Here is a 54,570-nt window from a genome sequence, read left to right on the forward strand (position 1 = left end):
CATCCCGACCTGGCCGACGTTTCGATCGAGCATCTGCTGCACGCGCTGAGCGATCCGGTGCGTCTCGACATCGTCCGCCAGCTTGCCCGCAACGGCGAAGCGAGCTGCGCCGCGCTCGACGGCGGCCGCCCGAAATCGAGCATGTCGCACCATTTCCGCGTGCTGCGCAGCGCCGGGCTGGTGCACACGCGGATTGCCGGCGTGCAGCATATGAACACGCTGCGCCGCGAGGAGGTGGATAAGCGGTTTCCAGGGCTGCTGGGGGCGGTGCTGAGGGTGGCGGGGTAGGACGGGGTTCAGGTATCCGGTATCCGGTTTCAGGCAACCAGCGGCAACGCGCGGATGGCTGCAATTGGGTGGATTGCAGAAGGGCTGCTATTGCAGTCTTTGTTTAAATACCCGATGCTTCTCATGCCCTTCCTCGCGGCAAGGAGGCTCGTTGGTGGATCTTGAAGCAGTTTGGAAAATCCGAGAAGAAGAGGTTTACCTGGCTCTCTTCGGCCCTCAATGCCGAGGCATATTCCCACTTAGCCAGCAGCTTTTTTCGGAACGCTTTGGCCAAAACGACATCGATCCTCGCTGGTTGTTTTACGGCGTATTCGAGTTCGCGCCGACCGCAGAGCGTCCGTATTGGCTGTATGTGACTTCGGGACATTCAAATCCCTGGGAGCAGGAGCCTGTCGATTACGATTTAGAGGGCGAGTCAGGCGCGGGAGTGGAGTTTACCTTCGCCGTATCGGAGCAAGGAGACTGGGCGATCCAGACCTTGCAGCACGTCTTGGCGTTTGATTTGTTACTCCGCGCTGGCCGCTAAGCCGGAGGCGAGCCCTTTTCGCTGTATGACCGGATACCGCTGCGAGCGCCAATCAACGGTGAGCCAGACTGCCAAGTGCGTAATCTGGTGCTTGTAGAGAACGAGGGGGCACCACAGGAATTCTCCTTGCCTTCGGGGTTGGTCATCCTCGTAAGGTTTACCGGCATCACCGATACGGAACTCACATTCGCAAAGGCGAACGGCTCCCCCGCGTTGATCGATCGGCTACGTGAAGCCGGGTATCATCCGGTGACAAATCCAAGCAGGCCGTCGCTCTCAGTTTGACCTTGGTTCGGCAGCCTTCGGGTTAAGAGTGCCGGCAAGCCAATGGCCGTTTCTGGGCGCCACGACCAGCCAGCGCAGTGAAGAAACACCCTTGCCAACGGAGAGCCGTTCACACAGGGGTCGGTTGCTGAATGGCAGGAATTTTTCCGCTTGGTTGCAAAGCCGCCATCCCCTCCCCGCTCCCCTTGCGCAGGCAGGCATCCATCTCCTGCTTTCGCGCCCGGCGCAACGCTCGGGAGATGGCCCCATGCCTTCGCAGGGGAGCGGATGATTTGGTGGGGTGGGTCAGCACATCTGGATCGCAGTCCTTCGGCGGCTTCGCGTCTTCGCGTCAAACCCCGTTAGGCACGCGAAGACGCGAAAGCCAAAAGGGGCGTGCGAGGTGGCTGGGAAGCGCGTTCCCTTCCATGAGAGGGAGGGGTTAGGGGTGGGTCGGCGTTTCGCACCACCGTCGATGGCGCGCTGCGCGGGCTTACCCACCCCCTGCCCCTCCCTTGCAGGGAGGGGAGTTTGGTGGTGCGAGTGGGCGGCGGACAGTGAAGCCCTCTCCCCTTCAGGGGGGAGGGTTGGGAGGGGGGATTGCGTCACCCTGGCGCTCGACTAACCCCTCTCAACTTCGGCTAGCCGATACATCGGCAAGCCTTCGTATCTCTCCCCCAACGGGGAGAGAGCGGGCGTTATGTCAATGCACCCAGGCGAGCAGCGCCGCCGCGCCTGCCCCGGCACCGATCACCAAAGCCGCAAGATGGCTCCAGAAACCCCCGCCCCCACGCGCACGGCGCTTGCGGTCCCAGATCAGCGGGATTTTCGGCACCGGCGGTGGCTCGGGCGCGCCGCCCTTTTTGGGCACGCGCTCTTCGAGGCGGCGGATCAGGTCGGGCAGGCGTAAGAGCGTCGCGATATCGGTGTTGATCCGGTCGGCGAGCAAAGTCTCCGGCCCCAGCTCCCCGCGAATCCAGTCGCGCACATAAGGCGCTGCGACATCCCACATGTTGATATTGGGGTCGAGCTGGGTCGCGACGCCCTCGACCATCACCATCGTCTTTTGCAGCAGCAGCAGGTGCGGCTGGGTCTTCATGTCGAAATCGCGCGTGATCGCGAACAGCCCGTCGAGCATCTGCCCGACCGACAGCTCGCTGACCGGCTTGCCGCGCATCGGCTCGCCCACGGCGCGCAGCGCGGTCGCGAACTCGTCGACATTGTGATAGCTCGGCACATACTGCGCTTCGAAATGGATTTCGGCGACGCGGCGATAGTTGCCGGTGGTGAGGCCATAGAGGATTTCCGCCAGCCAGAAGCGCGCCTGGCGGTTGATGCGGCCCATGATGCCGAAATCGATCGCGACGATGGTGCCATCGGGGGCGACGAACAGATTGCCCTGGTGCATGTCGGCATGGAAGAAGCCGCCCGCGATCGCCTGGCGCAGGAAGGCGAGCACCAGCCGCCGCGCGAGATCGGGCAGGTCATGCCCCGCCGCGATCAGGGCCTCGCGATTGCTGATCTTGATGCCGTCGATCCATTCGAGCGTCATCACCGTGCCGCAGGTGCGGTCCCAGTCGATCTGGGGCACGCGATAGCCGGGGTGACCGTCCATCGCGCTGGCAAGCTCGGACGCGCTCGCGGCCTCGCGGCGCAGGTCGAGCTCGCGCAATGTCCAGCGCTTGAAATTGGCGATGGTGAGCTGCGGGCGCAGGCGCGAGGCTTCGCCGCCCAAGGATTCCAGATGCGCGGCGGCCCATTCATAGGTGTCGATATCGCGCGCGAAATTCTTGCGCACACCGGGGCGCAGAACCTTGATCGCGACATCGCGCCCGTCGGTGGTCCGCCCGCGATGCACCTGCGCGACCGAGGCCGCGCCGACCGGCATCGGCTCGACGAATGCGAAGAATTTTTCCAGCGGGCCGCCCAGCCCCTGCTCGATCTCGGCGCGGATGTCCTCGAACGGCACCGGAGGCAGGCTGTCCTGCAAGGTGAGCAGATTGTTCGCCGCCTCTTCGCCCACCAGATCGGGCCGGGTGGCGAGCGTCTGGCCGAGCTTGATCGCCGCCGGGCCGATGGCGCGGAACGCTCCGGCATAATCGGGAACGGCGGGCACGCTGGCGCCGAAACGCGCGAGGCGGAACAGGCGGCGCACCTCGGGCGGGGTCTGCGGCGCAGCCTCGAGTCCCTTGAGCGCTCCATGGCGCGCAAGGATGCGGCCCCATTTCAGGAGCCGCAGGATATGCGTGCGCGGACGGGTCATGGACGGATGCCGAACCCCCGCCGTTCAGCCAGCCCTGCCCCCATCACGCCTTCCAGCCGCTATGGATGTTGACCGCACCGCCCAGGATCTGCTCGACCTTCGTAGATACGAAACCGGCGTCCCTGATCATCTGCTCGAAAACCGGCGGCTTGGGGAAGCGGCGGATCGATTCGGCGAGATAGCGATAGCTGTCGGCATCGCCCGCGATCATCTGGCCCAGGCGCGGCATCAGATGGTGCGAATAGGCATCATAGACTTCGCCGAAGACCGGCCATTCGGTCGACGCGAATTCCATGCAGAAGAAGCGCCCACCATAGCGCAGCACCCGGTGCGCCTCAGCCAGCGCCTTGTCGATATAGGTCACGTTGCGGATGCCGAAGACGATCGTATAGGCATCGAAGCTGCGATCGGGGAATTTGAGCTTCTCGGCATCCTGGCACGACCAGACCAGCCGGTCCTCGCCCTGATCGACCGCGCGCTCGATGCCGACATCGAGCATGTCCTGGTTGATGTCCGCGACGGTAACGTTCGCGCCCGACTTGACCATGCGGAAGGCGATGTCGCCGGTGCCGCCCGCCATGTCGAGAATGTCCTCGCCACTGCGGGGCTTCACGCGGCGCACGAAGCGGTCCTTCCAGAGGCGATGCATGCCGCCCGACATGACATCGTTCATGATGTCATATTTGGCCGCGACGTTCGAAAAGATGCCGCCAACCCGGCCCTGCTTTTCCGCCGGGTCGATATCCTGATAGCCAAAGGGCACTGTCTCGGTCATGGCCGCCATGTAAGCATCTTTGTGGCTGGCGCAAAGCCTGATAACGGGCCTTTTTATGCCAGAGCTTCCCGAAGTCGAAACCACCGTGCGCGGGCTTGCCGCCGTGCTGCAGGATGTGCGCCTGACCAGCGTCGTCGCGCGCCGGGCGGACCTACGCCGCGCCTTTCCGGTTGATCTCGGCCAGCGGATGACGGGCGCACGGATCATCTCGCTCGGCAGGCGGGCCAAATACGGGCTGCTCGGCACCGACCGGGGCGATTCGATGGTGTTTCACCTCGGCATGTCCGGGCGCTGGCGAATCGATCCCGAGGAGATCGGCACGCACGATCATCTGGTGCTCGAGACCGAATCGGGTCACCGCCTCTCGCTGTTCGATCCGCGCCGCTTCGGCTCGGTCGACCTGGTGACGACCGATGCGCTGGCCAGTTTCTCCCCCTTTGCCGCCATGGGACCCGAGCCGCTGGGCGACGAATTCACCCCTGCCTATCTGCGGGCCGCGCTGGCAGGACGCGTCTCACCCATAAAGGCGATGCTGCTCGACCAGCGAATCGTCGCGGGCCTGGGCAATATCTATGTCTGCGAGGCGCTCAACATGGCGCGAATCTCGCCGTTGCGCGCCGCCGGGCAGATCGGCCCTGCCAAGCTCAAGCCGCTGGTCGCGGCGATCAAGGCGGTGCTCGCCGATGCCATTCTGGCGGGCGGATCGACGCTGCGCGACTATGCCCGGCCCGACGGGCAACTGGGCTATTTCGCCAAGCAATGGCGGGTTTACGGACGCGAGGGCGAGGCCTGCCCGTGCGGCGGAACGGTGGAGCGGGTGGTGCAATCGGGGCGCTCGACCTTCTGGTGCCGCACCTGCCAGAAATAGCCTTTTGCAAGCCAATATCGGCATTGAGGCGTTGACGCGCGAGGCGATAATCGCTAACGGCAGCGGCTTCAAAGCGCTGGCACCGCCTGCGGGCGGCCAACCTGCTTTACCCGAAATCCGCCGATCATGCTGTGATCGCCAATTGAAAGACGTGTGAGAAACTATGGCCAATACGCCGCAAGCCAAGAAGCGCATCCGCCGGAACGAGCGTCGTGCCGTCGTCAACGGCAACCGCATCGGTCGCATCCGCACCTTCGTCAAGAAGGTCGAATCGGCTCTGGATGCCGGCGACAAGGAAGCAGCCAAGGCAGCGCTTGCCAGCGCCCAGCCCGAACTGGCTCGCGGTGTCGCCAAGGGCGTGCTGCACAAGAACACCGCTTCGCGCAAGTTCTCGCGCCTGACCAAGCGTCTGGCTGCACTGGCCTGATTCGCTTCCGGGGCGCGCCGCGCCCTGGCTGCTCCGGAATCGGTAACGATGATCCGCCGACCTCAATGCGGGGTCTGGCGGATTTTTCGTATTGGCCGGACAAGGTATCTGTCAGCGCGACTGGACAGTCGATTGTAACATGGCGCAACCGGTGTCACATCACGGTAATGCCTCCGTCACAGACGCCGACAGCCGAACCCAGCATTTCCCGCGATTCGCTTGGGCAGGGGTAACATCACAACGGCTAAGGCATTGATTTAAAATTATAAACAATGTGAATCGAGCAATATCCTAGCGTTAACCGAGTCAAGCGGCATTATTTCATTTTTTTTACCCGGCGGCTCTTGCTCGACTCGTTTGCGCGCCGCTACACCAAGGATCGAGAGGCGAGCGATCAGCCCGACTCTCCATTGCACAAACTGACGGATACATCGATCGAAAGACCTGTGTGTTTTTCGGAGATTGGCTGTTGCGTCCCATTTTCGGGATGCATCCGTGTGCTGACCAAGGGGTTGGGCGGCACATGCGGGAGGAGTGCCGCACCGGGGATCGGCTCTGGTGCGATGCGAGCTAGGGGGAGGTAGCAGGTTTTGCGTAACTGGGTCGGATTGCCACAGAATTGGACGGACCGGAGCCTTTCCGGAAACGACGCCGCACGCCTGCACGGACTTGCCCCCTGGTGGCCGGACGGCACCGCCTCGGCCTGGCGAGACCCGGCCCGAGGGCGCAGGATCTAAGCAGCTCGCAGCGGCTGGTGCACAACCGAAATCAAGGGTTGTCCGCCGCATGACCGTCCCTCCGGCAGGCCCATGCTGGTCTCGCCGGACCCATTGTCAGCAATGACCAAGATACAAGAAGTGGCAATTCAGGCATGATCGAACTCAGCGATTCGAGCGGCGCGGCAGACTGGGCGGCCGACTGGAACGAGATCAGCGAAGGTCTGCGCAAGGATCTGGGCGCACAGATCCACACCCAGTGGATCCGCCCCATCCGCCCCGGCAGCTTCGAGCCCGCCTCCGGCCAGCTTCATCTGCACCTCCCGTCCGAATTTTCTGCCAACTGGGTGCGCGAGCGCTTTGCCGACCGGCTGGCGCTGGCGTGGAAGATCGTGCGCCCCGAAGTGCGCAGCGTTGCCATCGCAGCCGCCCCGCGCGAAGCCGAGATCGCCCGCCCGCGCATGCCCGCCCCTGTCGTTCCGATGGCCGCCGCTGCCCGTTCGAGCGAGAACGGCAACCGGATCGCGCTCGACCCCTCGCAGCTGTTCTCGGGCTTCATCACCGGTCAGTCGAACGTGCTGGCGTTCAACGCCGCACAGCGCATGGCGGCGGCGGAAAAGCCGCTGTTCAGCCCGCTCTACCTCAAGGCTGCAACCGGCCAGGGCAAGACGCACCTGCTGCACGCCATCGGCAACGCCTATGCCGAAGCGAACCCTCAGGCGCGCATCTGTTATTGTCCGGCGGAAAAGTTCATGAACGATTTCGTCAGCGCCATCCAGCGCGGCGATTCGATGGCGTTCAAGGCACGGCTGCGCAGCTTCGACATGCTGCTGGTCGACGACATCCAGTTCATCATCGGCAAGAATTCGACCCAGGAAGAGTTCCTGCACACGATCGATGCCATTCTGGGCGCGGGCAAGCGGCTGGTAGTGACCTCGGACCGCGCGCCTCAGGCGCTCGACGGCGTGGATCAGCGCCTCCTCTCGCGGCTCGCCATGGGTCTGGTCGCCGATATCCAGCCCGCCGATATCGAGCTGCGCCGCGCGATCCTGCGCGCCCGGGTCGAGCAGATGCGGATGGGCGATATCCCTGAAGAGGTGACCGAGTTCCTCGCGCGCACCATCAGCCGCAATGTCCGCGAGCTGGTCGGCGGGCTCAACAAGCTGATGGCCTATGCCCAGATCACCGGCCAGAAGGTGACACTGGCGCTGGCCGAGGAGCAGCTCTCCGACCTCCTGAGCGCCAACCGCCGCCGGATCACCATCGACGAGATTCAGCGCGCCGTCTGCCAATTCTACAAGGTCGACCGCGCCGAGATGTCGTCCAAGCGCCGCGCCCGTGCCGTGGTGCGCCCGCGCCAGGTGGCGATGTATCTCGCCAAGGTGCTGACCCCGCGCTCGTACCCCGAGATCGGGCGCAAGTTCGGCGGACGCGATCATTCGACGGTGATCCACGCGGTCCGTCTGATCGAGGACCTGCGCACCCGCGATGCCGATATGGATGGCGACGTCCGCGCGCTGCTGCAGCAGCTGGAAAGCTGAGCAGCATCCACATCTTCCAATTTCGTCATTCCCGCGAAGGCGGGAATCCCGCTATAGCGCCGACCCGAGCGGGATTCCCGCTTTCGCGGGAATGACGGCGAAGGTCTGGCATTTGCGCAGCTAGTCAGGACCCTTGCCCGATGCCCCTGTCCCCCACCCAGCTTGAACGCCATTCCCGGCATATCGTGCTGCCCGAGATCGGCGGCGTGGGCGTGGCAAAACTGGCCGCTGCGCATGTCGTGCTCGTCGGAATGGGCGGAATCGGCTGCCCGGCGCTGCAATATCTCGCCGCCGCAGGCATCGGGCGGCTGACGCTTATCGATGGCGACACCGTGGATCTTTCGAACCTGCAGCGCCAGACGCTGTTCACGCCGCAGGATGTCGGCCAGCCCAAGGCCGAAGTCGCTGCCGGCTGGGTACGCCGCTTCGATGGCGAATTGCAGGTGACCGCGCTGGCTGAACGCTTGACGCCGGACAATGCCGCCGCCTTGCTCGCCGGAGCTACCGTGATCCTCGACGGCACCGACAATTTTGCCACGCGGCTGCTCGTCTCGGACACCGCCACCGCCCTGCGCATTCCCCTGGTCAGCGCCGCGATCGGCCGCTTCCAGGCGCAGATCGGCACGTTTCGCGGCTGGCTGCCGGATGCGCCCTGCTATCGCTGCTTCGTCGGCGATGCGTTCGATGCCGAGGATTGCGATACCTGCGCCGAACAGGGCGTGCTGGGCGCAATGGTCGGCCTGGCGGGAAGCTTCGCGGCGATGGAGGTCGTCCGCGCCATCACCGGCTTCGGCAGCGACGCGGCGGGCAAGCTGCACCTGATCGACGGGCTCAGCCCGCTCTGGCGCACGCTCAGGATCGCCAAGGACCCCGAGTGCAAGGCTTGCGGGGGTACCGCCGCCCCTGCATAATCCTGCCCATCATCTGGGAGGATGTGACCCATGACCCTGCCCGTTACTGCGCTGACCGCCGTGATTTGCGCGATCATGCTGCTCGCCACCGCCATTGCCACCGTCCGCGCGCGCTTTCGCACCCAGGCCTCGTTCGGCGATGCTGGCGATACCGGACTGATCAGTTCAAGCCGCGCCCATGGCAATCTGGCCGAACATGCACCGCTGTTCGTGATCCTGGTCGGGCTGCTCGAGCAGTCGAATGCCAGCCACTGGCCGCTGACCGGGCTAGCAGTGCTGTTCCTGGCCGCCCGCGCCGCGCATATCATCGGCCTGCATCAGCCGCACGGCCCTGGCAAACCGCCGCAGCTGCGCGCGCTGGGCGTCATCGGCACCTGGATCGCCTATGCAGTCGCGATCGGCTGGACGCTGTTTCTGGTGGTGACGGTGAACGGGTGATTCTCTCAAACCCTCCCTCAGCTTGTCTCGGGGAGGATTTGAGGTTCAACCTTGCCCCAGCATCTCGCTTACCCATTCGGGGACCAGCCTCGTTGCTGGGCCGTGACGCGATTCGTGGAAGAAATAGCTGCCCTGGCTCGGCTCCAGATTGAGCTCGAGCGTCATCGCGCCGCGCGCCCGCGCCTCACGCACCAGGCCGGCGGCGGGATAGACCGCGCCCGAGGTGCCGATCGAGACGAACAGGTCGCACGCCCCAACGGCCGCATAAATGCGCTCCATTTCGTACGGCATTTCGCCGAACCAAACGATATCGGGCCGCATCTGCCCTGCCGCGCCGCATTGCGGGCAGGCGGGCCGGTCGATCAGCGGTTCACGCCATTCGGGTCGCCCGTCGCAGGCCAGGCACCAGGCGGTCAGGTGCGTGCCATGCATGTGCAGCAACCGGCTGCCCCCGGCGCGCTCGTGCAGGTCGTCGACATTCTGGGTGATGATCAGCAGCTCGCCCGGCCATTCTGCATCGAGCCGCGCCAGTGCCTCGTGCGCCGCATTGGGCTGCTTGGTCTGGATCGCCGCGCGGCGCATGTCGTAGAAGCGCAGCACCAGATCCGGATCGCGGGCAAAGGCTTCCGGCGTCGCGACATCCTCCACCCGGTGCTGCTCCCACAGCCCGCCTTCGCTGCGAAAGGTGTCAATGCCGCTTTCCGCGCTGACGCCGGCGCCGGTAAGAATGACGATGCTGGGAATCTTTGCCATGGCCGCAGCAATAGGGCATTGGCCGGGCAAGTTACAGCCTTGGCACACAGGAAAGAGCGATGACGCGGATCGGAATTATCGGGCTGGAGGGCCGCATGGGTCAGGCGCTGGAACGCGCGATTGCGGAGAGCGGTGCAACCGTTTCTGGCGGGATCGACAAGGGCGGCGATCCGCTGGCGCTGGCCAGAGAAAGCGACGTGCTGGTCGACTTTTCGGTCCCGGCGGCGCTTGAAGCCAATCTGGACGCAGCCGTTGCGGCGAACGTGCCCATCGTCATCGGCACCACCGGGCTGGAAGAGCGCCATCACTGGCTGATCGACAGCGCAAGCGACCGCATCGCCGTGCTGCAGACCGGCAATACTTCGCTCGGCGTCACGCTGCTCGCGCATCTGGTGCACGAGGCCGCGACCCGGCTGGGCGAGGACTGGGACATCGAGATCGCCGAGATGCACCACCGTCACAAGGTCGATGCGCCATCGGGCACCGCGCTGCTGCTCGGCGAGGCGGCAGCGCGGGCGCGGGGGCTTGACCTGAACCGCGACAGCGAACGCGGCCGCGATGGGCTGACCGGCGCACGGGCGCGCGGAGCCATCGGCTTTGCGTCGTTGCGCGGCGGATCGGTCGCAGGCGATCACACCGTATTCCTCGCCGGGGACGATGAACGGATCGAGCTCACACACCGGGCCGAGAACCGGATGGTGTTCGCGCGCGGCGCGGTCAGGGCGTGCCTGTGGCTGCACGACAAGCCTGCCGGTCGCTACACCATGCCGCAGGTGCTGGGCCTCGCCTGACGTCCTCGGCTTGACGCGCCAATCCAGCCCGATTAAGCCTGTATTATCCAACCAATACAGTGGGGCGCGACATGGCATTCAATCCCGAGGCGGCAACAAGGGCCTATATCGACGGGCTGGGTGCGGAGGCGCTGGCGAAAGCCGCAGCCTATACCGCGTCGACCGAATGGATGATTCTGGGCGGTCTGATCGTCACTCTGGTCATCACCGTCATCCTGGTGCGGCTGAAGCTGACCGACCGCATCTGGGCCAGACTTGAAAAGCGTGGCTGGGCGCTGCGAACCTTCCTGACGATCGCCGGCTTCTCGCTCGCTTCCACGCTGCTCAGCCTGCCGTGGACGATCTATGCGGACTGGTGGCATGAAAGAAGCTTCGGCCTGACCAGCCAGCCACTTGGCGATTTCCTGAGCCAGGGCGCGATTGCGATGACGATCGGGACGGTCATGGGCAGCCTGTTCCTGCTTGGCGTCTATGCGTTGATGCGTCGCACCGGCAGGCGCTGGTGGCTCTGGTCGGCCGGCTTTGCCGCCATTGCCGTTTCGGCCGCACTTCTGCTGACCCCCAGCTTCATCGAACCCCTGTTCAACGAATACAAGCCGATCCCGCAAGGGCCCGTGCGCGATGCGGTGCTCGAAATGGCAAAGCAGGTGGACATCCCCGAAGACCGGATCTTCATCTATGACGGCTCGCGCCAGTCGAACAATTTCACCGCCAATGTCTCCGGCGTCGGCAGCGCGGCCCGGATCGCGATCTCGGACGTGGCGCTCAAACAGGCCTCGCTCGACGAGGTGCGCGCGGTGACCGGGCACGAGATCGGCCATTATGTGCTCGGCCATATCTGGCGATCGGTCGGGGTGCTGAGCGTGCTGGCGCTGCTGCTGTTCTTTCTGGCCGACCGGCTGCATCCCCGGCTCGCGCGCGCGCTGGGCAGCCCGACCACCGAGATATCCGATCCGAGCGGTCTGCCGGTGCTGATGCTGGTGCTGTCGATCCTAGGCACGCTGGCCCTGCCGGTGACTAATTCGCTGACCCGGATCGGCGAGAGCGAGGCCGATGCCTATTCGCTGCAGATGGTCAACCTGCCCGATGCTTTGGCCGGCGCGCTCGTCAAGACGGCGGAATATCGCTATCCGCGCCCGCACCCGTTGCAGGAAATGCTGTTCTACACCCACCCCTCGGTCGAGCGCCGGGTGCGCCGCGCCATGGAGTGGAAAGCGAAGCATCCTGCCGGCAAGCCGCCCGCAGCCTCTGCCAATCCCTGATGCGCACCATCGGCCTGATCGGCGGGATGAGCTGGGAGAGCTCGGCCCATTATTACCGACTGATCAACCAGGCTGTGCGCGAAAGGCTGGGGGGCACGCACAGCGCAGCAAGCGTGATGGTCTCGGTCGATTTCGCCGAGATCGAGGCCCTGCAGCATGCGGGCGAGTGGGATGCGCTGACGAAGCGGATGATCGCCGCAGCGCAGCAGGTCGAACGCGGCGGGGCCGATCTGCTCGTCATCTGCACCAATACCATGCACCGCATGGCCGAGGCGGTGCAGGCGGCGATCGGCATCCCGTTGCTGCACATCGCCGATCCGGTCGGGTCCGCCATCGCCGCGCGGGGGCTGACCCGCGTCGGCCTGCTCGGCACCGGTTTCACCATGGAACAGCCTTTCCTGCGCGATCGGCTGGCGCAGCGGCACGGGCTGGAGGTGATCGTCCCCGAAGCGCCGGACAGACAGGACGTTCACCGCATCATCTATGACGAGCTGGTGCGCGGGATCGTGGAGGAAGAGTCGCGCGGCATCTATCGCGCGATCATGGCGCGGCTGGCAGAGGCGGGCGCGCAGGCGATCATCCTGGGCTGTACCGAGATCATGCTGCTGGTGCGCGAGGAGGACGCGTCGGTTCCGCTGTTCGATACGACCACGCTGCATGCTCTTGCCGCCGTGGACCTGGCTCTGGCACAAGGCGCGCCATGAACAAGGCCGACACTTTCGAATTCTACCGCCGCCTCGCCGAGACCAATCCTGCGCCAGTGACCGAGCTGGAATATGGCAACCATTTCCAGTTGCTCGTCGCGGTGGTGCTCTCCGCCCAGGCGACCGATATCGGCGTCAACAAGGCGACGCGCGCGCTGTTTGAGAGCGTCAAGACGCCCGAGCAGATGGTGGCGCTGGGCGAGGAAGGCCTCAAGCAGCACATCAAGACGATCGGGCTGTTCAACAGCAAGGCGAAGAATGTCATCGCACTGTCCGAGGCGCTGATCGAGCGGCATGGCAGCGAGGTGCCGGAGGATCGCGATGCGCTCACCGCGCTGCCCGGCGTCGGGCGCAAGACCGCCAATGTCGTACTCAACGCCGCGTTCGGGGCGGAAACCTTCGCGGTCGACACGCATATCTTCCGCGTCGGCAACCGCACCGGCCTGGCGCCCGGGCGCACCGTGATCGATGTCGAGCGCGCGCTCGACAAGGGCACGCCGGGGCCGTTCCGCGTGCATGGGCATCACTGGCTGATCCTGCACGGCCGCTATATCTGCAAGGCACGAAAGCCCGAATGCTGGCGCTGCCCGGTCGCGGATCTGTGCCGCTTCAAGCCCAAGCCCGACGGCCCCGATGCGCCGATTCCCAAGGCGGCCAAGAAGCACCGCGCCAACAAGCCCGCGCCTGCACGCAAGAAGCGGGTGCGCAAGATTGCCCCCGGCTCGACAGCAGCGCCGCAATCGGCCAGCGTGGCGGAATGACCCGATGGCACACCCCGTTCGCCCTTGCTCCGCTGCTGTTCGCGCTTGCCGGTTGCGCCACCACCCTGCCCGCCGCTGACCCGCAGGCTGCGTTCATGGCCAGCCTCGCCCAGCATTGCGGCAAGGCCTATCCCGGGCGGCTGGTGAGCACCGACCCCGCCGATGCCGATCTCGTCGGCAAGCCGATGATTGTCCATTTCCGCGCCTGCAGCGCAAACCGGATGGAAATCCCCTTCCATGTCGGCACCGCGAACGGCGGCTGGAACCGATCGCGCACCTGGATCATCACCCGGACCGGGACGGGCCTGCGCCTCAAGCACGATCACCGCCACGAGGACGGCAGCATCGACAAGGTCACCCAGTATGGCGGCGACACCGCCAGCCCCGGAACACCCGGCCAGCAGATATTCCCGGTCGATGCCGAAAGCATCGCGATGTTTCACGCGCAGGGCCTCGGCGCATCGGTGACCAACAGCTGGATCGTGGGCATCGACGCGCGCACCTATGTCTATGCCCTGCGCCGCCCCGACGGACCCGATGCGCGCAACTTCCGCGTCGAGTTCGACCTCACCCAACCGGTCGCCCCACCCCCTGCACCCTGGGGCTGGTAGGGGTGGCTGACGTTGGCTTTAGGAATGGGCACTCTGACGGTCATAGTGGAATGGCAGCTTTGGTCTCCGTGCGGACAAAAGCGGAAGTTCTCTTATCGACCCCATTGCCGCCATTCCGGCTTGTGTATATCTTGCGTCAATGGAACTCTTCGATGAAAACGCCGCCGTTTTAAGCGATATGGAAAGTCGCAGAGTTGATTTGAGTTACGAACGAGAGGTCGATTTCTCGCACGTATTTCAATCATCAGATTCCGCTGAAGCATTCATTCGCGCCTGCTTAAAGCAGGGCCTCAAAGCGGCTGATACTACCGACGACTTGATGGATAATTTCGACGTCACGGTTTCAATTCTCATGATGCCTTCGTGTGATAACATCACGGCAGCTGAAAAGAGGCTAGGGAATTTGGCGGCACGCTTTGAAGGACGTGCCGATGGTTGGGGCTTCTTCTCGAATTAAGCGGCAGCTAACCACCCATTTGTCGCCATTCGCGCTGTTTGCGATTTTTCCCAATAGCGGACATCTCCAAAAGCTTCGGAGAACTGTGACGCCTGAGCCTTGTCTCCTGTAACGCGCTTGCGAAACCGAGGCTTTGCCATGCTCGCGAATTGTCGCGCTTTGCACGGCGATTGGCGCTATGGCGGTGATCCGGGCGCACCGCCTGGACAAGGAACAGACCATGGCTAAGGGCCAGAAGAAATCGAACCGCGAAGTCCGCAAGCCCAAGGCCGAAAAGCCCAAGCCCCAGAACGCCTCCAACCCTTCGACCAAGCCCGGCGGGCTGAACATCGTGACCCTGAAGAGCTGAAAGACCGCCCATGTCGACACGCGATGGCGAAGACTATGTCTATGACGAGGCGAGCGGCGAATGGATCGCTCCCGGCGAAGCGGTCGCTGCGGCGGGTGAAGAGGGCATCGAGGTCCGCGATGCGGTCGGCAATCTGCTCGCCGATGGCGATCAGGTCACGCTGATCAAGGACCTCAAGGTCAAGGGCGCGGGGCAGACATTGAAGCGCGGCACGCTGATCAAGGCGATCCGGCTGACCGGCGACGCGCAGGAAATCGACTGCCGGTTCGACGGCATCAAGGGCCTGGTGCTGCGCGCCGAGTTCGTCCGCAAACGCTGACCGTTATGCCGCGCCAATCGCCCGTCCGCACCGGTTTTCGCTGGCTGCTGGCGCTGATCTATTTCGCGGCCGGGGTCATCCACATCCGCTCGCCCGGCGGGTTCCTTGCGATCACCCCGGGCTGGGTGCCGTTTCCCGATGAAATGGTCTTTCTGACCGGCGTTGCCGAGATCGCCGGCGCGATCGGGCTGATGATCCCGCGGCTGCGCCATGCCGCCGGGATCGGCCTTGCGCTCTATGCCCTGTGCGTCTGGCCCGCCAATTTCAACCACGCGATCAACGACATCGCCATCGGCGGCAACCGATTGCCCTGGGCCTATCACGGCCCCCGGCTGATGCTGCAACCGCTGATCATCTGGTGGGCGCTCTGGGTCGGCGGGGTCACCGACTGGCCATTCAGCAAGCGGCGCTGAGCGCGCTCAACCCTCCGCGCCGGGCGCCGCCAGCATGGCCACCAGCTTGCGCACGCCCTCGCGGAGTTCGTCGAGCCCCTCGGGCGAGCGGCCGCCCGCGATCGTCTCGGGGACGTGCAGCGCGTCCGCCCGCAGCGCCCTGCCCTGTTCGGTCAGGCCGATCAGCACGCGCCGCTCGTCCTCGGCGTCGCGGGTACGGCTGACCAGGCCAGCCGCCTCCATCCGCTTGAGCAGCGGGGTCAAAGTCCCGCTGTCCAGATAGAGCCGCGCGCCCAGCGACCCGACCGTCTGAGGCTCGTCTTCCCACAGCACCAGCATCACCAGATATTGCGGGTAGGTGAGCCCCAGCGGCTTGAGCACCGGGCCGTAGAGCCGGTTCAGCAGGTTGGTGGCAGCGTAGAGCGGAAAGCACACCTGCCGATCGAGCAGAAGCGGATCATCACCCGGCGCTGCCACCGTGCCGGTCATTGTGCGAACACGCTGATCTTGACGTCGACATTGCCGCGGATCGCGTTCGAATAGGGGCAGACGGCGTGCGCTGCCTGAACGATCTCCTCGGCCTTGGCCTGATCGACGCCGGTGATCTCGACCTCCAGCGCGACGGCAAGCTGGAAACCGCCCTGCTCGGTCGGCAGCAGGCTGACCTCGGCGGCGACCTCGATATCGCTGTCCTTGACCTGCTCCGCCTTGCCGCGCGTCACATGGATGACGGCGTTCTCGAAACAGGCGGCATAGCCCGCCGCGAACAGCTGTTCGGGGTTGGTCGCGCCGCCCTTGCCGCCCAGTTCCTTGGGCATGGCGAGCGCGAGGTCGAGAATGCCGTCCTCGCTCTTGATGGTGCCGCTGCGGCCGCCATAGGCGTTGACGCGGGTGGTGTAGAGAGTGCTCATCTTCGGCTCCTTGTTGTCCGGGTATGACATTTATATAGGGATCAATTATATTGCGTACAATATGAATGATCGGTGCGATGCCAAATTTATCGGCGCCGATTGTCGTGCGGTTGATCTCGCCGCGCGATTGCGTCACTAGGCGACGAGCGCCCGCCGTGACGGCTATCGTGCCAGAGCGGTAAGGCGCAATCCGGGGGTAGGATGACCAAGGCAAGCCAGGCTGCGCGCTCGCGCGAGCCATCGACCGCGCATCTCGGCTGGATGGCGCGCGCACTCTATGCGCTGCTGATGTTCATCTACCGCCGCCACCGCTTCACGGCGGTGGGCACGCCGCCGCCCGAGCGGCGCTATGTCATCATCGCCGTGCCGCATACCAGCAACTGGGACTTTCCCAATTACATGGGGGTGACACGCGAACTCGGCCTGCAGACGCATTTCATGGCCAAGACCTCGCTGTTCCGCTGGCCGTTCGGCACTTTCATGCGCCAGATGGGCGGCGTTCCGGTCGATCGCAGCGCGGCGGGCGACATGGTCCAGCAGATGATCGCGGAATTCGCCGCGCGCGAGGACTTCATCCTGACCATCGCGCCCGAAGGCACGCGCAAGACGGTCGATGCCTGGCGCACCGGCTTCTACCGCATTGCGCATGGCGCGGGCGTGCCGATCGTCTGCGGCTTCATGGATTATGGCAACCGGCGCGCAGGCCTGGGCCCGGTGATCCACCCCACCGGCGATTACAAAAAGGACATGGCCCCCGCCTTCGCCTTTTATTCGGCGATGGCGGGGCGCAACGCGGTGCACAAATAGCGCCGGCGGCGCCCCGGGCCGATCAGCCCTGATGCGCGAGATCGGGGCGGCCGAGATCGCCCTGGCCCACCGGGCTGCTCGCCATTTCGAGCATCCGGTCGAGCGACTTTTTCGCCTGAAGCCGCAGTTCCTCGTCAAGCTCGATGCGTGGCTCGAGATCGCGCAAGGCGACATAGAGCTTTTCCATCGTGTTGAGCGCCATGTACGGGCAGATATTGCAGTTGCAGTTGCCGTCCGCACCGGGCGCGCCGATGAACGTCTTTTCCGGCACCGCCTTTTCCATCTGGTGTATGATGTGCGGCTCGGTCGCGACGATCACCACCTCGCTCGGCGTTTCCTTGGCGAATTTCAGGATCGCGCTCGTCGATCCGACCATATCGGCATGGTCGATGATATGCGCCGGGCATTCGGGATGCGCAGCAACCGGCGCGTCGGGATATTGCGCCTTGAGCTTGAGCAGTTCGGTCTCGCTGAACGCCTCGTGCACGATGCACACGCCCGGCCAGAGCAGCATCTCGCGGCCCAGCTTGCGCTGGAGATAGCCGCCCAGATGCTTGTCGGGACCGAAGATGATCTTCTGGTCCGCCGGGATCTGGCTCAGGATCTTCTCCGCCGAGGACGAGGTTACGATGATGTCGGACAGCGCCTTCACCTCGGTCGAGCAGTTGATATAGGTGAGCGCGATATGGTCCGGGTGCTGCGCGCGGAACGCGGCGAACTTGTCCGGCGGGCAGCTGTCCTCAAGGCTGCAGCCCGCGTCGAGATCGGGCAGCACGACGATCTTGTCGGGCGAGAGGATCTTGGCGGTTTCGGCCATGAACTTGACCCCGCAAAAGGCGATGACATCGGCATCGGTCTCCGCCGCGATGCGCGACAGCTCCAGCGAATCTCCGACGAAATCGGCGAGATCCTGCAATTCGGGCTTCTGGTAATAATGCGCCAGGATGACCGCGTTCTTCTCCTTGCGCAGCCGGTCGATCTCGGCGCGCAGGTCGAGGCCGGAGAGGTTTTCGCGGGGTTGAGCAGTCATGTCGGTTGCATCCTTGTGAAACAGTGCATGCCATAGCGGCATAACAGGCCGTGTGCAGCCCTTTTGGGTTCAAGCCGGTTCGGCAAGCCGCCACAGCTCACCGTCCCGCGCAACGGTGCCGCGCGTTTCCAGATCGATCAGATGGGCCAGAACCGACCGACCCGCCGCGCCATAGAGCCTCGAATCGATGCCCTTGTACATTTCGGGCACCATCGCGGGGATGGTCTGCGGCCCCCCTTCGAGCTGACGCAGCACCTGGCGTTCGCGCTGCTTGCGATGGCCCATCATTCCGCGCACCAGTTGCGCCGGGTTCTCTACCGCCGGGCCATGCGCCGGATAATAGATGCGGTCGGAGCGTTCCTGCAACCTGGCGAGGCTCGCCATATAGGCCGCCATGTCGCCATCGGGCGGCGAGATGACGCTGGTCGACCAGCCCATCACATGATCGCCGGTAAACAGTGCGCCGCTTTCGACCAGCGCCAGGCACAGATGATTGCTGGTATGACCGGGCGTCGCCACCGCCTCGATCGTCCAGCCGTCGCCCGCAACGCGTTCGCCATCGGCAAGCACGCGATCGGGCGCGTAGGTGGTGTCGAACGCCTCGTCGGCGCGCGGGCCATCGTCGGACAGAATGAGCGGCGCGCAACCGATGATCGGCGCGCCAGTCCGCGCCCTGAGCGGCGCGGCGGCGGGGCTGTGATCGCGGTGCGTATGCGTGCACATGATCGCGGCGATGCGGGCATCGCCCACGGTCGCGAGGATCGCATCGATATGCGCCTCATCCGCCGGACCCGGATCGATGACCGCGACATCTGCGCCGTCGCCCACGACATAGGTCTGGGTGCCGGTATAGGTGAAGGGGGACGGATTGCCCGCGAGCACGCGGCGGACAAGTGGTTCCATGGTCTCGGCAAGGCCGGTCGGCAGATCAGCGGGCAGTTCCATCGCGCCTAAGTGGCATTGAACACCATCAAACAAAAGAGGCTGCGCAACTTTTGCCGCGCAGCCCCTTCGTGACGTTACCAGGTCCGCGCCGGGGGGGCGGGGGGCTCGGGCGCTTCGGGCGGTGCCGGAATCCGGCTCATCTCGCGCCGGGCTTCGGCCATGTCCCGGCGCAGCTCGCGGCGCGCTTCGGCCAGCCCCGCGCGCATCTCGCGCAGGCCTTCATCGATATCGCGCAGCGCTTCGGCACGATCCTCGGCGCTGAGATGCGGGTTGCGACGGATTTCAGCGCGTGCGCGCTCCATCGACTTGCGACCTTCGGCCATGCCGCGTTCGATCTGCGCGGCGATCTCGGCTTCGTCGGGCATCATCTGGCCGCAGGTGACGACCTTGGTGCGCGTGACCTGACCATTGCGCGTCTCTGTCTGGGTCATGAAAGCCGCAGCTTTCGGCTTGCCTTCACAATCGGCAGTCTGAAGCCGCAACTGGCGACCATCGCCCAGCTCGATCACATTGTCGTTCGGCGAACCGAAGCGAACGATCACCTGCGACGCACGGGCCATCGCATTAGCCCGGTTACGCTCGGCGATGGCGATGGCGATGGCGCGATCGGCCTGGGCTGGCGCACGATCGGCGTCGGCCGCTGCACGATCCGCATCAGCAATCCTGCGGTCGGCATCGGCGCGCGAACGCTCGGCATCGGCTGCCATACGGTCGAGTTCCTTCTGCCGCGCGGGGCGGTTGAGCCGCAGCACCACTTGCTTGCCGTCCTCGCGGCGCAGCTTGTAGACGTAAACGCCATCATCGACCTCGACCGAGGGCGCAGCAGGTGCGGTGGGTGCCTCGGGCGCGTCGGGAGCCAGCGGCGCATCAGGCGCTTCGGGCTCGACCGGCTGTACGGCGTAGCTCACCGTCGCGGTCATCGCCATCGCGGTCACCAGACCGCCGCCGATCAGCGATCCGCCCAGCCATTTGCGGCCCTTAGAGGTTTCCGACTGCTTCATGATCTTCAGCCGCTCGACGATCTTTTCCTTGGGGTTCAAGGGGCTGGCAAAGGCGAGAGTGTGTCCGGTCGCCGCCTTGGCAATGGCGCGGGCATAGGCGAGCCGTTCAGCGCTCGTCCGGCGGCGCAGCACGCGGGCATCGCACGCCGCTTCCTGATCGAAGCGGAAGGCGCGCCAGGCCATCCAGGCCACAGGATTGAACCAGTGCAGCGACAGCATCGCCAGCGCCGCGAAATTCGCCCAGAGGTCGCCCGCCCGGTGGTGGCTGCGTTCGTGCGCCAGCGCCAGCTCACGCTCGACCGGGTTGTAATCGCGGGTGAAGCCGATCGGCAGCGCGATATAACGCTGCCACAGGCCGAAGGCGAAGGGGCCCGAAATTCCGGCAATCTCGATCACGCGGATATCGTCGATCCGGGTCACCTCGACCGCATCCTCGAGCAGTTCGCGCCGATTCTGCAGATAGGCGGAAAGCTGCGCGATCAGGAAGATCGCCGCGCCGCACAGCCACACCGTCACACCGATCGCGAACCAGTCGGCATCGGCGAGCAGGCTCTGCACCAGGCTTGGCTCGGGCATGGCATCGACGGCAGGCGTCGCAGCAGCTACCGCTGCCGGGATGATCGCCGCGCCGGTTTCGGCGACTTCAGGTGCCGCAGGCGCGCTGACAAGGACCTCAATGGTCTGGACAAGCGGCGGCATGAACAGCCGCGCGAGCGGGATCGCCCAGAGCGCATAGGCGAGTTCAGCGCCGAAATGCTTCGCCACCGGGCGGCGCAGCACCAGCACCAGCGCCATCAACGCGGCGGTGACGATCAGCGTGTCGACCAGCCACTGCCCGGCGACGCCATGCGCGAAATCGCTGAGCGATTGAAATGCGAGCCGCTCCCCGATCATGACTTCAACTCCCCGATCAGCCGTTCGATTTCGGCCAGGTCCTCCGCCGTGAATTTCTGCTGTTCTGCCAGATGCGCGATAAGCGGCGCAGCGCGCCCGCCGAACAGGCGATCGACCAACCGCCGCGATTCGTCGCCGACATAGTCCTCGCGTGCCAGGATAGGGCTGTAGAGATAGCGGCGGCCGTCCTGGTCATAGGACACAGCCCCCTTGTTGGTGAGCCGCGACAGCAGCGTCTTGACCGTCTGCAACGACCATTCGCGTGCATCGGCCAGCGCTTCGGCCACCTCGGTCGCGGTGAGAGGCGCGCGCTGCCACAGCACCTCCATCACCGCATGTTCCGCATCACTGATCCGTTCGGGAGCCATTCGAGTCGCCTTCGCCTGCTACGGGATTACGACTACGGGTGTAATCGATTCGACTACGGCTGTAAACGGTGAATGTGTCGGGGATGCTCGCCGAGCTTAGAGTCCCGCCTTGCCCAAGGCGCGGTCGAGATCCTCGATCACATCATCGACATCCTCGAGGCCCACGTTCAGCCGCAGCATGTCCTCGGTGATGCCGACAGCAAGGCGCGCTTCCTCGCCCAGGCCGTGGTGGGTGGTCGAGCTGGGATGGGTCATCAGCGAGCGCGAATCGCCGATATTGTTCGAGATATCGACCAGTTCGAGCGCGTTGAGCAGCGCGTGCGCACGGGCTCTGCCGCCGCCGACATAGAGCGAGAAGATCGGTCCTGCGGCTTCCATCTGCGACATCGCGAGATTGTGCTGCGGATGGCTGGCTAGGCCCGGATAGTTGACCCGCTCGACCCGGCCTTCCAGGAAACGGGCGACCTTCAACGCATTGTCGCTCTGGCGGCGGATGCGCAAGTCGAGCGTTTCCAGGCCCTTGAGCACCACCCAGGCGTTGAATGCGCTCAGCGTCGGGCCGGTGTTGCGGGTGAAGGGCAGCAGCGTGTTGGTGATGAAATCTTCCGTACCGCACACCGCACCGGCGAGCACGCGGCCTTGGCCGTCCATCATCTTGGTGGCGCTATAGGCGACGACGTCAGCACCATATTCCATCGGGCGCTGCAGCACGTTGGTGGCAAAGGCATTGTCGACCACGCTGGTAATGCCATGCGCGCGGGCGATCTCGCACACCGCCTTGAGGTCAATGATGTCCATCGTCGGATTGGCGGGCGTCTCGAAGAAGAAGACCTTGGTGTTGGGGCGGATAGCCGCCTCCCACTGGTCGAGCTCGCGTCCGTCGATGATCGTGGTCTCGATGCCGAACTTGGGGAGCAGGCTGTCGGTCAGCCAGCGGCACGATCCGAACAGCGCGCGGCTGGCGACGACATGGTCGCCCATCTGCAGCTGACACAGCAGGGCGGCGGTCATTGCGGCCATGCCGCTTGCCATGCAGCGCGTGGCTTCTGCGCCCTCCATCAGCGAGATACGCTTTTCCAGCATCTCGACCGTGGGATTCTGCAACCGGCTGTACGTCATGCCCGACTGTTCGCCGTTGAAGCGCGCGGCGGCATCCTCGGCGCAGTCATAGGCAAAGCCCGAGGTGAGGAACAAAGCCTCGGAGGTCTCGCCGAACTCGCTGCGGGCCGTGCCGCCGCGGATCGCGCGGGTGGCGGGGCGCCAGCGGCTGGTGATGGCGGGGTCTTGTCCGGAATTGCGCTTCATGGGGATAGCCTGTGAACGATGAAAAACCGCGCGCTATATGCGCGTGGATGCGAGCGGGGGAAAGCGGGAATGTGAGGGAATGCTTCGCGCAACGTCTCTCGACTGAGCTCGGGAACTCGGAAAGGTTTGTGGAATGGTGTCACTCACCCGTTTGTCGCGAGCGAAGTCGAGGGACGTTGCAAACCACGTTATCGAGTCGACGTCCGCCCCCGCTCCGGCGCTTCCTCGGACGCGATCGCCTGCGGGCTGATCGACACGCCGTGCAGCCGCCAGCGCCCCTCCACCCACTGGAAGAAGAAATCGAAGAAGATGGCTGTAGGCCGGAGCCCAAAATAGCCTCGCACGCGGATCACGCCTGGCTCCACCACCGATGGCGGCTCGGTATAGGTGGGCGCGAGCAGCAGCGCGTTGGAGAGGTCGACGCGGCTCTCGCGGATGCTGGCGAAGATCTCGCCCAGCCGTGCGGCATTGTTCATCACCTGAAAGCCGGGCGAGGAAATGTCGCGCAGCACCGAATAATTGCCCGAAAGATTGGCGTGGTGGACGGCGCTCATCGTCGACCAGAGCAGTTTGGCGAGTTCAAGCTCGCTCGGCACGGGTTCGACCGAGATCGGCGGCTGCGCGGCTTGCGGAGCCCCCTGAGCCGATGCCGCACCGGGCAGCGCCAGTGCCAGACCGGCAAGCAAAATGGCCGGAGCAAAACGCCCCGGCCAGAGGTTCAAACCTGTCATACCCGTCCTTACCAGGCGATCTGGAAGCCGCCGCGCGCGCCCACCGAACCGCTGTTGAAGCCGGTACCGATACCGGCGGAAACCGAAGCGTTCTCCCCAACCCGGGCGGAAATCGCCATGGTCAGCGAGGCTTGGTCCTCATAATAGCCGACGCCGCCCGACAGCGCAAAATTGGTGCCTGCAGGCAGGGCGGGCGATTCCATCGCCAACGCCATGGCCACGCCCTCGTTCGCACGGTTGATCGCGCGGCGGTTGACCTCGGTCAGGTCGAACAATGTGTTCACCTGGCCGGTGAGCGCCGTCACCTGAGCGTTGGTGGCGAAGCTGTTGACCGAAGGCCCTGCGCCCAGCGTGCCGCTGGCATCGGTGGTGACGATCGAGGTCGCACCGCTCTGCGCCGCAGTGCTGGCGGCCAGATCGCCGATCGTCACCGAGCTTCCCGTGCCGCCCAGCTTGATCTGGTTGGCACGGTTGGCAGTCGCCCCATTACCGATCGCGACCGAGTTTGTGAACGCCGCCGAGCTCTGGTTGCCGATCGCGATGGCACCGGCGCCCGAGGCGATTGCCGCCTCACCCACCGCGATCGAGCGGACGCCCGATGCCACGGCAAGATGGCCGAGCGCGGTGGCCCGTTCCGCCGTCGCTTCCGAACGCCAGCCATAGGCGGTGGCGGCGGTGGCGGTGGCCAGCGCCTGGCCGCCGACAGCGGTGGTCGATGCACCGGTGGCCTGGGTCGCGCGGCCCGAGGCACCGTCGCGGTTGCCGCCGATCGCGATTGCGTCGCCGCCGCTGGCCAGCGCCGTATTGCCGATGGCAATGGCGTTGGTGCCGCTGGCGACCGACTGGTTGCCGACAGCAACGCTGAGGTCACCCGACGAGGCTGCCGCCTCACCCACGGCGGTCGAGCGCACGCCGCTGGCATTGGCGAGATGGCCGAGCGCCGTGGCGCGTTCGGCCACCGCTTCGGCACGCCAGCCAAAGGCCGTGGCGGCCGTGGCAGTGGCCAGCGCGCGTCCCCCGACGGCCGTGCTCGATTGCGCTGTGGCGGCAGCGCTGAGCCCCATCGCGACCGCCTCGATACCCGTTGCGCGCGAATCGTTGCCGATGGCGATGGCGCCAGCGCCGGAGGCAACGGCTCCAAGCGCATCCGCATCACCCCCGTCCTCGCCGATGGCAATCGATTGGGTACCGGTCGCGCGGGCGTTGGAGCCATAGGCCGCCGATCCCGCTCCGGTCGCTTGCGCGCCAGCACCTACAGCGGTGGAGCCCGATGCAATCGCCCCTGCACCGACAGCCGTTGCGCCGGAGCTCAATGCCTGCGCACCCTCACCCACGGCGGTGGCATCGGCCGCGCTGGCAGTGGCACCGGCGCCGACTGCAGTCGAATCCTGCGCAGAAGCCGAGGCGCCCGCTCCAACCTGCGTGCTGCTACCGCCTGCACCGGCAAATGCCGTGGCCGGCGCAACTGCAACTGCGGTGATGTTGCCAGCCGAATCGACCGTCAGGAAGAATTGCTGGCCGGCGGGGACATTCCCGCCAAGCCCCGCAAAGCGATAGCTGTGATTGGCCGTCCCCAGAACGATCTGGTTCGCAGCAGTAGCGGATGCACCGTTGCCGATCGCGACCGAATTCATGAACCCGGCCGATGCGGTGTTGCCGATGGCGATCGAGAAATCGCCACTGGCGCTTGCACTCTTGCCCAGGGCGAGCGAACGGACCCCGCCCGCGACCGCCTGATGGCCGACGGCCAGCGACAATTCGCCGGTTGCCCGCGCCTGCCAGCCAAAGGTCTGCGCCCCACGTCCCGAAGCAACCGCCTCCCCGCCAACGGCTGTGGCGTGAAAGCCGCTGGCGTTGGCCAGATCGCCGATCGCGACAGCATCCTCATCCGTCGCGCTGGCCTGATTGCCGACAGCCACCGATGTAAGGGCGGTGGCATTGGCAGCCTCGCCCACGGCCAGCGAGCGGACGCCGGTTGCATTGGCGAGGTGGCCCAGCGCGTGGGCGCGTTCCGCATCCGCATTGGATCGCCAGCCAAAGGCGGTCGCTCCTGGACCGAAGGCATCCGCCTCGCCGCCAATGGCGACGGTCGAGTTGCCGATTGCACGGGCACCGGTACCGGCATCGTCACCGCCAATGGCCAGCGCATCCACGCCTTCTGCCCGGGCATTGTCACCGGCTGCAATCGCCGATGCCCCTGTCGCCGCTGCGCCCGCTTGCGTGCTGTTGACCGCGAAATAGTTCAGCCGGGCAGCATTGCCCGACGTGGTGGCTGCCACTGCATTGAGCTGACCAAGATTGACCGCGTCGGTAAGCGAAGTGCCGGCCGCGACATTGGTGATCTGGCGTTCGCCGCCGGCATTCCCCACCGAAACCGTTCCGGCCCGATCTGCGACAGACCCCGAGCCGAGAGCCACGGAGTTGAGCGCCGTCGCCTGTGCGCCATTGCCTAGCGCAGTGCCCAGATCAGCCGACGCATTGGCACGGCTACCCAGAGACACCGAGTTTGCCCCGCCTGCCTGTGCGCTCTTGCCGACGGATGTCGCCTCAAGCCCCGCCGCATTCGCCTGATGCCCGACCGCTACTGCAGTGCGGCCCGAAGCGTTCGCCTGCCAGCCAAAGGCCTGGCTGCCTACGCCCGATGCGACGGATTCGCCGCCGATGGCAGTGGCATGGAAACCGCTGGCATTGGCGAGGTCTCCCAGGGCCACCGCATCTTCCTGTGTCGCGCGCGCGCCATTGCCGATCGCGACCGAGGTGCCGAGCGACGCAGCGCCAGAGGGTGTCGCACCCGATGTGGCCGTTGTCGCATTCTGGCCGATGGCAATGCTGCTCGCCTCTGCCGCGATGCTCCCCGCGCCGATCGCCACGGCGAAGCGTCCGCTGGCCGCCGAGACATCGCCGATGGCAACGCCTGCAAGGCCCGATGCATTGGCAAACGACCCGAAGGCTGCGGAACTCAGACCCGACGAGGTCGCGGAATAGCCCGCAGCAACCGATTGTGTGCCGGCCGATGCGGCAAGATTGCCCATGGCCGTGGAATTGACCGCCGAAGCGTTCGCCCTGCTACCCAGGGCCGTGGCATTGGCACCGGCTGCCTGCGCACTCTTGCCGATCGATGTCGCCTCAAGCCCCGCGGCATTCGCCTGATGCCCGACCGCTACTGCCGTGCGCCCCGCAGAATTGGCCTGCCAGCCAAATGCCTGGCTGCCGACGCCCGAAGCCACCGACTCCCCCCCGATCGCGGTAGCGTGGAAACCGCTTGCGTTGGCGAGGTCACCCAGCGCCACGGCATCTTCCTGCGTGGCGCGCGCGCCATTGCCGATCGCGACGGCCGTACCGAGGGACGCCGCGCCCGAGGGCGTGGTGCCGATGGTGGCGGTGGTCGATCCAGAACCGATGGCAATGCTGCTGAGCGAGGAGGAGACTGCATTGGTGCCGATCGCAACCGCGAAATTGGCCGAAGCATTGGCGGAGTCGCCAAAGGCATGCGATTGCGCGCCGGATGCTGCAGCGAAAGTGCCGACGGCGGTCGCAAAATTCCCGGAAGCGCTGGCTGCAGGGCCGATTGCCGATGACTGGACCCCCGTCGATACCGAACGCGCACCCACTGCCACGCTGAAGCTGCCCGATGCCGTGCTCTGGTTGCCGACCCCAGTCGCGCCGGGCCCTGAAGCGGTGGCATTGACGCCGCATTCGGTGCTTTCAGGCACATCATCGGCGTTGCCGGCAATTCCGTCGGGTCCAGGATTGACGTTGCACGGTGCCGTGGCATCAGCATGCGCCGGGCTCGCGATCGCGATGGCGGCGGCGCTGGACGCCAGGAACAGCGATATGCGCAACGCGCTCGCGTTGTAGGGGAGATTTTTCATGGGTCCGCTCCTTGCTCACTGACAAGGCGGGTTTGCCCCCGGCTATCATGCTACTCATGCGACCCTGTTCGCCGAGCGGTCATTCACCAGCCGGACGCGAGCCTAGCAGAGCAAGGCTGATGCGCAAGCCCAAGAAATCAGCACAAATTTGTCATGGCAAAGTTCAATGGTTTCCGGCGCGTTCAATCCTTGCTATCGGGTGCCGGGGTCCGAACTTCCGAACATCAACGGCTCGTCAGAAAGCGTGAAATTGCCTGAACTCGTCTCTTTCGAACCCGCCACCGGCAATCGGCTCTGGTCCGGCCCGCATGGCGATGTCGATGCCGAAGTCGCAACCGCCCGTGCCGCCTTTCCCGAATGGGTGGCCATGGCTGTCACCAAGCGGATCGAACTGTGTCGCCGCTTCGCCAATCAGGTGCGCGCGCGCGCCGAGGAAATGGCCGAGCTGATTGCCCGCGAAACCGGCAAGCCGATGTGGGAATCGCGCACCGAAGTGGAATCGGTTGTCGCCAAGGTCGATATCTCGGTCGCCGCCTATGCCGAGCGCACCTCGCAGCGCAAGCTGGACAGCGCGCTGGGCGGCACCATGGCATTGAGGCACAAGCCGCATGGCGTGATGGCGGTGCTGGGCCCTTACAATTTCCCTGCGCACCTGCCCAATGGTCATATCATTCCTGCGTTGATCGCGGGCAATGCTGTGGTGTTCAAGCCATCGGAAAAAACCCCTGCGACAGGGGCGATGCTGGTCGAGTGCCTGCATCAGGCCGGCATTCCCGAAGGCGTGGTGCGGCTGCTGATCGGCGGCGCGGACGAGGGCAAGGCGCTGGTCGCGCACGAAGACGTCGATGGCGTGCTGTTCACCGGCTCTGCCACCACCGGAATCGCGATCAACCGCTCGCTTGCCAGCCGCCCGGACAAGATCGTCGCGCTGGAAATGGGCGGCAACAACCCCATGGTGATCTGGGATACGCCGTGCATCGCCGATGCTGCGGTGCTGATCGTCCAGTCGGCCTTTACCTCGGCGGGTCAGCGTTGTTCTGCCGCCAGCCGCCTGATCGTGCGCGACACGATCTATGACGCCGTGATCGCCGAGACCAAGAAGCTCGCCGACCGGCTGGTTGTCGGCAAGCCGTTCGACGATCCGCAGCCGTTCATGGGCCCGGTGATCGACAACGCGACCGCCGACGGGCTGACCGAAAGCTTCCTCTATTTCCTCAGCAACGGTGGCCGCGTCATCAAGCATCTGGTGCGGCTGGACGATAACCTGCCGTTCCTGTCGCCCGCGATCATTGATGTCACCAACGTCAAGGATCGGCCGGATATCGAGCTGTTCGGCCCGCTGCTGCAGGTGGTCAAGGTCAGCTCCTTCGAGGAAGCCGTGGCCGAGGCGAACAATACCCGGTTCGGCCTGTCCGCGGCTCTGGTGGGCGGCAGCCCGCAGCATTACAAGCAGTTCTGGGCGAACATCCGTGCCGGGATCGTCAACTGGAACCGCCCGACCAACGGCGCCTCTTCCAAGGCTCCGTTCGGCGGCGTCGGGCTGTCGGGCAATCATCGCCCCAGCGCCTATTATGCTGCCGATTACTGCGCCTACCCTGTCGTGTCGAACGAGATGGAACAGCCGCGCGCGACCATCGGCATCGGGCTGAAGTCGGACTGAATCGGGACCCGCTCGCCGGGTTCCTTCGCAGCTGCAAAAGCAAATCTAACCCCCTCCCAAGGGGTTCTGCTTTGCATCCCGACGCCTCACGGACCAGATGCACCGTTGGAAAGGACCAACGGCATGACACATCCCCATCCAGGCCAGAAAGCCGCGCCCGGCACCGTCTGGCTGGTCGGCGCGGGCCCCGGCGATCCCGATCTGCTTACGGTTAAGGCCGCGCGGATCATCTCGCGCGCGCGGTTGATCGTGCACGATGGTCTGGTCGATGACGCGATCCTGGCGCTCGCCCGGCCGGATGCGCAGCTGATCTCGGTTGCCAAGAAGCGCGCGCGCCATACCCTGCCGCAGCCTGACATCAACGCGCTGCTGATCGAGCAGGCGCGTGCCGGCCATGATGTCGTTCGCCTGAAGGGCGGCGATCCGTTCATCTTTGGCCGCGGCGGTGAAGAGGTCGACGATTGCCGCGCCGCCGGTGTGCGTGTCGAAGTGATCCCCGGTATCAGCGCCGCCAATGGTGCCGCCGCTGCCGCTCAGCTGCCGCTGACCCATCGCGATCTTGCCAGCGCGGTTACCTTTGTCGCAGGCCAGTGCAAGGGGCTGACCGAACAGGACTGGTCGGGCCTCGCCGGAAAGGGTCGCACGCTCGTCATCTATATGGGCGTCGCTACCGGCGATGCGATCGCCGAAAAGCTGATCGCCGATGGCCTGTCGCCCGATACGCCCGTGGCAGTGCTGGAGAAAGGCACCCGCGCAGACATGCGCACGCTGCGGACGCTGCTCACCGACCTCGGCCCGATGATCGCGCGCGAACAGGTAGTGAGCCCGGCGCTGATCGTGATCGGTGATGTCGTGACCCGCGCAAACGCCACCGACTGTCTGCCCTCGCTCTTCGCCCAGCATCTGGAGCCCGTTTCATGAAGATCCTGACCGGTAACGACCTGAAGACCGGCGACGTCATCTGGTGGGCGGGCGATACCCGCTGGTCGCGCCATCTGGCCGACAGCGTCGATGCGGGCGACGAGGCCGAGGCGATCCTCAAGCGCGAGGAAGCCGCGCGCCGCGTCAACGTGCCTTATGTGGTCGATGGCAAGCAGACCGATCAGGGCCCGATGCCGCTGCACATCAAGGAGCGCATCCGTGCGTTCGGCCCGACGGTGCGCACCGACCTTGCCATCAACACCAGCATCCCGATCGTAAAGGTCTGAAACCATGTATCAGTATGACCAATATGACCAGGCGATGGTCGATGCGCGCGTCGCGGAGTTCCGCGATCAGGTGCGTCGCCGCCTCGATGGCAGCCTGCCCGAGGAGGAGTTCCGCCATCTTCGGCTGAAGAACGGCCTCTATCTGCAGCTGCACGCCTATATGCTGCGCGTCGCCATTCCCTATGGCACGCTCAATTCGAAGCAGATGCACATGCTCGCCCATATCGCGCGCAAGTATGACAAGGGCTATGGCCATTTCACCACCCGGCAGAATATCCAGTATAACTGGATCAAGCTGGAGGACGCACCCGACATTCTCGCTGAACTGGCGACGGTGGAGATGCACGCGATCCAGACCAGCGGCAACTGCATCCGCAACATCAGCTCGGACCAATTTGCAGGGGCGGCTGCCGACGAGATTGCCGATCCGCGCCCCTGGGCCGAATTGCTGCGCCAATGGTCGACCTTCCACCCCGAATTCCAGCTGCTGCCGCGCAAGTTCAAGATCGCGGTGATCGCCTCGCCCTCCGACCGAGCGGCAATGCGGCTGCACGATATCGGCATCGAGCTGGTCAAGAACGACGCAGGCGTGCTCGGCGCAAAGTTCTTCGCGGGCGGTGGCATGGGCCGCACCCCGATGATCGCGCCGATGATCCGCGAATGGGTCCCTGCCGAAGAGCTGATCAGCTATGCCGAGGCGTGCCTGCGCGTCTACAATCGCCATGGTCGCCGCGACAACAAGTACAAGGCGCGTATCAAGATCCTGGTCCACGAAATCGGCGCCGACGAATATCGCCGCCAGGTCGAGGAAGAGTTCGCGCACATGAAGACGCTGGGGCTCGATCCGCCTGCAGCCGAGCTCGAGCGGATCAGCGCCTTCTTCCGGGACCCGCCGTTCGAGCAGGGTCTGAGCGACGATATTGACCGGTCGGACCCGGACTTCGCGGTTTGGGTCGATCAGAACACGCATCCGCACCGCGTGCCGGGCTACACCTCGCTGACCATCAGCCTGAAGCCTGCCGGCGGCATTCCCGGCGATGCCACGGCCGAGCAGATCGACCTGATGGCCGAGCTGGCGCGCGACTATGCGTTCGACGAGCTGCGCGTGACGCACGCGCAGAACATCGTGCTGGCGCATGTCCGCAAGGCCGATCTCTACGCGATCTGGCAGAAGCTCGACGATGCGGGGCTGGCGACGGCCAATCTCGACCTGATCGGCGACATGATCGCCTGCCCGGGCCTCGATTATTGCAGCCTCGCCAATGCCCGATCGATCCCGGTCGCGCAGAAGATTTCGGAGCGTTTTGCCGATACCGGACGGCAGCGCGAGCTGGGCGAGCTCAAGCTCAAGATCTCGGGCTGCATCAACGCCTGCGGCCATCACCATGCCGGGCATATCGGCATTCTCGGCGTCGACAAGAAGGGGCTGGAAAACTACCAGCTACTGCTCGGCGGATCGGGCGCGGAGGATGTCTCGCTCGCCAGGATCGTTGGCCCCGGTTTCGACGAGGACGGCATCGTCAACGCGGTCGAGACCGTCACCAACGTGTATCTCGGCGCCCGCGAACCTGGCGAACGCTTTGTCGACACCTATCGCCGCATCGGCATGCAGCCGTTCAAGGAGGCGCTTTATGGCTGAGGCCGTGCAAGCCCATCTCCCTTCACCGTTTGTCCCGAGCGTGTCGAGGGACGTATTCGAACCGGTGGCGATCACGTCCCTCGACTTCGCTCGGGACAAACGGATGTGGGTAAGCGCCAAAGGAGATGATGCATGACCACACCGCAGATCCTCTATCGCGACGAACCCGCCGTGACCGACACCGCCATCCCGCTCGCCGAGTTCACTGCCGGCACCAATTCGGCCGCCGTCCGGATCGAGCCGGGCGAGGACGTGCGCGCGCTGCTGCCGCTGCTCGATCAGCTCCGCCTGGTCGAAGTGAACTTTCCGAGCTTCGGTGACGGACGCGGATTTTCCAGCGCGCAGATCCTGCGCGAGGCGGGCTACAAGGGCGAGCTGCGCGCGGTCGGCGATGTGCTGGTCGACCAGTTCGTCTTTCTGCGCCGCTGCGGCTTTGACAGCTTCGCGCCCAATCGTCCACTCGACCCGGACGATGTGAAGGCGGCCGAGGGCTTCTTCCCCGAATTCTACCAGAAGACCAGCGACGGCGTCGCCGCGATCTGGGCCAAGCGTCATCAGGTGGCATCATGAAGCAGACCGAAATCACGCCCCAATCTTCCGCCCCAGATTCGCGCCAGCGCGACCGGATCGATGCGGGACCGCGCTTTACCGAGCGCGACGCCATCCGGCTGAACAACATGTTCCGCGGCACCGACACGGCGGAAATGATGCGCACCGTGATCCGCGACGGACTGGTCGGCGATCTTGCGGTGGTCTCATCCTTCGGCGCGGAGAGCGCGGTGCTGCTGCACATGATTGCGTCGGTCGATCCCTCGCTGCCGGTGCTGTTCCTCGATACCGGCAAGCATTTTCCCGAAACTCTCGCCTATCGCGACACATTGGTCGCGCGGCTTGGCCTGACCAACCTGATCCTGCTCTCACCCGATGACCAGGACCTTGCCGGACAGGATGCCAACGGCCTGCGCTGGTCCTATGATCCCGATGGTTGCTGCGAGATCCGCAAGGTGCGTCCGCTGGCCAGGGCGCTGCTGAACTATGACGGGTCGATTACCGGTCGCAAGGGCTTCCAGTCCGCAACCCGCCAGGGTCTGCCCCGGTTCGAGATCGACACCAGCGACGCGCAGGGCCGGTTCAAGCTCAATCCGCTGGCGAGCTGGACCAAGGAGATGCTCGACGGCTATTTTGCCGAGCATGACCTGCCACGCCACCCGCTCGAGGCGCAGGGCTATCCGTCTATCGGTTGCGCACCCTGCACCAGCAAGGTGGCGCCCGGTGAAGACCCGCGCTCGGGTCGCTGGAAGGGCTGGGACAAGACCGAATGCGGTATCCACAGCGAAGTTACGCCGCTGCCAGGCACGGACGACGACAATGGCGCCAACGATCCGGTCTTCTGAAAACTGGTGAACGGGGCCGGGCCATCGCATTCCGATTGCAGCCTCTTCATGCGAAATTAACCACGCTGCGGCAGAGCAATGGCATGCAACGGGCCCAGCCGATCGAGCAGATTCTTTACATCAGCACGGTTTCACCGCGCGAAACCGTCGATCTGCCAGCGATTCTCGCGGTCGCTCGGCGCAACAATGACGCAGACGCGATCACGGGCCTGCTGATGTTCAACGGCAAGCGCTTTCTCCAGGTTCTGGAGGGGCCCCAGGATGCGGTCGAAAGAACCTTCGAACGGATCAGGCGGGATTCGCGGCACCGCGCTCAGGTCGTGTTGGCGCGCAAGACCGTGGAGCAGCGCGAATTCGGCGAGTGGTCGATGGCCTATAGAGACAGGTCACATCGCGACGGCGCAGAAATCGTGAACGACATTTGCAGCAAGACTGCTGCCGCCAACCCCAATTTGCGCGCAGAACTGGTCGCCTTCGCTCGCCAGCTGCAGGAATGATAGACTGTTTCTATTGCTGCGCAGCATGAATGACTTTCGCCCTGCGGTTGACAAAGCCGGACTTTGATCCCAATTCTCGTGAAGCAGGCCGGGCCCCTCTGGCGCAGCATTTTTGCAATGCTGCGTGATGTCGGACTGTGACGGGATGCGCACCATCCCGGGCTTCCGGCCCGGACAAAGTTCCGAAATGCCCGCGTATCCCGACCAATGCACCATCCATTGGAAAGGACGAAGACATGAAGAATATAAAGGCCGCCACGATCGCGGCTCTGTCAGTTGCAGGATTTGCTCTCCCCGCCACGGCCTCCGAATTCCAGGACATTCGCCATCAGGTCAATGTCCCCCACGGAGAACGTGAAGTCACCGCCGTCTATCAGCCCAAGACCATGGTCAGCTATCGCCAGATCGGGAACATGACCCCCAATCGCCAGAGCACCGCACGCTGCATGTGGAAGGCCGAGATCATGGTGGAGCGCCATCTCCAGGCGCCCGCCGGTCAGGGCAGCCACGTGGTCCGCACGCTGGTTCCCGCCAAGCTGATCGAAGGCTCTACCAACGGTCGCTGTGCCCAGGGCAAGGAGCAGGTCAGTGATACGCTCGCCCGCCGCGCGGACGAGGTGCGTCAGCATGTGCTGGCCGTTGCTGCCGAAGACCGCAACGCGCTGATGGCCGAACTCAGCATCGCTACAGGCAACCCCGCTAGCTGAAAACATATCCCATCCTCCCCGGGACCGACCCGGGGAGGATTTGTCTTCGCCCGCTTGCCATCGTCGGCCCGCTAGCCCATTGTCCGCGCAGATAAAAAATCTCGCAGGGAAGGACTGGCCATGGGCGCCAAAACACTGAAATTCGGTTCCATCGCGCTCGCGCTCGCCATCGCTCCCTGGGGCATGCCGGCCTTCGCCCAGGATTCGACCGAGAATTTCATCGTCATCATCGGCGGCACCAAGGTCGGCCATCTCGATGTCGTGCGCACCGGCGACACGGTGAAGATCGATTACGACTACAAGAACAACGGCCGCGGTCCGACAATGAAGGAAGAGCTCAAGCTCGATCCCAAAGGCATGCCCGTTGCCTGGAAGATCACCGGCAACTCGACCTTCGGCAATGCGATCAACGAGAGCTTCACGATGCAGCGCGGCACCGCGCGCTGGACCGATTCCACCGGCTCAGGTTCCGCCAAACCCAAGGGCCAGGCCATCTATGTCGCGCAGGAGGGCAGCCCCTGGGCGGCAGGACTTTATGCCCGCGCGCTGCTCGCCGACGACGACCGCTCGATCCCCGCGCTGCCCGGCGGCGCGCTTAGCCTGGCAGAGCTGGAAAAGGTGCAGGTCACCGGTACTGGCGGCGCCATGACCGTCACCGCCTATGCGCTGTCGGGCAACGATCTCGATCCCGGCTATTTCCTGCTCGACGACAAGGGCGCGCTGTTCGCGGCGATCAGCCCGCGTGCGGTGTTCGTGCGCAGGGGCTTCGAGGGCGAGGACATCAAGCTGCGCGATCTCGCGGTCAAATATTCGACCGAACGCTTCGTCAAGATGCAGGCCAAGGCCGCGCACAGCTACAAGGCGCCCGTGCGCATCACCAACGTGCGCGTGTTCGATCCGGTGTCGATGACGCTGACCGAGCCGAAAAGCGTTGTTGTCCGCGGTCGGCGCATTGCGGCGGTGCTGCCTGCCAACAGTCCCGCCACGCCCGGCGAGATCAGCATCGATGGCGAAGGCGGCACGCTGGTCCCCGGCCTGTACGAGATGCACGGGCATATCGGCCAGGAAGACGCGATGCTCAACGTGCTGGCGGGCATCACCTCGGTGCGCGACATGGGCAACGAGATCGACGTGCTCGACGGGCTGGTCGAACGCATCGAAAGCGGCGTGCTGGCGGGGCCGCGCATCACCAAATCGGGCTTTATCGAAGGCAAGTCACCGTTCAGCTCGAACAACGGAATTCTCGTCAACAGCCAGCAGGAGGCGATCGACGCTGCCCGCTTCTATGCCGCGCGCGATTTCCAGGCGATCAAGATCTACAACAGCATGAACCCCGAATGGATTCCGGCACTGGTGAAAGAGGCCAAGGCGCTGGGGCTGCACGTCATGGGCCATGTTCCCGCCTTCACCAATGCCGATGCGATGATCGCAGCCGGCTATGACGAGATGACGCATATCAACCAGGTGATGCTGGGCTGGGTGCTGGAACCGGGTGAGGACACGCGCACGCTGCTGCGCCTCACTGCCTTGAAGCGTCTGCCGGGGCTCGACCTGAACAGCGGCCGCGTCAATGCCACGATCCGCGCGATGGTCGAAAACAAGGTGACGATCGACCCCACCTTCGCCATCCATGAATCGCTGCTGCTGTCGCGCAACGGCATGATCAACCCCGGCATGACCGATTATGTCGACCATATGCCGGTCGGGGTGCAGCGCAGCGCCAAACAGGCCTGGGCGAAGATCGACGATGCGGCTGACGACAAGGCCTATCGCGGCGCCTTCGATCAGGTCGCGGCGGCCATCCGCAAGATGCACGAGGCAGGGATATTCCTCATCCCCGGCACCGACATGGGCGGCAGCTTCACCTATCATCGCGAGCTGGAACTCTATCAGAAGGCCGGCATGACGCCCGCGCAGATCCTGCGCCGCGCGACCTATGACATGGCGCAGTATCTGAAACAGGACCAGTCGCTAGGCAGCATCGAAAAGGGCAAGCTTGCCGATTTCTTCCTGATCCAGGGCGATCCGACCAAGGATTTGAAAGCCATCAAGGCGATCCGCATGGTCGCGAAGGATGGCGTGTTCTACTATCCGAGCGAGGTCTATCCCGAATTCGGCATCAAGCCGTTCGCGACCAGGCCCAAGGTGAAGCTGCCGAAATAGGCAAGGAGGAGAGAGCCATCTCTCTTCGTCACCCCCGCGAAAGCGGGGGTCCCGCTTGCTTTGCAGATCCGCTCCAAAAGCGGGATTCCCGCGTTCGCGGGAATGACGGGACGGGACACGGCTAAGAGGGCTTACAGCATCCGCGCCCAGAACTGCATCGGATGCGGCGTCTCTTCCGTCTCGCCGATATCGAGCCAATCGAAGCTCGCAACCAATCCCGGTACCTTGGCATAGCCGCGCTTGGCCCAGAACGCATCGAGAGGGCGATAGTCGGCTGGACGCAGCAGGTGATCCACCGGACGCTGCACCGCGCAGAAAAGGGCAACGTTCGCCCCCGCGGCCTTGCCCGCCGCCTCGCGATGATCGAAGAACGCGTGGCCAATGCCCTGCCCGCGATAGACCGGCAGCAGCACCGACTCTCCGAAATAAAAGGCCCGCGCGACGTCCCATCCGGCCGCTAGGAACGGCGCCTTGAACGCATCCTTCTGCGCAGCGAGCGGCGATGCCGTTGCCGCACCGACGATCGCAGCGCCATCGCGCGCGACCACCAGCACCGCATCGGGTGCTGCCGCAAATTCGGCGAGATATCCGCGCTCATAGTTCAGGTCGCCGTCATACAGATACGGCCATTCGCGGAACACCGCGATGCGCAGGCGCGCCAGCGCGTCGATCGCTTTTGCGATGCGGTGAGCCGGCAAAGTCTCGACCGTCACCGCCATCGCGTCAGGCCGCCTTGCGGATGACCACCGATCCCGCCGAATAGCCCGCACCGAACGAGCAGATGATGCCGGTATCGCCGGGCTTCAGATCCTCGCTGTTCAGGTGGAACGCGATGATCGACCCTGCGGACGAGGTATTGGCATAGCTGTCGAGCACGGTCGGGCTCTCGTCCTCGCTGGCCTCATGGCCGAGCACCCGCTGCGCGATCAGCCGGTTCATCCCCGCATTGGCCTGATGCAACCACAGACGGCGCAGCCCCTCAGGTGCAATTCCCAGACGCGCGATATGGTCGGTGATGAGATCGCCGACCATCGGTACGACCTCCTTGAACACCTTACGGCCTTCCTGAACGAACAGCTTGTCGGCGCTGTCGCGGCTCTCTGGCGCGGTACGATTCAAGAAGCCGAAATTGTTGCGGATGTTGTTCGAGAAGCGCGTCTTGAGCTGCGTGCCCAGGATATCCCAGTGGCTTGGCGGTGCGAAATCCGCCGCCTCGACCAGCACGGCGGTCGCGACGTCGCCGAAGATGAAATGGCTGTCGCGGTCGCGCCAGTTGAGATGACCCGAGCAGATTTCCGGGCTGACCACCAGCACGGAGCGGGCATTGCCGGCGCGGATGAAATCGGCCGCAGTCTGGATGCCGAAGGTCGCAGACGAGCAGGCGACGTTCATGTCGAAACCGAAGCCCTCGATGCCGAGTGCATCCTGCACCTCGATCGCGATGGCCGGATAGGCACGCTGCAGGTTCGAGCAGGCGACCAGCACCGCATCCACGTCTTTCGCATCGCGGCCTGCACGCTGCAACGCATCGCGCGCGGCGGCGACACCGATTTCGGCGAGCACCGAGATCTGGTCGTTGGGCCGTTCCTCGAAGCGCGGGCACATGACGTCGACATCGAGGATCGACGCCTTTGACAGGACCTTGCGCGCCTTTATTCCGCTCGCCTTTTCGATGAACTCGACCGAGCTCGGCTGCAACGCGGCCATCTCGCCTGCTTCGATTGCAGCCGCATGCTGCGCGTTATGCTGCGCAACATAAGCGTTGAAACTGGCGACGAGCTCTTCGTTGCTGATGCTGTCTGCCGGGGTGAAAAGGCCGGTCGAGGAAATGACGGGGCGGGCCTGGTTGTAAGCGGAAGTCATGAATCCGTAGGGTCCTGCACTATAGCTGGAGCGGGTTGGCGTCTTACTGCCGCAACACGGCCTTGGCAAGGGCCGCGACAGCAGATCGCCTCGCGATTTCCGGGTATGTTTTCCCGCTTGCGGTTTGCGGTGTGCCGCTCTTTGATGGAGCCAATCAAACAAGGAGCAGGACGCATGGAATATACGGACAAGGTCATCTGGATCACTGGCGCCTCATCGGGCATTGGCGAGGCACTGGCCGAGGCCTTTGCCGCGCGTGGGGCTGCGATGATCCTTTCGGGCCGCCGGACCGATGCGTTACAGGCAGTGGCGGATCGGCTGCCCACCGAGAGCCTGATCCTGCCATTCGAAACCACCGACCAGGCCGCGCTGCCGGGCATTGTTGAGCAGGCCATTGCCTGGAAGGGCGCGGTCGATGGGCTCGTCAACAATGCCGGGATCAGCCAGCGCGCGCTTGCCGTGGACAGTGCGCTCGCCGTCTATGACCGGATCATCGCAGTCGATCTGCTCGCGCCGATCTGGCTGACCCAGCTGCTGCTGCCGCACATGACCGCGCGCAAATCGGGGATGATCATTGGCATATCCTCGGTAGCTGGCCGCGCTGGGGTACCGCTGCGCACTGCCTATTGCGCTGCCAAGCACGGGCTGATCGGCTATCTCGATGCGCTGCGGGCCGAAACCGAGGCGCATTATGGACTCAAGGTGCATACCGTGCTGCCCGGATCGATCCGTACCGCCGTTTCGGCCAATGCCCTCGCGGGTGATGGCAGCAGCTTCGGCCATACCGACAGCGCGATCGCCAATGGCATGGACCCGGCGGAATGCGCGTCGCGGATCCTGGCGGGGATCGATGCCGGTGAACCGGAGATCCTGGTCGCCGAAGGCATGGAGGACATGATCGCGAAGCTGCGCATGAGTGATCCGCTCAAGGTGTTCGAGCTCGTCGGGTCGATCGGCGCGCAGATGGCAGCCAAGCGTGACGAGGAGAAGGCCGGGTGAGCGACGAGGCGCGCGCGCTGATTGACACGCTGGGACTGGCTCCGCATCCCGAAGGCGGCTGGTTCAGGGAAACCTGGCGCGGCGCCGCCGCCCAAGATGGCCGCGCGAGCGAGACGCTGATTTATTTCCTGCTCGAGGCCGGTCAGCGCTCGCACTGGCACACGGTCGATGCGACCGAGATCTGGTGCTGGCATGCCGGTCACGCAATCGCGCTTGGCCATGCGCCAGGCGACCAGGGGCCGGTCACATGGCACCGGTTGGGCCCGGATATCCTGCATGGCGAGACCGCACAGGCCGTGATTCCGCCCGGTCACTGGCAAGCGGCGCATGCCGACAAGGGCTGGGCGCTGGTCAGCTGCATGGTCTCGCCCGGTTTCGAGTTCAGCGGCTTCGTGCTGGCCGGGCCCGGCTGGGCGCCGGGCTGAGCGACCACCGCTCCCATCGCAGAAGACGCTTAATCAGACCCGGAAGGCGGACAGGATCACCCCGGCGTCCGGTCGAACTTCACCGCATCTTCGGCATAGCGGACCCAGGGCTGGGCGCTGCGGGTCCAGAAGTGCATCTTGGGATCCAGCGCACTGACGTCGTCAAGCGTTCCCGCCTTGACGAAATGCAGGCCCTGCTGGCTGGGCAGGTCGGACAGGATGGGCGAGCCGCAGGTCCCGCAGAAGCGCCGATAGACCGGATCGCCGCTCTCGCCGCAGTCCTCATAGGTCTTGAGCTCGCCGGTGATCGCAATCTGGTCATCACGCACGCCGATCAGCACGGACATCGCGGAACCCGCCTGTTTCTGGCAATTGCGGCAATGGCACACCGCACTGAGCAGCGGATCGCCCTCGATCTCGTAACGCACTGCGCCGCAAAGGCACCCTCCGGTAGTGGTCATATGCTTCCCCTTCCCCTCATCCTGCATCGATTGCAGCAAATTCCTGCCGCAGCATCTTAGTGCTGTCCTCCAGCATCAAGGATTCAACCATCGCGGCCACCATCGGCGCGCGCGACTGGACACTGACGGTCGCTTCGCAAGCCGCGCCTCCATCGCTTTGCGTAACGAGAGTCAGCAGGCACTGCCCCTCTGCCGACAGCCCCCTGGGCTTTGCATCGCGCACCGCGCTCCAGCTGCCATCGGCCCGTTGCGTCCAGACATCACGCTGGGTGAGATCGAGCCATGAGCCAATCACCGCACGGATCATGGCAGGCGCATCGACCGGCACCTGCCGGGTGATCGCGACATGGATTTCTTGCAGTGACGGACGCTCGACCGTGACCGCGATATCGCGCGATCCCTGTGCCTCCATCATCGCGGTGAGGAACGCCTCGTCCGTCCAGCGGGCAACCACCATCTCGACCGGCTGGGCAAAGGCATGCGCCTCCTCGCGTTTCAGCATCGCTTCCTCCTTGCAGCATCGATTGCGCTTGTTGACGGTTAGACTAGGCTGGCTGGCGATGTTGACAAGCTATCTTGCCACGGTGCTGCTGATCGAACTGACGCCCGGGCCCAATATGGCCTATCTCGCGGCGCTGACGCTCGGCCATGGGCGGCGCGCAGGGCTGGCAGCAGTGGCGGGCGTCGCGCTGGGCCTGACGGTGATCGGGCTTGCTGCCGCCATGGGCTTTGCCGCGCTCGTGGCTGCCAGTCCGATGCTGTGGAACGCCCTGCGCTGGGCGGGGACCGCCTATCTGTTCTATCTCGCCTTGGAGACATGGCGCGACGACCAGGAGACGTCGCCTGCCGGCATGCAGGGCACGGCACTGGAACATCGGCGTCATTTTCTGCGCGGGTTGATGACCAATGTCCTCAATCCGAAGGCGGCTTTGTTCTATGTGGCTATCCTGCCGCGCTTTCTGCCGGAACAGGATGCAGGCCTGGACGATGCCCTGCTGCTCACGGCGATCAGCGTCGCCGTGGCGACCGCCGTCCATCTGGCGATCGTGCTGCTTGCTGCAACGCTGCATCCAATGCTGAGCCAGCCCCGGCGGCTGCGCAGGACACGCCGGGTGCTTGCGCTTGGCCTCGCCGGAATAGCCATGTGGTTCCTGTTCGGCACCGCCTTGCCTCACATCTGACGGGAACCATCGCCCTCAGCCCCCGTAATCTGCCGCAGGACGTAAACCAGGCAAGGAGGCGAGCCATGATCCGACACGGTGAACAAGTCGAAATGAACAGCGAGGAGGCGAGCGGCGGCCAGAAGCGCAGCATCGTGCGCTATGTGCTGATGGTATCGCTCGGCCTTGCGATCATAGCCCTCAGCATCATCTGGATTACCGGCGCCGCGACCGGGCCGGCAAATCCTTCGCCCGACCCGCAGGAATCGGTATCGCGGCCGGTCGAACCGCCAGCAGGCAATTGAATTCGAAGCAGATCGTCAGTGCGCTAGCGCCGCTTCGGTTTCCGCCATCAGCGTGGCGATGATCTCGGCGGCGCTTTCCTCGCGGGTGACCATGCCGACCGACTGGCCCGCCATCAGCGATCCGTTCTCGACATCGCCGTCGATCACCGCGCGGCGCAGCGCGCCTGCCCAGAAATGTTCGATCTGCAACTGGGCTTCGTTCATGTCGATCCCGCCGGCATCGAGCAGAGCGGCAACCTCACGCTGCTTGGCGGTGAATTCCTCGGTGCCCTTGTTCTTGAGCGCACGGACGGGGATGACCGGCAGGCGCGGATCGACCTGAACGCTCGCAACCGCGTCGCGGGCATTGCCGCGCAGGAACGCCTTCTTGAACGCGGGGTGCGCGATCGATTCATGCGCGCAGACGAAGCGCGTACCAAGCTGCACGCCCGCCGCACCCATTTCCAGATAGGCAGCGATCGCGCTGCCGCGGCCAATGCCGCCAGCCACGAACACCGGCACCTCGTGCGCCACTTCGGGCAGGATTTCCTGTGCGAGCACGCTTGTGGACACCGGACCGATATGGCCGCCTGCCTCCATGCCCTCGATCACCAGCGCATCGACGCCCGAGCGGATGAACTTCTTGGCCAGCGTCAGCGCCGGTGCGAAGCACACGACCTTGGCGCCCATCTCCTTGATCGCCTCGATGCTGCCCTTGGGCGGCAGCCCGCCCGCCAGCACGACATGGCCGACACCATGCTTGGCGCACACCGCGATCAGATCCATCAGCTGCGGGTGCATGGTAATGAGGTTGACGCCGAATGGCCTGGTCGCCAACGCCTTGGTCGCGGCGATTTCGGTATCGAGCAATTCGGGTGTCATCGCCCCGCAGGCGATCACGCCGAAACCGCCCGCATTCGAGATGGCGGAGACAAGGTTGCGCTCCGACACCCAGCTCATCGCCCCGCACAGGATCGCGGTCTCGCTGCCCAGAAAGGCCGTGCCGCGCGCCATCGCGGAAGAGGTGAGCGGGTGGTTGGTCATGCTCAGGCCTCGACCGCGTCCAGCCCGTAGGCCGTGTGCAGCACGCGCACCGCGAGTTCGGTATAATCCTCTTCGATCAGTACGCTGACCTTGATCTCGCTGGTCGAGATAGCCTGGATGTTGACGCCGCGATCAGCCAGCGCCTTGAACATTGTCGAGGCGACGCCCGCATGGCTCTTCATGCCGACGCCGACCACCGAAATCTTGGCGACATTGGTATCCGGAATGATGCGGTTGAAACCGATCGATTCCTTGGCCTGCTCGAGCAGATCCATCGAGCGCGCGAGATCGGCGGCGGGCACGGTGAAGGTGACGTCGGTCTCGCCCTTGTCACGACCGACATTCTGGATGATCATGTCGACATTGATCGCGGCTTCGGCGAGCGGGCCGAAGATGTTCGCCACCGCGCCCGGCTTGTCGGGCACACGGGTCAGAGTGATCTTCGCCTCGTTCTTGTCATGCGCGATGCCGGTAATCAGCTGGCGTTCCATGTCCATTCCTTCCAGTTCTTCGTCGCTGACGATCATCGTTCCGGGGATCGTGTCCGCTGCAGGGGCATCGTCGTCGATGAACGACGAGAGCACCTGCACGCGCACGCCTTCCTTCATCGCAAGGCCGACCGAGCGGGTCTGCAGCACCTTGGCACCGACGCTCGCCAGTTCGAGCATTTCCTCGTACGTCACATTGGCAAGCTTGCGCGCCTTGGCGACGATGCGCGGGTCGGTGGTGTAGACGCCGTCGACATCGGTATAGATGTCGCAACGATCGGCCTTGACCGCCGCCGCTACCGCCACCGCCGAGGTGTCCGATCCGCCGCGGCCCAGAGTCGTGACCCGGCCTGCCTCGCTGACGCCCTGGAAACCGGGGATCACTGCGATGACGCCCTTCTGCATCTCGGCGATCAGCGCATCGGCGTCGATGCTGTCGATCCGCGCCTTGGCATGCGCCTCGACCGTGCGGATCGGCAGCTGCCAGCCGAGCCAGCTGCGCGCATTGGCGCCCAGCGCCTGCAGCGCGATGGCGAGCAGCCCGCTCGTCACCTGCTCGCCGCTTGCGACGACCACGTCATATTCGGCCGGATCGTAGAGCGGATTGGCCTCGCGGCAGAAATTGACCAGCCGGTCGGTCTCACCCGCCATGGCGGAGACCACCACCGCCACCTCGTGCCCCGCATCCTGCTGGCGCTTGACGATGCGCGCGACCCTGCGGATGCGCTCTGTCCCGGCCATCGATGTGCCGCCGAATTTCATGACGATCCGTGCCATTGCCCGTTCGTGCTTTCCCTTATGCGAAGTTCGCCCCTATAACCGGGCGCTGCCATAGAGAGGCCCCATCATGAACGCAAGCACCGCAACCGCCGAAGCACGTAGCGGAACCATAGATCCCAAAGAGGCTGCGCATTTCGGCCGGCTGGCAGCGGAATGGTGGGACCCGAAAGGCGAATCGGCGATGCTGCACAGGCTGAACCCGGTGCGCCTCGCCTATATCCGCGCGGCGATCGACCGGCACTGGCCCGAGGCAGGCGCGGCGCGCAAGCCGCTGGCGGGGCGCAGCGCGATCGATGTCGGCTGCGGTGCAGGCCTGCTTGCCGAACCGCTGGCCCGGCTGGGCGCGCAGGTAACGGCTCTGGATGCAGCGGCGGAGAATGTCGCGGCGGCGCAGGCCCATGCCGAAGCGATGGGCCTGGCGATCGATTATCGCAATGTCGATGTCGAGACGCTGGAAGGCGAGACTTTCGACCTCGTCACCTCGATGGAAGTGATCGAGCATGTCACAGATCCGGCCGCGTTCGTCGCCGCGCTGGAGCGCGCGCTGTCCCCCGGCGGACTGATGCTGCTCTCCACCCCCAACCGCACGCCAATATCCCGCCTCATGCTGGTCGAGGCGGCGGAGCGGCTGGGCCAGGTACCGCGCGGCACGCATGACTGGCACAAGTTCCTGACGCCGGAGGAAATGACCGCGCTGCTGAAGGACGCGGGCCTGACCGTGACCGACACGCGCGGCATCGCCTGGGACCCGATCAAGGGCCTGCACCTGAGCGACAATCTGGCGCTCAATTACCTGATGACGGTGGTGCGGGGTTAGGCAGCCCGAACGCTCTGATAGGCTGGGCGATAGCGAGGTTCGGGAACGGGCACGCCATCTGCTTCCAGACTTTCGACAAAGGCTTCGATAGCGATCGCAATTTCTGCGGCAGCCTGTTCAGGAGTCGCTCCATGCGCGCTGCAATGCTTCAGATCGGGCACGTCCGCGATCCAGCTTTCGTCCTCTGCCGACCAGAACAGATTGATATGGTAATGCGGCGTCATGCCTTATCATCCAACTTAAGCCCGTGAGCCTCGATAATAACAAGAAACTGCCGCACCTGATAGGGCTTGGCCAATTTGCCATCGGGTTGGGCGTTGATCCGGTCTCCGATGCTTTGATGCTTGTAGATATGGTGACTGCCTTTGACGCGATCCAGCGCAAAGCCATAAGCTATCAACAGCCGCTCGAACTCGGCGAAGCTGAGCGCGCTACCGCGCAGCAGTTTCTCCTGAAGTTTGCCGATCCGGGTCAATACATGCCGCCTTATTCGTCAAACCCGCCTTCCATATAGTCCTCGCGGGCGAGATCGCTGAACTTGGTAAATTCGCTTTCGAAGCGCAGCTGGACGTTGCCGGTGGAGCCGTGGCGCTGCTTGGCCACGACAACCGTAGCCTTGCCCTGCACCTTGAGGTGGCGTTCCATCCAGACCCGGTATTTTTCGACTTCCTCGGGCGTGCTGTTGTCGTCGGGAACGCTGGGCTGCAGCGCCTGATTGTAATATTCGTCACGGTAGATGAACAGCACGATATCGGCGTCCTGCTCGATCGAGCCGGATTCGCGAAGGTCGGACAGCTGCGGGCGCTTGTCCTCGCGGCTCTCGACCGCGCGGCTGAGCTGCGACAATGCCATCACCGGCACGTGCAGTTCCTTGGCGAGCGTCTTCAAACCCCGGCTGATCTCCGAAATCTCGTTGACGCGGCCCTCGTTGCGGCCCGTGCCCTGGAGCAGCTGGAGATAGTCGACAACGATAAAGCCGATATCGTGCTTTCGCTTGAGGCGTCGGGCGCGGGCGCGGAGCGCGGCGATGGTCAGGCCAGGCGTATCGTCGATGAACAGCGGCAGGTCTTCCAGCTCCTGGGAGGCGGCTACCAGCCGCTGGAACTCGTTGCGCGCGATCTGGCCCATGCGCAGCTTTTCAGAGCTGATCCGAGACTGTTCGGCCAGGATACGCGTCGCCAGCTGATCCGCCGACATTTCCAGGCTGAAAAACGCGGTCTTGGCGCCGACATTCTTGTCGTCCGCCACGCCCGCCGCCTTGTCGAGCCGCCAGCGGGCCGCGGCGTTGAACGCGATATTGGTTGCAAGCGAGGTCTTGCCCATGCCGGGGCGCCCGGCGAGAATCAGCAGGTCCGAAGGATGCAGACCGCCGATCTTGGCGTTGAGATCGGTCAGGCCCGTGGTCACGCCCGAGACATGACCGCCGCTGTTCAAGGCCTTTTCGACCATCGACAGCGCGGTGCGCGTCGCCACATTGAACTGCACCGCCCCGCTGGTATCGCCCTCGCCCTGCGCGACATTGTAGAGCGCGGCTTCGGCCAGCTCGATCTGCCCCAGCGGATCGACCGCCTCGCTGGTATCCATGGCCTTTTCGACGAGCGTGCGCCCGACCTGGATCAGCTCGCGCAGCAGGGCCAGATTGTAGATCTGTTCGGCAAAGTCGCGCGCGCCGATAAGCCCGCCGGCATCGCCGGTCAGCCGCGCCAGATACCGCATCCCGCCCAGCTCGGCGAGGCCTGCATCATTTTCGAAAAACGGCTTGAGCGTAACCGGAGTGACCGTCACGTTCTTGTCGATCAGCTTCATGATCTGCGCGTAAAGCCGCTGGTGAACACTTTCGAAGAAATGTTCCGCCTTGAGCCGCGCCCCGACCTCTTCGGCAATGCGGTTATCGATCAGCAACGCACCCAGAAATGCGGCTTCAGCCTCGATGTTGCGCGGCAACCGGGCCTCGGCGGATTCGCGCTGGGCAGGCGCGGCAATCTGAGGCGGAAGCGCGGGAGGCGGAGCGGGTTGTAGCAGGATGTCTTCGGGCATCCGGCCATAATCGCCGCTGGCGCTGTGGCGCGCAAGGCACTGGCGGCAATATTCGTGTGGACAAGGCCGGGGACAGCGGCAGTGGCGGGTTTTTCCGCTTGCCCCGCAGCACGGCTTGGGGGAAAGACTGGCCCCCATGTCCAACCCGCGCATCATCCATGTCGAGCTCGACGAGCAGACCATATTGTGGCGCAATGCGGATATCGAGCAGGAACGGCGCATCGCCATTTTCGACCTGATCGAGGACAATTTCTTCAAGCCTCTCAAGGCTTATCCAGACGGCTATGCCGGGCCTTTCCGGCTGCATCTGGCGGTATTCGAAGGGCGGCTGGCGATCACCATCTCGCGCGAGGATGGCAGCCATCTGGAAACGCTGGTGCTGGCACTGGGCCGCTTCCGCCGTCCGATCCGCGAATATTTCGCCATTTGCGACAGCTATTATCAGGCGATCCGCAAGGCGACGGCGCAAGAGATCGAGACGATCGACATGGCGCGGCGGGGCGTCCACAATGATGCAGCAGAACTGCTGGTCGAGCGGCTGCAGGACAAGATCGAGATCGACTTTCCCACCGCACGCCGTCTGTTCACGCTGATCTGTGTGCTGCACATCAAGGGCTGACCAGAGCCATCATGCGCCCATCCACCCTGAAACGCTGGACCATCGGCCTTGTGCTGCTGGCGCTGCTCGTCGCAGTGCTGGCGGGCCTCGTCTGGGGCGGCATCACCGGCTGGGCACCTTCGCGCAAGGACTATCCCGTTCAGGGCCTGTATGTCAGCTCTGGCGATGGCGATCTCGCCTGGCCGACCCTCGCGACCCTGGGTGCGGATTTTGCCTATGTGCGTGCCAGTGCTGGCGGAAGCTTGCGCGATCCGCGCTTTGCCGCAAACATCAAGGGCGCGCGCTCTGCCGGCATGCGCTATGGCGCTGTGCATGAATTCAGCCTGTGTGCCGACGAAGCGTCCCAGGCGCAGCAGTTCATCACCACCGTGCCGCGCGATCCCGACATGCTGCCGCCCGTGGTCAGCCTTGAACTGGACGAGACGTGCAAGACCCGTCCCGACCGCGCGATGCTGCTGGGCGAACTCAACACCTTGCTCAATCAGATCGAGAACCATGCGGGCAAGCCAGCCCTGCTGCGCATCGGCCGCGATTTCGAGGATGAATATCAGATCAGCGAGGGCCTGGCCCGCACGGTCTGGCTGATCGGCGATTTCGTGCCGCCCGATTATGCCGCCAAGCGCTGGGTCATGTGGCAATCGAGCAGTTTCTACCGGATCAATGGCGCGCCTGACGGCGTGCGCTGGAATGTGGTGCGACCATGAGTGAAGATACAGGCAGAACCGAATTGCTGGAGGCCGCGCGCAAGGCGGCGCTCACGGCCTATGCGCCCTATTCGGGCTTTCATGTCGGCGCTGCCTTCCGCTTCGATGACGGCACGGTCATTACCGGCAGCAATTTCGAGAATGCGAGCTACGGCCTTGCCATCTGTGCCGAAACCAGTGCCGCGATCGCTGCCAACCTTCAGGGGCGGAGGACCGGTCTGGTCGAGGTCGCGATCATGGGCGGGCCGATTGGTGCCGATGGAGATCTGGCCCCGGGGCCCCATCCGGTCACGCCCTGCGGCCGCTGCCGCCAGGTCATGAACGAACTTGCACAACTGGGCGGCACCGACCCGATCGTCTATTCGGGCCACGCGACCGGGTCGATAGAGCACCGGCTCTCGGTGCTCTTGCCAGCCGCCTTCGGCCCGGCCAATCTGGAATAGTCCTGTAAACCCGTCACCCTCGCGAACGCGGGGGTCCCGCTTCCTCATCCATAGCGGGATTCCCGCTTTCGCGGGAATGACGAAAAGAGAGAAAGCTCTGCTCTTGTCCATCCTTTCCGACAAATGGATCCGCACCCAGGCGCAGGAGAACGGCATGATCGAGCCGTTCGTCGAGGCGCAGCGGCGCGATGGCTGCATCTCGTACGGCCTTTCGTCCTACGGCTATGACGCGCGGGTGGCGGACGAGTTCAAGATCTTTACCAACGTGAATTCCTCGGTGGTCGATCCCAAGGCGTTCGATCCGAACAGCTTTGTTGACCGCAAGACCGATGTCTGCATCATTCCGCCCAATTCGTTCGCCCTCGCCCGCACGGTCGAGTATTTCCGTGTGCCGCGCGATGTGCTGGTGATCTGCCTCGGCAAATCGACCTATGCCCGCTGCGGCATCATCGTGAACGTCACCCCGCTCGAACCGGGCTGGGAAGGCCATGTCACCCTGGAATTCAGCAACACCACGCCGCTGCCAGCCAGGATCTACGCCAATGAAGGCGCGTGCCAGTTCCTGTTCCTGAAGGGCAACGAACCGTGCGAGACCAGCTATGCCGACCGCGCGGGCAAATATATGGGCCAGCGCGGCGTGACATTGCCCCGGCTTTGACCCACAAGCACGTCTTATAACATCACAGCAGGAGAGAGCCTCATGTCCGCACGGGATTCGCGCGAGTTCGACGTCATCGTCTATGGTGCCAGCGGCTTTACCGGGCGCCTCGTAGCCGAATATCTGCAGAACAGCTATGGCCAGGGCGGTGATGCCCCGAAATGGGCGGTCGCGGCGCGTTCGGCCGAGAAGATGGCGGCGGTGCTCGCCGAAATGGGCCTGCCCGCCGAGACGCCGATCGTCGTTGCCAATGCCGACGAGCCCGAGACCATCGACGCGATGGCCAAGCGCACCAAGGTCGTGCTGACCACGGTCGGCCCGTACCAGCTCTATGGCGAGCCGCTGGTCGCCGCCTGCGCCGCTAATGGCACCGATTATGTCGACCTGTGCGGGGAGCCCGCCTGGATGCGGCAGATGATCGACAGATATGATGCGGCGGCAAAGCAAAGCGGCGCGCGCATCGTGTTCTCGACCGGGTTCGATTCGATCCCGTTCGATCTCGGCGTGCTGATGCTGCAGAAGGAGTGCGTCGCGAAGTTCGGCAAGCCCGCCCCGCGGATCAAGGGCCGGGTGCGCGCCATGCAGGGCACCTTCTCGGGTGGCACGGCGGCCTCGCTCAAGGCCACCATGGCATCGGTTGCGCGCAATCCGGAACTGCTCGGCTATCTGACCAACCCGTTCAGCCTGGCAGGCGGCTTTGAAGGTCCGACCCAGCCGAAGGGGAACAAGCCCGAGCATGACGACAAGCTGGGCAGCTGGGCCGCGCCGTTCATCATGGCGCCGATCAACACCAAGAACGTCCATCGCACCAACGCGCTGCTCGGCCACCTCTATGGCCAGGATTTCGTCTATGACGAGATGATGCTGACCGGCCCGGGCGAAAAGGGCGAGGCGATCGCCAAGCATATCGCCAGCACCGACATGATGGGCGGCGAAGGCGGCCCCAAGCCGGGCGAAGGCCCGAGCAAGGAAGAGCGCGAGAACGGCTTCTACGACGTGCTGTTCGTCGCCGAGATGCCCGATGGTCAGGTCCAGCTTTATGGCGTGAAGGGCGACAAGGATCCGGGATATGGCTCGACATCCAAGATGATCGCCGAAAGCGCACTCGGGCTGATCGAGGACGTGCCCGAAGGACCCGGCGGCATCACCACGCCGGGCGCAGTGCTGGGCGAGCATCTGGTCAAGCGTCTGGTCGCCAGGGCGGGATTGAGCTTCGCGGCGGAATGAGCCTTTACCCCTCCCCGCCGGGGAGGGGTACATGTTGCGAGCTTGTGACACTGGCGGCAATTGCTGCACCTGCGAACGCTGGCCCATTGCACTTTCCGGGAATTGGCGCATATAGCAGCCGCTTGGGGCGACGCACGACAACGACAACCGACGAATCGAACGCGATATGCTGAAGGCCTTGCTGCGCAGAAAGCCCAAACCGGCGGCTCCCATCGACACTGCCACCCTGCCCGAGGGCCTGCGTGTCTATGCAATCGGAGACATTCACGGGCGGCGCGACCTGCTGGACCAGTTGCTTGACCAGATCATGGCCGACGATCGCAGCCGTGGGCCTGCCGATACGCATGTCGTGTTTCTGGGCGATCTCATGGACCGCGGCCCCGACAGCGCGGGCGTGATCGATCGTGCGATCGAACTGTCCGAGACGCTTGGCGGCAATGCCCATTTCCTGATGGGCAACCACGAGGAAGTGTATCTTGCCGCTGCCGAGGGCGACGAGAAGCTTGTCCGCTTCTTCTGCAAGATCGGCGGGCGCGAGACGATCCTCAGCTATGACATTTCCCCTCGCGAATATAACGAACTGAGCATGGAAGAGCTGGCCCAGCGGCTGCCCAGCCTGCTGCCTGCCCGCCATCTCGACTTCGTCCGCAGCTTCAAGGACCGGATCGTCATGGGCGATTACGCCTTTGTCCATGCCGGCATCCGTCCGGGCAAGAACATCGAGGAACAGCGCCCCAAGGACCTGCGCTGGATTCGCGAAGATTTCCTGTTCGACGAAAGCCCCCATGACAAGCTGATCGTGCACGGTCATTCGATCACCGACGATGTCGAGGAATGCCCCAATCGTATCGGCATCGATACCGGCGCCTATATGAGCGGCATGCTCACCGCCTTGTGCCTGGAAGGGCGAGAGCGCTGGTATCTGAAAACCGGCAGCTGATTCTTGCCCAAAGTCTTGCATGGACAGGACATTTGCGTCAGCGTGCGCTCATGCTGAAAATCCTGTCGCTTGTCGCAACGCTTTCCCTTTCCGTAACCCCGGCGCTTGCTGCGCCCGAGGCCGATCCGGGCCGATTGCGCACCGATGTCGAGAAACTGGTGAGTTTCGGGACGCGCCATACGCTTTCGTCGCCCGATCATCCGACGCGCGGCATCGGTGCGGCCCGGCGCTGGGCAGCGGCGGAATTCGCCAGGATCGGCAAGGCATGTGGCGGCTGCATCACCGTCGAGCAGATCGACCGGCGCTTCACCGGGCCGCGCGCGCCCAATGGCGTGAATGTCGTCAACGTGCTGGGCGTGCAGCAGGGCACGGGCAATCCCGACGATATCATCATCATTTCCGCGCATATCGATAGCCGAGTATCGGATGTCGCCGATTTCACCAGCGACGCGCCGGGCGCCAATGATGACGGCTCGGGTGTCGCGCTCGTGCTCGAGGCTGCGCGCATCTTGAGCAAGGAAAAATTCGCGCCGACGATCATCTATGCGGTGCTGTCGGGCGAGGAACAGGGCTTGTGGGGTGGTCGTCTGATCGCCGAGACCGCACGGGCGCGCGGCTGGCAGGTGCGCGCGCTGCTCAACAACGACATTGTCGGCAATACCGAGGGTCAGGATGGCCGCAAGGTATCCGACCGGGTGCGCGTGTTCAGCGAGGGCATCCGCGCATCGGAATCCATGGTCGAAGCCATGGCGCGGCGCGGCAGCGGAGCGGAGGATGACGGCCCCTCGCGCGCGCTGATGCGTGCCGCACAGCGCGTCGGCAAGGCGCGCAGCGATCTTGGACTCGAGGTGTTCGGGGTGCGCCGTCCGGACCGCTTCTCGCGCGGCGGCGATCACCTTCCCGCGCTTGAACTGGGCTATCCTGCGATCCGCTTCACCGTCGGTGTCGAGAATTACGACCATCAGCATCAGGACATTCGCGAGGAAAACGGCCGCAAGTTCGGCGACACGATCGACGAAATGGATTTTCCCTATCTCGCCCGCGTCACGGCGCTCAACATCGCGCTGATCGGCGAGCTCGCAAGTGCCCCGCCTGCCCCGGCCAATGCGGTGCTGGGCGGCGCGCTCAGCACCGACACGAAGGTAAGCTGGGCCGAAGTTCCCGGCGCGGCGCGCTACAGGGTCTATTGGCGCCGGGCCGATGCGCGCGACTGGGAACAGTCGCAGGAAACCACCGATACCAAGCTGACGCTGCCCGGCGTGATTGTCGATGATCATTTCGCCGGTGTCGCTGCTGTCGCGGAAAATGGGGCCGAAAGCGCGATTACATTTGCAGGTCTGCCACCACGACAGTAACTGTGTTAAGCTCAGTTTACAGTTTCCTGGTTAGGGATGGACCATGAACGACTGTTCTTCCTGCATCGTGCGGAATCGCGCGATCTGTTCAAGCCTGACACCAGACGAATTGCTGATTCTGGGCAAGATGGGCCGCCGCCAGAAGGTCAAGGCTGGCCATACCCTGCTGTGGGAAGGCGATGACGCGCCCGTCGTCGCCAACGTGCTCGAAGGTGTGCTCAAGCTCGTCGTCGCAGCATCCGACGGGCGCGAGCAGATTGTCGGCATCGTCTTTCCGTCGGATTTCATCGGTCGCCCGTTCGGCAAGGAAAGCCCCTATAGCGTCACCGCCATGACCGATGCCGAGGTGTGCATCTTCAACCGCAACGCGTTCGACGATTTTGCCAGCGACCATCCCGACCTTCAGCAGAAGCTTCTGCGCCGCACGCTCGACGAGCTGGACCGCGCGCGCCACTGGATGATGCTGCTGGGCCGCAAGTCGGCGACCGAAAAGGTGGCCTCCTTCCTGCTCGAGATGGCCGATCGCCTCTCGGGCCAGGGTTGCAATGCCGATGGTTCGCTCAATGGCTTCGAGCTGCCTTTCGGGCGCCAGCAGATCGCCGACATATTGGGCCTCACCATCGAAACCACCAGCCGCCAGCTCACACGGATGAAGAGCGACGGGCTCGTCTCCCTGCCATCGCGCCGCGAGATCGTGATCCGAAACCGCGCCGCGATGGAAGAGATGGCGGGCTGATTCGCCCACCGCCGGGGCTTCAGAAGCGGAAGCCGATGCCTGCGCTGATCACCCAGGGATCAAGCTCGTGCCGGGTGCGGAGCACCTCGACGCCATTGGCGCGCCAACTGGCCAGCGGGCGCAGGAAATAGCGCTTCACGTCGGCCGAGACGAACATGCCCTTGTCGTTGACCGGAATATCGATGCCGGCCTGCAGCGCCGCGCCGACGGTATCGTTGATCTTCTGGCTGGTCGCACCGAGCGCCCGCGTCGTCGCGCCGGGCTTCTCGTTGATGAAGATGAAATAGCTGGGGCCGGCGCCGATATAGGGGCGGATGCCGCCGGCTTTGCCGAAATGATATTTCAGCGTGACCGTCGCGGGCACGATCTTGGCATTTGATACGAGGCCGGCACCCGCCAACGCGCCGCGTCCATCGACATCATGCTCGGTCACCCCGGCGATGGTTTCGACCGACAGCGAATCGGCGAGAAAATACTCGATCGCGACCGTCGGCACGAAATTGTCGTTCGCCTTGGTCTGGGTTCCGGCGGGCAGACCGATGCGATCGACCTTGACGTCCCTGATCTTGCCATCGGGCGCGACCAGCGTGCCCAGAACCTTGAAGTGCACTTCGCCCGCCTGTGCCATCGCCTGACCGGGAAGGGCCAGCGCGGCTGCCGTGAGAGCCAGCGGGATAATCTTGGTGTTCATGTTGATCACTCCTCCTTGAGTGACCGCTTCCCTGCCCCGGGCCTCGGTTCGTCGCATTGATGCGGCGCAAAAATTTCTTTGACCCGGATCAATGTCTTGTCGGGCCGTCCGAGGCACACCGCTGCGGAGGAAGCGCGGATTCTGTCGTGAAACCGCGTGCACGGGGACTGAAATCATGGATGGTTTGGTAATGAAGGCCGGGGGCTGGCTGGGCCTTGCCCTGTTGGCATTGGCAATGGCGGTGATGGCCGTCGACACGCCCTATGCGGTGCATATGACGATCATGATGAT

General features: G+C 64.4%; 61 protein-coding genes and 1 pseudogene (2 of these 62 running past the window's edge). 40 read left to right on the plus strand and 22 right to left on the minus strand.

Features of this window, described 5'->3' with window-relative positions; translation table 11 throughout:
* Positions 1-288, plus strand: partial view of an ArsR/SmtB family transcription factor gene (locus tag C7451_RS13355; RefSeq protein ID WP_110299470.1) — the 3' portion only. It extends 15 nt beyond the left edge of the window; 288 of the gene's 303 nt are visible here — the last part of the coding sequence; its start codon lies beyond the left edge, outside the window; the stop codon is at positions 286-288.
* 154 nt (positions 289-442) lie between these two features.
* Positions 443-1,099: pseudogene (locus C7451_RS20285) on the plus strand (suppressor of fused domain protein).
* A gap of 682 nt (positions 1,100-1,781) precedes the next feature.
* Here C7451_RS20285 and ubiB read toward each other — a convergent pair.
* Positions 1,782-3,341, minus strand: a complete 1,560-nt coding sequence (gene ubiB, locus C7451_RS13370) for a 2-polyprenylphenol 6-hydroxylase (protein WP_110299473.1) — start codon at positions 3,339-3,341, stop codon at positions 1,782-1,784.
* Positions 3,342-3,384: 43 nt separating this feature from the next.
* Positions 3,385-4,116 carry a class I SAM-dependent methyltransferase gene (locus tag C7451_RS13375; protein WP_110299564.1) on the minus strand — a complete coding sequence of 244 codons (732 nt, stop codon included), beginning with the start codon at positions 4,114-4,116 and terminating at the stop codon, positions 3,385-3,387.
* Between the two features lie 55 nt (positions 4,117-4,171).
* On the opposite strand from C7451_RS13375, the gene mutM reads away from it, so the two are divergent.
* The 5 genes from mutM to C7451_RS13400 all read left to right on the plus strand — a co-directional run bounded on the left by mutM (position 4,172) and on the right by C7451_RS13400 (position 9,017).
* Entirely contained in the window at positions 4,172-4,984 is an 813-nt protein-coding gene (gene mutM, locus C7451_RS13380; RefSeq protein WP_110299474.1) for a bifunctional DNA-formamidopyrimidine glycosylase/DNA-(apurinic or apyrimidinic site) lyase, read from the plus strand.
* 163 nt (positions 4,985-5,147) lie between these two features.
* Positions 5,148-5,411, plus strand: coding sequence for a 30S ribosomal protein S20 (gene rpsT / locus C7451_RS13385; protein ID WP_060980353.1), 264 nt, complete (start codon positions 5,148-5,150; stop codon positions 5,409-5,411).
* 871 nt (positions 5,412-6,282) lie between these two features.
* Positions 6,283-7,668 carry a chromosomal replication initiator protein DnaA gene (gene dnaA / locus C7451_RS13390; protein WP_110299475.1) on the plus strand — a complete coding sequence of 462 codons (1,386 nt, stop codon included), beginning with the start codon at positions 6,283-6,285 and terminating at the stop codon, positions 7,666-7,668.
* Positions 7,669-7,808: 140 nt separating this feature from the next.
* Entirely contained in the window at positions 7,809-8,579 is a 771-nt protein-coding gene (locus tag C7451_RS13395) for a HesA/MoeB/ThiF family protein (RefSeq protein ID WP_208625217.1), read from the plus strand.
* 30 nt (positions 8,580-8,609) lie between these two features.
* Positions 8,610-9,017 (plus strand): MAPEG family protein, encoded by a 408-nt coding sequence (locus C7451_RS13400; RefSeq protein ID WP_110299476.1) that lies wholly within the window; start codon positions 8,610-8,612, stop codon positions 9,015-9,017.
* A 45-nt stretch (positions 9,018-9,062) separates the two neighbouring features.
* Here C7451_RS13400 and C7451_RS13405 read toward each other — a convergent pair whose 3' ends face one another.
* Positions 9,063-9,770, minus strand: coding sequence for an NAD-dependent deacylase (locus C7451_RS13405; RefSeq protein WP_110299477.1), 708 nt, complete (start codon positions 9,768-9,770; stop codon positions 9,063-9,065).
* A gap of 59 nt (positions 9,771-9,829) precedes the next feature.
* On the opposite strand from C7451_RS13405, the gene dapB reads away from it, so the two are divergent.
* The 9 genes from dapB to C7451_RS13445 all read left to right on the plus strand — a co-directional run bounded on the left by dapB (position 9,830) and on the right by C7451_RS13445 (position 15,437).
* Positions 9,830-10,561, plus strand: coding sequence for a 4-hydroxy-tetrahydrodipicolinate reductase (gene dapB, locus C7451_RS13410; RefSeq protein WP_110299478.1), 732 nt, complete (start codon positions 9,830-9,832; stop codon positions 10,559-10,561).
* A gap of 71 nt (positions 10,562-10,632) precedes the next feature.
* Positions 10,633-11,823 carry a M48 family metallopeptidase gene (locus C7451_RS13415; protein ID WP_110299479.1) on the plus strand — a complete coding sequence of 397 codons (1,191 nt, stop codon included), beginning with the start codon at positions 10,633-10,635 and terminating at the stop codon, positions 11,821-11,823.
* The gene (locus tag C7451_RS13420; protein WP_110299480.1) at positions 11,823-12,527 is read left to right on the plus strand and encodes an aspartate/glutamate racemase family protein; all 705 of its coding nucleotides are present in this window, start codon (positions 11,823-11,825) and stop codon (positions 12,525-12,527) included. Before C7451_RS13415 ends, C7451_RS13420 begins: the two co-directional genes overlap by 1 nt.
* Positions 12,524-13,288, plus strand: coding sequence for an endonuclease III (gene nth, locus C7451_RS13425; protein ID WP_110299481.1), 765 nt, complete (start codon positions 12,524-12,526; stop codon positions 13,286-13,288). The genes C7451_RS13420 and nth overlap by 4 nt, the downstream gene beginning before the upstream one ends.
* Entirely contained in the window at positions 13,285-13,899 is a 615-nt protein-coding gene (locus C7451_RS13430; RefSeq protein WP_110299482.1) for a hypothetical protein, read from the plus strand. The genes nth and C7451_RS13430 overlap by 4 nt, the downstream gene beginning before the upstream one ends.
* Positions 13,900-14,038: 139 nt before the next feature.
* Positions 14,039-14,356, plus strand: coding sequence for a ribonuclease E inhibitor RraB (locus C7451_RS13435; protein ID WP_110299483.1), 318 nt, complete (start codon positions 14,039-14,041; stop codon positions 14,354-14,356).
* A 220-nt stretch (positions 14,357-14,576) separates the two neighbouring features.
* Positions 14,577-14,705: a hypothetical protein gene (locus C7451_RS20420; RefSeq protein ID WP_269454092.1), complete on the plus strand. Its 129-nt coding sequence runs from the start codon at positions 14,577-14,579 to the stop codon at positions 14,703-14,705.
* Between the two features lie 10 nt (positions 14,706-14,715).
* Positions 14,716-15,024: an alkylphosphonate utilization protein gene (locus C7451_RS13440; RefSeq protein WP_110299484.1), complete on the plus strand. Its 309-nt coding sequence runs from the start codon at positions 14,716-14,718 to the stop codon at positions 15,022-15,024.
* Between the two features lie 5 nt (positions 15,025-15,029).
* Positions 15,030-15,437, plus strand: coding sequence for a DoxX family protein (locus tag C7451_RS13445; RefSeq protein WP_110299485.1), 408 nt, complete (start codon positions 15,030-15,032; stop codon positions 15,435-15,437).
* Positions 15,438-15,443: 6 nt separating this feature from the next.
* Here the strand turns inward: C7451_RS13445 and C7451_RS13450 are convergent, their stop codons facing one another.
* A complete protein-coding gene (locus C7451_RS13450; protein ID WP_110299486.1) occupies positions 15,444-15,905 on the minus strand; it encodes a MarR family winged helix-turn-helix transcriptional regulator in 462 nt (153 codons plus the stop codon).
* Positions 15,902-16,327, minus strand: a complete 426-nt coding sequence (locus C7451_RS13455; RefSeq protein WP_110299566.1) for an organic hydroperoxide resistance protein — start codon at positions 16,325-16,327, stop codon at positions 15,902-15,904. The genes C7451_RS13450 and C7451_RS13455 overlap by 4 nt, the downstream gene beginning before the upstream one ends.
* A gap of 201 nt (positions 16,328-16,528) precedes the next feature.
* On the opposite strand from C7451_RS13455, the gene C7451_RS13460 reads away from it, so the two are divergent.
* Complete coding sequence (locus C7451_RS13460) at positions 16,529-17,134, plus strand: lysophospholipid acyltransferase family protein (protein WP_110299487.1); 606 nt, start codon at positions 16,529-16,531, stop codon at positions 17,132-17,134.
* A 22-nt stretch (positions 17,135-17,156) separates the two neighbouring features.
* Here the strand turns inward: C7451_RS13460 and nadA are convergent, their stop codons facing one another.
* The 7 genes from nadA to C7451_RS13495 all read right to left on the minus strand — a co-directional run bounded on the left by nadA (position 17,157) and on the right by C7451_RS13495 (position 27,280).
* Entirely contained in the window at positions 17,157-18,164 is a 1,008-nt protein-coding gene (gene nadA, locus C7451_RS13465) for a quinolinate synthase NadA (protein ID WP_110299567.1), read from the minus strand.
* A gap of 69 nt (positions 18,165-18,233) precedes the next feature.
* Positions 18,234-19,109, minus strand: coding sequence for an MBL fold metallo-hydrolase (locus C7451_RS13470; protein ID WP_110299488.1), 876 nt, complete (start codon positions 19,107-19,109; stop codon positions 18,234-18,236).
* A 74-nt stretch (positions 19,110-19,183) separates the two neighbouring features.
* Positions 19,184-21,004 (minus strand): M56 family metallopeptidase, encoded by a 1,821-nt coding sequence (locus C7451_RS13475; RefSeq protein WP_110299489.1) that lies wholly within the window; start codon positions 21,002-21,004, stop codon positions 19,184-19,186.
* On the minus strand, positions 21,001-21,372 hold the full coding sequence (locus C7451_RS13480) for a BlaI/MecI/CopY family transcriptional regulator (RefSeq protein ID WP_110299490.1): 372 nt from the start codon (positions 21,370-21,372) through the stop codon (positions 21,001-21,003). The genes C7451_RS13475 and C7451_RS13480 overlap by 4 nt, the downstream gene beginning before the upstream one ends.
* A gap of 96 nt (positions 21,373-21,468) precedes the next feature.
* Entirely contained in the window at positions 21,469-22,677 is a 1,209-nt protein-coding gene (gene metZ / locus C7451_RS13485) for an O-succinylhomoserine sulfhydrylase (protein WP_110299491.1), read from the minus strand.
* 188 nt (positions 22,678-22,865) lie between these two features.
* The gene (locus tag C7451_RS13490; RefSeq protein ID WP_110299492.1) at positions 22,866-23,408 is read right to left on the minus strand and encodes a hypothetical protein; all 543 of its coding nucleotides are present in this window, start codon (positions 23,406-23,408) and stop codon (positions 22,866-22,868) included.
* An 8-nt stretch (positions 23,409-23,416) separates the two neighbouring features.
* Positions 23,417-27,280 carry a hypothetical protein gene (locus C7451_RS13495; RefSeq protein WP_110299493.1) on the minus strand — a complete coding sequence of 1,288 codons (3,864 nt, stop codon included), beginning with the start codon at positions 27,278-27,280 and terminating at the stop codon, positions 23,417-23,419.
* Positions 27,281-27,446: 166 nt separating this feature from the next.
* On the opposite strand from C7451_RS13495, the gene astD reads away from it, so the two are divergent.
* The 9 genes from astD (at position 27,447) to C7451_RS13540 (ending at position 36,548) form a co-directional block, all read left to right on the plus strand.
* Complete coding sequence (astD, locus tag C7451_RS13500) at positions 27,447-28,940, plus strand: succinylglutamate-semialdehyde dehydrogenase (RefSeq protein WP_279629499.1); 1,494 nt, start codon at positions 27,447-27,449, stop codon at positions 28,938-28,940.
* A gap of 123 nt (positions 28,941-29,063) precedes the next feature.
* Positions 29,064-29,861 (plus strand): uroporphyrinogen-III C-methyltransferase, encoded by a 798-nt coding sequence (gene cobA, locus C7451_RS13505; protein WP_110299569.1) that lies wholly within the window; start codon positions 29,064-29,066, stop codon positions 29,859-29,861.
* Entirely contained in the window at positions 29,858-30,148 is a 291-nt protein-coding gene (locus C7451_RS13510) for a DUF2849 domain-containing protein (RefSeq protein ID WP_110299494.1), read from the plus strand. The genes cobA and C7451_RS13510 overlap by 4 nt, the downstream gene beginning before the upstream one ends.
* 4 nt (positions 30,149-30,152) lie before the next feature.
* A complete protein-coding gene (locus C7451_RS13515) occupies positions 30,153-31,787 on the plus strand; it encodes a nitrite/sulfite reductase (RefSeq protein WP_110299495.1) in 1,635 nt (544 codons plus the stop codon).
* A gap of 132 nt (positions 31,788-31,919) precedes the next feature.
* Positions 31,920-32,357 carry a DUF934 domain-containing protein gene (locus C7451_RS13520; protein WP_110299496.1) on the plus strand — a complete coding sequence of 146 codons (438 nt, stop codon included), beginning with the start codon at positions 31,920-31,922 and terminating at the stop codon, positions 32,355-32,357.
* On the plus strand, positions 32,354-33,181 hold the full coding sequence (locus C7451_RS13525; protein ID WP_110299497.1) for a phosphoadenylyl-sulfate reductase: 828 nt from the start codon (positions 32,354-32,356) through the stop codon (positions 33,179-33,181). Before C7451_RS13520 ends, C7451_RS13525 begins: the two co-directional genes overlap by 4 nt.
* An 83-nt stretch (positions 33,182-33,264) precedes the next feature.
* Positions 33,265-33,678: a BLUF domain-containing protein gene (locus C7451_RS13530; RefSeq protein WP_110299498.1), complete on the plus strand. Its 414-nt coding sequence runs from the start codon at positions 33,265-33,267 to the stop codon at positions 33,676-33,678.
* A gap of 236 nt (positions 33,679-33,914) precedes the next feature.
* A complete protein-coding gene (locus C7451_RS13535; protein WP_110299499.1) occupies positions 33,915-34,385 on the plus strand; it encodes a hypothetical protein in 471 nt (156 codons plus the stop codon).
* Positions 34,386-34,505: 120 nt separating this feature from the next.
* Entirely contained in the window at positions 34,506-36,548 is a 2,043-nt protein-coding gene (locus C7451_RS13540; RefSeq protein ID WP_244181887.1) for an amidohydrolase family protein, read from the plus strand.
* Positions 36,549-36,679: 131 nt separating this feature from the next.
* Here C7451_RS13540 and C7451_RS13545 read toward each other — a convergent pair whose 3' ends face one another.
* Both C7451_RS13545 and C7451_RS13550 read right to left on the minus strand, forming a co-directional pair.
* The gene (locus C7451_RS13545; RefSeq protein WP_110299501.1) at positions 36,680-37,267 is read right to left on the minus strand and encodes a GNAT family N-acetyltransferase; all 588 of its coding nucleotides are present in this window, start codon (positions 37,265-37,267) and stop codon (positions 36,680-36,682) included.
* A 4-nt stretch (positions 37,268-37,271) separates the two neighbouring features.
* On the minus strand, positions 37,272-38,411 hold the full coding sequence (locus tag C7451_RS13550; RefSeq protein WP_110299502.1) for a beta-ketoacyl-ACP synthase III: 1,140 nt from the start codon (positions 38,409-38,411) through the stop codon (positions 37,272-37,274).
* 174 nt (positions 38,412-38,585) lie between these two features.
* On the opposite strand from C7451_RS13550, the gene C7451_RS13555 reads away from it, so the two are divergent.
* Positions 38,586-39,410, plus strand: coding sequence for an SDR family NAD(P)-dependent oxidoreductase (locus C7451_RS13555; protein WP_110299503.1), 825 nt, complete (start codon positions 38,586-38,588; stop codon positions 39,408-39,410).
* On the plus strand, positions 39,407-39,835 hold the full coding sequence (locus C7451_RS13560; RefSeq protein WP_110299504.1) for a cupin domain-containing protein: 429 nt from the start codon (positions 39,407-39,409) through the stop codon (positions 39,833-39,835). Before C7451_RS13555 ends, C7451_RS13560 begins: the two co-directional genes overlap by 4 nt.
* A 56-nt stretch (positions 39,836-39,891) precedes the next feature.
* Here the strand turns inward: C7451_RS13560 and C7451_RS13565 are convergent, their stop codons facing one another.
* Together C7451_RS13565 and C7451_RS13570 are read right to left on the minus strand one after the other, a co-directional pair.
* Entirely contained in the window at positions 39,892-40,296 is a 405-nt protein-coding gene (locus C7451_RS13565) for a GFA family protein (RefSeq protein WP_110299570.1), read from the minus strand.
* A 16-nt stretch (positions 40,297-40,312) separates the two neighbouring features.
* A complete protein-coding gene (locus C7451_RS13570; protein WP_110299505.1) occupies positions 40,313-40,798 on the minus strand; it encodes a DUF2505 domain-containing protein in 486 nt (161 codons plus the stop codon).
* A gap of 58 nt (positions 40,799-40,856) precedes the next feature.
* Between C7451_RS13570 and C7451_RS13575 the strand changes: the two genes are divergently transcribed.
* Together C7451_RS13575 and C7451_RS13580 are read left to right on the plus strand one after the other, a co-directional pair.
* Entirely contained in the window at positions 40,857-41,477 is a 621-nt protein-coding gene (locus C7451_RS13575) for a LysE family translocator (protein ID WP_110299506.1), read from the plus strand.
* Positions 41,478-41,542: 65 nt separating this feature from the next.
* Entirely contained in the window at positions 41,543-41,761 is a 219-nt protein-coding gene (locus tag C7451_RS13580) for a hypothetical protein (RefSeq protein ID WP_110299507.1), read from the plus strand.
* A 15-nt stretch (positions 41,762-41,776) separates the two neighbouring features.
* Here the strand turns inward: C7451_RS13580 and C7451_RS13585 are convergent, their stop codons facing one another.
* Positions 41,777-42,784, minus strand: coding sequence for an NAD(P)H-dependent flavin oxidoreductase (locus tag C7451_RS13585; protein WP_110299508.1), 1,008 nt, complete (start codon positions 42,782-42,784; stop codon positions 41,777-41,779).
* A gap of 2 nt (positions 42,785-42,786) precedes the next feature.
* A complete protein-coding gene (locus C7451_RS13590) occupies positions 42,787-44,049 on the minus strand; it encodes an aspartate kinase (RefSeq protein ID WP_110299509.1) in 1,263 nt (420 codons plus the stop codon).
* Between the two features lie 70 nt (positions 44,050-44,119).
* Between C7451_RS13590 and ubiG the strand changes: the two genes are divergently transcribed.
* Positions 44,120-44,869 carry a bifunctional 2-polyprenyl-6-hydroxyphenol methylase/3-demethylubiquinol 3-O-methyltransferase UbiG gene (gene ubiG, locus C7451_RS13595; RefSeq protein ID WP_110299510.1) on the plus strand — a complete coding sequence of 250 codons (750 nt, stop codon included), beginning with the start codon at positions 44,120-44,122 and terminating at the stop codon, positions 44,867-44,869.
* Here the strand turns inward: ubiG and C7451_RS13600 are convergent.
* From C7451_RS13600 to C7451_RS13610, 3 genes are read right to left on the minus strand one after another with little or no spacing between them, the layout of a single operon-like run.
* Complete coding sequence (locus C7451_RS13600) at positions 44,866-45,093, minus strand: type II toxin-antitoxin system HicB family antitoxin (protein ID WP_110299511.1); 228 nt, start codon at positions 45,091-45,093, stop codon at positions 44,866-44,868. The two genes, ubiG and C7451_RS13600, sit on opposite strands and share 4 nt — an antisense overlap.
* The gene (locus C7451_RS13605) at positions 45,090-45,344 is read right to left on the minus strand and encodes a type II toxin-antitoxin system HicA family toxin (protein WP_110299512.1); all 255 of its coding nucleotides are present in this window, start codon (positions 45,342-45,344) and stop codon (positions 45,090-45,092) included. Before C7451_RS13605 ends, C7451_RS13600 begins: the two co-directional genes overlap by 4 nt.
* An 11-nt stretch (positions 45,345-45,355) precedes the next feature.
* Complete coding sequence (locus C7451_RS13610) at positions 45,356-46,906, minus strand: replicative DNA helicase (protein WP_110299513.1); 1,551 nt, start codon at positions 46,904-46,906, stop codon at positions 45,356-45,358.
* 136 nt (positions 46,907-47,042) lie between these two features.
* Between C7451_RS13610 and C7451_RS13615 the strand changes: the two genes are divergently transcribed.
* The 8 genes from C7451_RS13615 to C7451_RS13650 all read left to right on the plus strand — a co-directional run bounded on the left by C7451_RS13615 (position 47,043) and on the right by C7451_RS13650 (position 53,588).
* Complete coding sequence (locus tag C7451_RS13615; RefSeq protein ID WP_060980007.1) at positions 47,043-47,525, plus strand: UPF0262 family protein; 483 nt, start codon at positions 47,043-47,045, stop codon at positions 47,523-47,525.
* An 11-nt stretch (positions 47,526-47,536) separates the two neighbouring features.
* The gene (locus tag C7451_RS13620; RefSeq protein ID WP_110299514.1) at positions 47,537-48,229 is read left to right on the plus strand and encodes a glycoside hydrolase family 25 protein; all 693 of its coding nucleotides are present in this window, start codon (positions 47,537-47,539) and stop codon (positions 48,227-48,229) included.
* Positions 48,226-48,672 (plus strand): cytidine deaminase, encoded by a 447-nt coding sequence (locus C7451_RS13625; RefSeq protein ID WP_110299515.1) that lies wholly within the window; start codon positions 48,226-48,228, stop codon positions 48,670-48,672. Before C7451_RS13620 ends, C7451_RS13625 begins: the two co-directional genes overlap by 4 nt.
* Before the next feature lie 103 nt (positions 48,673-48,775).
* Positions 48,776-49,330, plus strand: coding sequence for a dCTP deaminase (dcd, locus tag C7451_RS13630; RefSeq protein ID WP_110299516.1), 555 nt, complete (start codon positions 48,776-48,778; stop codon positions 49,328-49,330).
* A 42-nt stretch (positions 49,331-49,372) separates the two neighbouring features.
* Positions 49,373-50,557, plus strand: a complete 1,185-nt coding sequence (locus C7451_RS13635; RefSeq protein WP_110299517.1) for a saccharopine dehydrogenase family protein — start codon at positions 49,373-49,375, stop codon at positions 50,555-50,557.
* A gap of 166 nt (positions 50,558-50,723) precedes the next feature.
* Positions 50,724-51,497, plus strand: a complete 774-nt coding sequence (locus C7451_RS13640; RefSeq protein ID WP_110299518.1) for a metallophosphoesterase family protein — start codon at positions 50,724-50,726, stop codon at positions 51,495-51,497.
* Between the two features lie 50 nt (positions 51,498-51,547).
* Positions 51,548-52,852, plus strand: coding sequence for a M20/M25/M40 family metallo-hydrolase (locus C7451_RS13645; protein WP_208625218.1), 1,305 nt, complete (start codon positions 51,548-51,550; stop codon positions 52,850-52,852).
* Between the two features lie 43 nt (positions 52,853-52,895).
* Positions 52,896-53,588, plus strand: a complete 693-nt coding sequence (locus C7451_RS13650; protein ID WP_110299519.1) for a Crp/Fnr family transcriptional regulator — start codon at positions 52,896-52,898, stop codon at positions 53,586-53,588.
* Between the two features lie 19 nt (positions 53,589-53,607).
* On the opposite strand, the gene C7451_RS13655 is transcribed toward C7451_RS13650, so the two are convergent.
* Positions 53,608-54,279 carry an OmpW/AlkL family protein gene (locus C7451_RS13655; RefSeq protein ID WP_167398554.1) on the minus strand — a complete coding sequence of 224 codons (672 nt, stop codon included), beginning with the start codon at positions 54,277-54,279 and terminating at the stop codon, positions 53,608-53,610.
* Between the two features lie 175 nt (positions 54,280-54,454).
* On the opposite strand from C7451_RS13655, the gene ccoN reads away from it, so the two are divergent.
* Positions 54,455-54,570, plus strand: partial view of a cytochrome-c oxidase, cbb3-type subunit I gene (ccoN, locus tag C7451_RS13660; protein WP_110299521.1) — the 5' portion only. The gene runs 1,543 nt beyond the window's last position; 116 of the gene's 1,659 nt are visible here — the first part of the coding sequence; its start codon is at positions 54,455-54,457; its stop codon lies beyond the right edge, outside the window.

This window comes from Blastomonas natatoria (assembly GCF_003201955.1).
Lineage (GTDB): Bacteria > Pseudomonadota > Alphaproteobacteria > Sphingomonadales > Sphingomonadaceae > Blastomonas > Blastomonas natatoria.

Bases quoted from the DNA above. Each gene is read 5' to 3' on its own strand.
- C7451_RS13620 (WP_110299514.1), top strand. From the start codon at position 47,537: ATGCGCCCATCCACCCTGAAACGCTGGACCATCGGCCTTGTGCTGCTG.
- C7451_RS13475 (WP_110299489.1), bottom strand. From the start codon at position 21,004: ATGATCGGGGAGCGGCTCGCATTTCAATCGCTCAGCGATTTCGCGCAT.
- nadA (WP_110299567.1), bottom strand. From the start codon at position 18,164: ATGACTGCTCAACCCCGCGAAAACCTCTCCGGCCTCGACCTGCGCGCC.
- C7451_RS13545 (WP_110299501.1), bottom strand. From the start codon at position 37,267: ATGGCGGTGACGGTCGAGACTTTGCCGGCTCACCGCATCGCAAAAGCG.
- C7451_RS13575 (WP_110299506.1), top strand. From the start codon at position 40,857: ATGTTGACAAGCTATCTTGCCACGGTGCTGCTGATCGAACTGACGCCC.
- C7451_RS13495 (WP_110299493.1), bottom strand. From the start codon at position 27,280: ATGAAAAATCTCCCCTACAACGCGAGCGCGTTGCGCATATCGCTGTTC.
- C7451_RS13400 (WP_110299476.1), top strand. From the start codon at position 8,610: ATGACCCTGCCCGTTACTGCGCTGACCGCCGTGATTTGCGCGATCATG.
- mutM (WP_110299474.1), top strand. From the start codon at position 4,172: ATGCCAGAGCTTCCCGAAGTCGAAACCACCGTGCGCGGGCTTGCCGCC.
- C7451_RS13470 (WP_110299488.1), bottom strand. From the start codon at position 19,109: ATGGAACTGCCCGCTGATCTGCCGACCGGCCTTGCCGAGACCATGGAA.
- C7451_RS13420 (WP_110299480.1), top strand. From the start codon at position 11,823: ATGCGCACCATCGGCCTGATCGGCGGGATGAGCTGGGAGAGCTCGGCC.
- C7451_RS13435 (WP_110299483.1), top strand. From the start codon at position 14,039: ATGGAACTCTTCGATGAAAACGCCGCCGTTTTAAGCGATATGGAAAGT.
- C7451_RS13640 (WP_110299518.1), top strand. From the start codon at position 50,724: ATGCTGAAGGCCTTGCTGCGCAGAAAGCCCAAACCGGCGGCTCCCATC.
- C7451_RS13645 (WP_208625218.1), top strand. From the start codon at position 51,548: ATGCTGAAAATCCTGTCGCTTGTCGCAACGCTTTCCCTTTCCGTAACC.
- rpsT (WP_060980353.1), top strand. From the start codon at position 5,148: ATGGCCAATACGCCGCAAGCCAAGAAGCGCATCCGCCGGAACGAGCGT.
- C7451_RS13525 (WP_110299497.1), top strand. From the start codon at position 32,354: ATGAAGCAGACCGAAATCACGCCCCAATCTTCCGCCCCAGATTCGCGC.
- C7451_RS13615 (WP_060980007.1), top strand. From the start codon at position 47,043: ATGTCCAACCCGCGCATCATCCATGTCGAGCTCGACGAGCAGACCATA.
- C7451_RS13510 (WP_110299494.1), top strand. From the start codon at position 29,858: ATGAAGATCCTGACCGGTAACGACCTGAAGACCGGCGACGTCATCTGG.
- ubiG (WP_110299510.1), top strand. From the start codon at position 44,120: ATGAACGCAAGCACCGCAACCGCCGAAGCACGTAGCGGAACCATAGAT.
- C7451_RS13585 (WP_110299508.1), bottom strand. From the start codon at position 42,784: ATGACCAACCACCCGCTCACCTCTTCCGCGATGGCGCGCGGCACGGCC.
- C7451_RS13625 (WP_110299515.1), top strand. From the start codon at position 48,226: ATGAGTGAAGATACAGGCAGAACCGAATTGCTGGAGGCCGCGCGCAAG.
- C7451_RS13635 (WP_110299517.1), top strand. From the start codon at position 49,373: ATGTCCGCACGGGATTCGCGCGAGTTCGACGTCATCGTCTATGGTGCC.
- C7451_RS13455 (WP_110299566.1), bottom strand. From the start codon at position 16,327: ATGAGCACTCTCTACACCACCCGCGTCAACGCCTATGGCGGCCGCAGC.
- cobA (WP_110299569.1), top strand. From the start codon at position 29,064: ATGACACATCCCCATCCAGGCCAGAAAGCCGCGCCCGGCACCGTCTGG.
- metZ (WP_110299491.1), bottom strand. From the start codon at position 22,677: ATGAAGCGCAATTCCGGACAAGACCCCGCCATCACCAGCCGCTGGCGC.
- ubiB (WP_110299473.1), bottom strand. From the start codon at position 3,341: ATGACCCGTCCGCGCACGCATATCCTGCGGCTCCTGAAATGGGGCCGC.
- C7451_RS13440 (WP_110299484.1), top strand. From the start codon at position 14,716: ATGTCGACACGCGATGGCGAAGACTATGTCTATGACGAGGCGAGCGGC.
- C7451_RS13405 (WP_110299477.1), bottom strand. From the start codon at position 9,770: ATGGCAAAGATTCCCAGCATCGTCATTCTTACCGGCGCCGGCGTCAGC.
- astD (WP_279629499.1), top strand. From the start codon at position 27,447: ATGGTTTCCGGCGCGTTCAATCCTTGCTATCGGGTGCCGGGGTCCGAA.
- C7451_RS13590 (WP_110299509.1), bottom strand. From the start codon at position 44,049: ATGGCACGGATCGTCATGAAATTCGGCGGCACATCGATGGCCGGGACA.
- C7451_RS13460 (WP_110299487.1), top strand. From the start codon at position 16,529: ATGACCAAGGCAAGCCAGGCTGCGCGCTCGCGCGAGCCATCGACCGCG.
- C7451_RS13450 (WP_110299486.1), bottom strand. From the start codon at position 15,905: ATGACCGGCACGGTGGCAGCGCCGGGTGATGATCCGCTTCTGCTCGAT.
- C7451_RS13375 (WP_110299564.1), bottom strand. From the start codon at position 4,116: ATGACCGAGACAGTGCCCTTTGGCTATCAGGATATCGACCCGGCGGAA.
- C7451_RS13490 (WP_110299492.1), bottom strand. From the start codon at position 23,408: ATGACAGGTTTGAACCTCTGGCCGGGGCGTTTTGCTCCGGCCATTTTG.
- C7451_RS13550 (WP_110299502.1), bottom strand. From the start codon at position 38,411: ATGACTTCCGCTTACAACCAGGCCCGCCCCGTCATTTCCTCGACCGGC.
- C7451_RS13395 (WP_208625217.1), top strand. From the start codon at position 7,809: ATGCCCCTGTCCCCCACCCAGCTTGAACGCCATTCCCGGCATATCGTG.
- C7451_RS13520 (WP_110299496.1), top strand. From the start codon at position 31,920: ATGACCACACCGCAGATCCTCTATCGCGACGAACCCGCCGTGACCGAC.
- C7451_RS13610 (WP_110299513.1), bottom strand. From the start codon at position 46,906: ATGCCCGAAGACATCCTGCTACAACCCGCTCCGCCTCCCGCGCTTCCG.
- C7451_RS13540 (WP_244181887.1), top strand. From the start codon at position 34,506: ATGGGCGCCAAAACACTGAAATTCGGTTCCATCGCGCTCGCGCTCGCC.
- dnaA (WP_110299475.1), top strand. From the start codon at position 6,283: ATGATCGAACTCAGCGATTCGAGCGGCGCGGCAGACTGGGCGGCCGAC.
- C7451_RS13570 (WP_110299505.1), bottom strand. From the start codon at position 40,798: ATGCTGAAACGCGAGGAGGCGCATGCCTTTGCCCAGCCGGTCGAGATG.
- C7451_RS13530 (WP_110299498.1), top strand. From the start codon at position 33,265: ATGCAACGGGCCCAGCCGATCGAGCAGATTCTTTACATCAGCACGGTT.
- C7451_RS13565 (WP_110299570.1), bottom strand. From the start codon at position 40,296: ATGACCACTACCGGAGGGTGCCTTTGCGGCGCAGTGCGTTACGAGATC.
- C7451_RS13535 (WP_110299499.1), top strand. From the start codon at position 33,915: ATGAAGAATATAAAGGCCGCCACGATCGCGGCTCTGTCAGTTGCAGGA.
- C7451_RS13600 (WP_110299511.1), bottom strand. From the start codon at position 45,093: ATGACGCCGCATTACCATATCAATCTGTTCTGGTCGGCAGAGGACGAA.
- C7451_RS13650 (WP_110299519.1), top strand. From the start codon at position 52,896: ATGAACGACTGTTCTTCCTGCATCGTGCGGAATCGCGCGATCTGTTCA.
- C7451_RS13415 (WP_110299479.1), top strand. From the start codon at position 10,633: ATGGCATTCAATCCCGAGGCGGCAACAAGGGCCTATATCGACGGGCTG.
- C7451_RS13480 (WP_110299490.1), bottom strand. From the start codon at position 21,372: ATGGCTCCCGAACGGATCAGTGATGCGGAACATGCGGTGATGGAGGTG.
- C7451_RS13555 (WP_110299503.1), top strand. From the start codon at position 38,586: ATGGAATATACGGACAAGGTCATCTGGATCACTGGCGCCTCATCGGGC.
- C7451_RS13655 (WP_167398554.1), bottom strand. From the start codon at position 54,279: ATGAACACCAAGATTATCCCGCTGGCTCTCACGGCAGCCGCGCTGGCC.
- C7451_RS13430 (WP_110299482.1), top strand. From the start codon at position 13,285: ATGACCCGATGGCACACCCCGTTCGCCCTTGCTCCGCTGCTGTTCGCG.
- C7451_RS20420 (WP_269454092.1), top strand. From the start codon at position 14,577: ATGGCTAAGGGCCAGAAGAAATCGAACCGCGAAGTCCGCAAGCCCAAG.
- dapB (WP_110299478.1), top strand. From the start codon at position 9,830: ATGACGCGGATCGGAATTATCGGGCTGGAGGGCCGCATGGGTCAGGCG.
- nth (WP_110299481.1), top strand. From the start codon at position 12,524: ATGAACAAGGCCGACACTTTCGAATTCTACCGCCGCCTCGCCGAGACC.
- C7451_RS13445 (WP_110299485.1), top strand. From the start codon at position 15,030: ATGCCGCGCCAATCGCCCGTCCGCACCGGTTTTCGCTGGCTGCTGGCG.
- C7451_RS13515 (WP_110299495.1), top strand. From the start codon at position 30,153: ATGTATCAGTATGACCAATATGACCAGGCGATGGTCGATGCGCGCGTC.
- C7451_RS13580 (WP_110299507.1), top strand. From the start codon at position 41,543: ATGATCCGACACGGTGAACAAGTCGAAATGAACAGCGAGGAGGCGAGC.